Here is a 57671-nt window from a genome sequence, read left to right as displayed (position 1 = left end):
AGGATGCAGGTGGTAATATTTGACCTTGGAAATCTCGCCTCCAGGACCCACACTGACGGAGGAGCAGGAAGCAATAGCTGACGCCAGCAAAGCCAGGGCGAAAAGACGGCAAAAAGATGAGCGTGACTCGTAGGCCATGAATTGACCGGTAATATCAGGGAAGCTGGGACGATGTCAACGTCTGCCGAGGCTTTTTGAAACGTATCTGAAAGATGAGGGGATTTCACGGCGGAAAACGGAAAACCTCAAAAATTCGGTTGCCCGGCGCGTGACCTGTGGCATGATCGTCGCCCCCGATGCCGGAAGACTTGGTCTCTTGAGACCACTCCGCGCGGCAGGCAGAGACAAAACTTCAGCAGACAACGTTATGGCATACGCAATCTTCAAAACTGGTGGCAAACAATACAGAGCTTCCGTGGGTGAATACCTCGACGTGGAGAAGCTGGAAGTTGCTGAAGGTGAAACCGCTTCCTTCGACCAGGTGCTCGCCGCCGGTGAAGGTGCAGACCTCAAAATCGGCACTCCTACCGTTGCTGGTGCCACGGTTGACTTCAAGGTACTGAAGCAGTTCAAGGCTCCTAAGGTCACCGCCTTCAAATTCAAGAAGCGCAAGGGCTACCACCTGACCAAAGGTCACCGCCAGCCGCTGACCCGCGTGCAGGTCGTCTCCATCAACGCATAATTTTCAAACAGTTCACCCCCCCAAGGAGGAATATTTTATGGCTCATAAGAAAGGTCAAGGTAGTGTTAAAAACGGTCGCGACAGCAACAGCAAGCGTCTCGGCGTGAAAAAGTACGGTGGTGAGAGCGTCATCTCCGGCAACATCATCATCCGCCAGCGCGGCACCAAGTGGGTCCCTGGCGCGAATGTCGGCATCGGCCGTGACCACACCCTTTTCGCCCTGGTCGCCGGGCGTGTTCGTTTCGACAAAGATGGTCGTCGGGTCAACATTGATGAGGCTGCTCTTCAGGCCTGATCAATACCGCATTTTTTGTTGATCCCGGGCGGGCTCCATTGTGAGCCCGCCTTTTTTTGTTGATACTGGCTCTCCTGATTGCACTCCATGACACGCACCGGACTGGCCCGTGCTCTTTCCAAGTTGGGACACTGCTCCCGCAGCCAGGGTTTTGCACTCATCCGGGCGGGACAGGTGATGCTGAACGGGCGCATCTGCCGGGATCCGGAGCAGCCGGTGCTGCTGGAGCGGGATGTGGTACAGGTGCAGGGAGCCTCCGTCGCGGCAGCGAAGCGGGTGTATGTGATGCTGAACAAACCGCGCGGACTGGTCACCACGGCCAGCGATGAGGAGGGACGGGCGACGGTTTACGACTGCTTTGAAGGAGCCGGACTGCCGCACCTGTCGCCGGTGGGCAGGCTGGACAAGGCAAGTGAAGGGCTGCTGCTTTTCAGCAATGACAATGCCTGGGCGCATGGCATCACGGATCCTGAAACCCATTTGGTAAAGAACTATCATGTGCAGGTGGCGCGGCTGGTGGATGATGAACTGCTGCAGCGCCTCCGTGACGGGGTGGTGGATGGCGGGGAGAAACTGCGGATGCGCAAGGTCTCCGTGCTGCGCATCGGTGTGAAGAACAGTTGGTTAGACGTGACTTTGGATGAGGGGCGCAACCGGCACATCCGGCGTATTTTGGATGCGCATGGAATCGAGGTGATGAGGCTGGTGCGGGTATCCATCGGCAGCCTGGTTTTGGGAGATCTGGCTAAGGGGAAGTGGCGGCATTTGCAGGAAAATGAAGTGGCGGCTTTGCAGGTGCGATGAAGCACAACGGCGTTAGTCGGGGGCGTAACGGAAGAATGAAAAGGATTCATACACGCGCAGCTCAAACCGCCGGGGCGAATACCGGTTGTTATGAGTACAATTACCCAACCTACTGTTAAACCTGTTATCGAGAACAAAGATGAAAACCGTGATCCCATCAGCGGAGCACCTGGAGCCCACCCTGTAGGTGTGGGCGTAGGTGCGGCCACAGCCGGAGCGACGGGAGCTGCCATCGGCATGGCGGCAGGGCCTGTGGGCGCTGCTGTGGGCGCGGCTGTCGGAGCGGTGGCCGGCGGGCTGATCGGCAAGGGCGTGGCAGAGGCCATTGACCCGACCGCGGAGGAAGCCTACTGGCGTGACCGCTACCAGAATGAGGCCTATTATGACAAAGATCTGACGTATGACGACTATGCGCCTGCTTATCGTACGGGTTATACCGGATACGGTAAGCATGCAGCAGAAGGGCGGGACTTCGACGCGGCCCAGGCCGAGCTGGAGCGTGACTACAATGAGTCCCGTGGCACATCCAAGCTGGAATGGGAGAAGGCCAAGGCCGCCTCCCGCGCAGCGTGGGACCGTGCCGGCCGCAAGCCGGGCGAAGTGAAGGATGAGCCGGTGGTCTATCCCCTGGTCTAACATTCGATAAACACAGATCTCCCGGAGGGTGGAAACGCCCTTCGGGATTTTTTATCACCTGTTTTCCCCATGTCTGAAACGTCACGCCATCCGGCCAGAGGGCCTCAGCGGGTGCTGGTTATAGACGGACATCCACGGGCAGACAGCCTGTGCCACAGCCTGGCAGAAGCTTTTTACAACGGGGCGGGGGAATGCGGGCAGGAGGTGAGGTTTCTGGCCTTGCGGGATCTCGCCTTTGACAGGGATGAGGTGGGGCAGGAACTGGAAGGAGATGTGGTGACCAGCCAGGGCTGCCTGACCTGGGCCACGCATGTGACGGTGGTGTGCCCGGTGTGGTGGGGCACGATGCCTGCACTGCTTAAGGGCTGGCTGGACCGGGTGCTGAAGCCGGGATTCGCCTTTGCTGAAAGGCCTGACGGAGGCTGGGAAGGACTGCTGAAAGGGCGGACGGCAACGATCATTCTGACCCTGGATACGCCACACTTTATTTTCCGCTGGCTGCTGGGATCACCGGCAGTGCGGGCGTTGCGGGATGCGACCCTGGGCTTTTGCGGTATAGGACCTACGCAGGTGATTCTCTTCGGACCGATAAGAACTTCCACGGCAGAGAGGAGGTCAGGGTGGCTGGCGGAGAGCAAGATGGCTGGCAAAAGTCTGGAGCATCAGTTTTACACCCGGCCCATGGTGAGGTTTAAAAACTGGTTACGCATTGCGCGTTTGCAGTTTTATGGCTTTCCGGCCATGGCTGTCACGGCAGGTGGTCTGGCGGGGATGAGCGCTTATCCGGAGCAGAGGTCGTGGGCGGTACTGGCAGTGGCTCTGCTGGGGGCTGCCGCGCTGGAATTCATCACGGTGCTGACCAATGAAATCCACGATCTGAAAACGGACACAGCGAATGCCAACAGCGGACCCATGACTGGTGGCTCGCGGATGCTGGTGGACGGGCATCTGACCGTGGCGGAGGTGAAGCGGGCGCGCTTGATGGTGATGGCCGGACTGGTCGTTTTGGCCGGATGTTTATGGATGATGACACCGGGCGCGGGCTTGGAAATGAGTGCCTTGCTGCTCTTGGGCGGCATCATGGGGATTGGTTATACCGCACCGCCGATGAAGCTGGTGTATCGTGGTTTCGGAGAGCTGATCGTTGCCTTCACGCACAGTGCCCTCGTGGTGATGGTGGGCTATGTTTCCCAAGGTGGCAGTGTGGGGGATGAGATACCGTGGCGGTTCATTGCCCCGATGTTTCTGGCCATTCTGCCTTCCATCATCCTGGCGGGTTTTCCAGACTACGAGGCGGACTTGGCGGTGGGAAAACGCACGCTGGCAGTCGGGCTGGGTAGGCGGGCGGCAGCGATGGTGGCGTGTGCCTGCACGGGACTGGCGGCAGCGGTGCAGCTGATGCTGTTTGCCAGGGAAGCTCCGCTGGTGGTAACGATGGCCATTCTGGGACATGCACTGGCACTGGGATGGCAGCTGCTCCGGCAGGTCCGCGAACCGCGTGAAGGGAGGATGGACGGGCTGCTGGTGCTGGCCCTGAGCTATATGGTCTGGTTTGTCATCGGGCCGCTGTGGCACTTTGGTTCGAGGCTGGTGGGGGAGTAAGTAATGGGGGCCAAAATTAGGTGGGGAAGCGAATCCTTTGGCAGAATCAGCGCACTAACCTGCGCCTAACCTCCAAATGACACCGCCATGGAAACCATCGAAAAGTCTATCGAAGTGGATCAGCCCATCCGCTCAGTGTATAATCTGTGGACACAATTTGAGAGCTTTCCGCTTTTCATGGAAGGTGTGAAATCGGTGCGGCAGGTGAATGAAAAACGGCTGATCTGGCATGTGGAAATCGCCGGCATTATCAAAACCTGGGAAGCAGACATCGTGGAGCAGGTGCCGGACAGCCGGATCGCCTGGCACAGCACCAGCGGGGCGGTGAACAACGGCATGGTGCTTTTTGAAGCCCTGGAACCTGAGCGCACCCTGGTCACGCTGATCCTGAATTATGAGCCTGAAGGCACTTTGGAAAAAGTGGGGGATGTGCTGGGCCTTGTATCCCTAAAAGTGCAGGGGGATCTCCAGCGCTTCAAAGACACGATGGAAAAGCGCACGACGATTGCTGAAGGCTGGCGCGGGGAAATTGACAACGGACAGGTCAGTCCGCCGGCCTGATGCTGGCGGTATGCGGTCTGATGAGGGCGGGGATGCCCTCACGCCTTGCTTATTCAGAGCATGCTCCGAAAGGTCAGGTTGATCCTTGGTTGGGTCACCTTTTTGGATTTGGGCAGGCTGTGCAACCAGTGAGTCTGAGTGCTGCCTTTCATGACCAGCAGGCTGCCGTCTTCAAGCAGGAGGGACAATGCCTCAGGCTTGCGTTTGTGCTTGAAGGAAAATTTGCGTTCCGCACCAAAACTGACGGAGGCGATGGCTGAGGCGGGAACAATGGATTTTTCATCGTCACTGTGCCAGCCCATGCCTTCACTGCCATCGTGGTAGAGGTTGAGCAGGCAGGCGTTGTAAACGGCTCCGCTGATTTGCTGGATGGTGTCCTTGATCTGGATCAGTGCCGGGGTCCAGGGATGAGCCTGTTTGATGCTTCCAGAATAAGAATAAGTTAGGCCGTTGTCAGCATGCCAGGCCACTTTTCGGGAGGTGATGATGCGCTTGCCGAAGAGGACGACTTCATCGTTTTGCCACATGATGTTTTGCATCAGTGCAGCATTCAGTTCCTGGGCTTCCTCCGGGCTGAAGACGGGCCCGTGGTAGTTGACGATGCCATCGCAGGGCAAAAGATTCTGCCCGGGATCCGGGGTAAACAGGTCCATTCGTTTATTTGGGAGCCGATAGCGACTTTAAAGCGTCTGGAGTGAAGTCCGCATCGGTCAATGTCACGCCATGCTTGATGCGGGAGCCGTCCAGCGTGGTGCCTTTGCCAGTGATGCCGGCGCGGGCAATGTGGACACTGGAAGGAACCTCGCGGCCAAGATCGTCCTTGGCCACGCTTAGCGTCTCAATGCGGACGAGCACGGAGCCGGAGGCATTGTTCTTTTCCACGCGCATTGGCACCATGCGCCGGGGATCAATCCAGGTGCGGACAGAGGCATAGCTGGAGCGGTCGGAGACGGAGGGTTTGGACTCAAGGATCTGGCAGGAGATGCGGCCAATGTCCTCGGTGCCGACCAAGGTCTGCTGGCTCCAGGCGAAGAAGTTTTCCATGACATCCTCATGGGTGAGGTCGCTGCCGAAGAGACCGTTTTTCATCTCAGCGGCGGTGAGGGGCTTGAGTGTATCGGGCGGAAGGTAAACGGTGCCTGTGGCAGCACCGGAGGAGGGTTTGCGCAGCAGGACGGATTCACCTTTGCGTTCCTTGGGGAAGAGGATCTGGTACACCACATCTGAGCCACCTTGGGTCATGCGTTGTTTGGCCTGGATCTGGATGGAGCCACCGCCATTGATCTCCATGCGCAGGCGCACAAAGGAGGTGCCGTCCACGCGGATGGCATTCATGCGCGAGGCCAGGTCTGCGGCGGTGAGGGCAGGACCGTCAGCGGCGTGAAGGGAAGGGCCAAAGGACGCGAGCAGAGTCAGGGCTGCGGCCAAGGGGGTAAAAAGGGCGGAGCGGCGTTTCATGACAAAGGATTCGTATGGGGACGGCAATTTGTACGCAAAGAATGCGTGGCCGGTTCAGCCGTTAAGAGCCGCGGCCGGGTTAAGGCGGGAGCTGCGCCACGCTGGGTAGAGGCCGCTGAGCACGCCAACTAGCACGGAGATGAGCAGGGCGGTCAGGAGCAGGGGAGCACCCACGTCTGCCTCCAGGAGGCCGCGGAGGGCTGGCGTGGACTGCATGGCCTTGACCCCGATAACGCCTAAAAGGATGCCACAGACGCCTCCCGCAAAGCCGAGGATGGCAGATTCCAGCAGCACCATGCGGACGATGCGGCCGCGCTTCCAGCCGATGGCCAGGAGCACGCAGATTTCCTGCTTCCGTTCAAAAACGGTCATTAGCATGGTGTTCATCACACCGAGCACACCCACCAGCACGGCCAGGAGGGAGGTGCCCCAGCTCATGGCGCGGATCATTTTGAAACCCTGGCTGTTGTTGAAGTGGTGGGCCACGGAGACGGCGCGGATTTCTGGGATGGCATCGGTGATGCGTTTGCTCAGGTCATCCAACTGTTCCTCAGTGAGGCCGGGCACGGCGCGGACATCAATGACGTTGATCTTGTCCTCGCTGGACATGATGGTCTGAAGGACGGGCAGGGCCAGGATGATGGAGCCGTCTTCGACAAGTGCGCCGCCATTGACGATACCAACGACGGTGAGCTCGGTGGCTTCGATCTGGAGGGTATCGCCGACTTTTTTCTTCAAGACTTCTGCGGCGGTCTGCCCCAGGACGGCGGCCTGTTCGGTGGCATCGTTGGGCAGCCGTCCGGAAAGGATCTCCAGATTGTCCCAGGTGAAGCCGCCCCATTCGCGGGCGGAGACCATGATCATTTCCGCCTCCTCCACACTCATCAGCTCCACCATGAGCATGCAGGTCTCAGCCACCTGGGGGATCTTGGCCACACGGTCGCGGATGAGGGGGCTGAAGGGCTTGGGCACCATGGCACCGCCCATGTTGCTGACAACGATGTCGGTGCCGCGCACCTTGAGGCCTGTCTGCCAGCTTTTTTCAAAACCTTCCGAGAGGCCCACGAGGGCAACCACGGCGGCGATGCCCAGGGAGATGCCCACCAGGGTGAGGGCGGTGCGCACTGGGCGGCGCAATAGGCCGCGTACGACAATGGAAAAGAAAGTCATACGGCAGCAGCTTCGGAATTGGGGGATGAGGCGCTCTTGTTGAGGCCGTTGGAGATGATGTGACCATCCTTCATGAGGAGGGTGCGTCCGGCCATGCGGGCGATTTCCATGTCATGGGTGACCATGATGAGGGTCATCTTTTGCACCTCATGCAGCTTCACCAGGAGGTCCAGCACATGGGTGGCATTGGTGCTGTCCAGATTGCCGGTGGGCTCGTCCGCGAGAAGGACGGAGGGAGCATTGGCCAGGCTGCGGGCGATGGCTACGCGCTGCCTTTCACCGCCGGAGAGCTTGCCGGGATAATGATCCAGCCGGTGGCCAAGGCCGACCTGCTCCAGCAATTCCACCGCACGCTCGCGGCGCTGTTTCATGCCCAGCTTTCCTTCGAACATGGGGATCTGCACATTTTCGACAGCGGTGCACGTTGGCAGGAGATGAAAGGCCTGGAAGATGAAGCCGATTTGGTGGGCTCGGTAGGCGGAAGGCTCCACATCATTCGGCAGGGATTTCCCCCGGTAATTCAGGGTGCCTGAAGAGGGGCGGTCCAGAGCCCCGAGCATCTGGAGCAGGGTACTTTTCCCACAGCCGCTGGGGCCGGTGATGGCCACAAACTCACCCGCATTGACATTAAAACTCACTCCGCGCAGGGCCTGGACCTGGCCGCCGTCGTATTCTTTTTTTAGATCCAGCGCCTCATAGACCGGCGTATCGGAGGCCGGGTTTGGGGCGGCGGGACGGGGGAGGAAATTCATGCGTGTATAACGACGGTTACTGACAGTTATGTCCAGATTAGGCCGTCAGGGTATTCGCAGCAGGGGAGGGGGATGGCTGGGCCGATGTTTCATTGCGATACCATTGGGGACCCACTTTGGGGTCTGCAAGACAACGCAGGAGATCCATCACCGCTGAGCGATAATTCGGATACGGAGTGGTTTCTTCCGGGGTTTGGGGATTAAGCTCGGGAGCGTGAGCCGGGAGTTCATAATGGTGCCATCCGGCATGGCGGTGGTGCAGACCATGGAAAGGCTCATGCAGCAGGCTAAAGGCCAGCAGGCGGCCGGCCAGGCCTTCGCTGACGATGCTGCGGGTGGCCCCGGTGGCACTAGTACCGCGCAACCCTACGTGCTCCACATATTTGCGCCAGCTTTGCAGATTCGCCGCCAGCATGGCCGGGATCAGGTACATGCAGAGGAAGTACTTCCACAGGTCGAACCAGGCAACAATACTCACGACAAGGGTCCAGAAGACCACCGTGCCGATGAGTTCCTTCCAGATGCGCTTGCGCACACGCGGGCTGCGGATAGTGGTGTCCTTGGCAAAAAAGCAGCGCAAAAACAAATAGGGGGTGGAGAAGAGGCTCACCGTCAGCTCCAGAAACGCCGCCGTGCAGCGGAACCAGCGGGGCTTGCTGGGGTCATTGAAGGGCCATAGCTCTTCATCTTTTTCTGTGGCCAGATACATGTGATGTTTTTGATGCACGACCCGGTACAGGGTAAAGCTGAAGAGGCCGAGTGTGCCGATCAGGACGCCGTCAAATTCATTGAACGTGCGGTTTTTTCTCAGCAGGCCATGGGATGCTTCGTGAAAACCGATCAAGACGCCATGCATAAAATGACCGGCCAGCAGGATCACTGGCACAGCCAGCCACCAATTTTCATAATAAAGCGCGGCAAAGAGTACTGCATGGATGCCAGCCAGGATAAAAACCAAAATTTGAAAAGCGGAGCGGCTGATCCAATGCGGCTCATGCGGATCGGCAAGGTCACCTTTGACATTCATGTCCAGAGGGTCGGAGGATGGGTTGGCGGCATTCATCATCAACAGGCCATGGCGGCGGAAAGCGGACTATGGGGTGAACGGGATACGTTTTCCAGCAGGGTCTGGTATCGCCGGTTCAATTCCTGCACATCTTCCGGCAGGAAAAGAGAGGGGCGGTAAAGCCAGACGATCTCAAATTCATCCCCATCCTCGGTGATTTCACAGGCGAGATCAAAGCGGGCGGTGCCGGTGGAGCGCATGCGCAGTTTAAAGGACAGGCTGGGCAGGGTGATGTCCGGCACCGGATGATTTTGCAGGGCAAAACGGACATCAAAAATGGGGTTGTGGCCTTCCTCTTGACAGATGCCGAGCGCCTTGGCCAGCTCGGCAAAGGGCATGGCCTGGGCGAAGCAGTCCATGCTGGTCTCCTGTACGGCACGGGCGGCGGCAGCAAAGGTCTGGGAGGCATCCACTTTCCCGCGCAGCGGCACGACTCCGGCAAAGTAGCCCATGGTTTCCTTGGCCTGCTGGCGTGTGCGGTTGGCCACGGGCGTACCGACGACGATGTCCGTCTTGCCGGTCCACTGGGCCAGGGTGGCCTGAAAGGCGGTGAGCAAGGTGTTAAAAAGAGTGGTGCCGGTAGTCTTGGCCACGGCACGGATTTCACGCACCAGTTCTGGCGGGATGCTGGCGGCCCAATAGGTCAGCTTGCCGGCCCGCTGGCTGGGATCGGCAGGACGGTCCCAGAGGCGGACGGTGTCAGCGAGATGCTTTTGCCAGAATACGGTTCTGGATTCAATCTCCGCCGGCTGCCAGGTGGCGCGTTCCGCAGCGGCCCAGGCGGTATAAGACATCTCCACCTCCGGCAGGGAGCCCCCGCCGTTCATCTTGTTCTGGATATACGCCCCGGCCAGCTCTTGGACAAAGACGCCCAGGGTCCAGCCATCGGCAATGGCATGGTGGATGGCAAATACGAGCACCAGTTCCCCCGGTCCACGCTGAAGCATCTCCACCCGGTAAAGGGGGCCGCGCAGCATGTCGAAGGGCTGGTTGAAGATCTCCTTCATCACCTCTTCCAAACCTTCTTTGGAGCACTGTTCCGGCGTCAGCTCACGATAATTCATCACGACGGTGCCGGTCTTGCGGATCATCTGGAAGGGCTGCTCCTTGCCAGGGAGAAAAGACAGCCGCAGGACCTCCTGGCGCTCCACCACCAAGCGGATGGCCTCACGGCAGTCCTCGGCGGTGATGTTGCCTTTCACCTCGATGAAAGCACAGATGTGATTGCCGATGTCGCCGGGGGCGATGGGGGAGGTTTCCCACAGCTCACGCTGGGGCAGGCTCAGTGGCTGGAGGCGGATTTCGCCGCTGGCCAGCCACTGTTTGAGGTTGGCTCGGAGGTCTTGGGACATTTTTCAATGACATCGGCTCAGGCACCGGCTTTGCGTGCGGCCTTGGCAGCGGGAGCCGGGGTTTCCTCAGCCGCTGTCACATCATCCAGCAGGCTGGCGATGTCGTCATCGGAGATGGCGTCCAGATCCACTTCGTCCACGGAGGTGGGGGCCTCGACAACGGCCGGAGCAATCGCAGGCTTGGCTGCACCTGTGGAAGAGCCGCCGCCCAGATGCTCGCCGATGAGGGCGGCAAGCTGGCCGATGGTGCGGGCACGCATGAGGCTGGTCGGTGGCAGGGCCACGCCGATGGTGCTTTCGATGAGGTTTTCAATCTCCACGCCCATGAGGGAATCGAGCCCGAGATCCGTCAGCGGCTGGTCATCGCGCAGGCTGTCCGCTTTGACGCGGAGCACGGAGCCAACGACTTCCCGCAGCGCCTGGGCGATGATGCCCGCGCGATCATCCGCCGAAGCGGCGTCAATTTTGGCCCGCCAGTCGCCGGTCATGCCGCCGGATTCGGCGCTTTCCACACCGGAGGCGAAGATGTGCTCCAGCAGCGGATTTTCCTGCAGACCGCGGAAGGACTGGCGCCATTTGGCCCAGTCCACGCGGATGGAGGCCACCTGGGCGGAGCCAGCATTGAGGAAGGTTTCCAGAAGCGAGACGACCTCGCCAGGAGTGATGGCGGAGGTGCCCTGGCGTGCCAGGAACTCGGCCACTTTTTCATTGCGGGCCACGTAACCTTCGCCACCCAGCACGCCCCAGTTGATGGTCAGGGCGGGCAGGCCCAGCGCACGGCGGTGATGGGCCAGGGAATCCAGGAAGGCATTGGCACCGGAGTAGTTGCTCTGGGCCGGATTGCCGAAGACACTGGAGATGGAGGAGAACATGACAAAGCAGTCCAGGTTCTGGTCCAGCGTGCCTTCATGCAGCATCCAGGCACCGAGCGCTTTCGGGGCCAGAACGGTGCGCATGCGCTCACGGTTCAGCACGCCCATTGGCGCATCATCAATGACCATGGCCAGGTGGAAGACACCTTTCAGCGGCACACCAGCGGCTTCGATTTCCTGAAGCATGCGCGTCACGTCCGCCGGTTCGCCGGAGTCTGCTTTGACGATCTGCGTGTTGACGCCTCTGGCTTCCAGGGACTTCAAGAAATCTTTGGCTTCCGGCGTAGAGGCACCGCTGCGGCTGGCGAGAACCAGGTTGCGTGCGCCGCAATCCACCAGCCACTCCGACAGCACACGGCCGAAGCCGCCAAAACCGCCGGTGATGAGGTAGGTGCCGTCCGCTTTGACTTCAAAGCCTGGCAGCGGAGCTTCGCCGCGCCGGTTGATAAAGGCGTCTGCAAAAGTGACCACCACTTTGCCGATGTGCTTGCCAGCCGCCATGAGGCGGAAGGCGGCATCCACACGGCTGGCCGGATAAGCGCGGAAGGGCAGAGGACGCAGAGCGCCTTTATCCACCAGCTCCACGACTTCGCCTAACAAATTGCGTGTCAGTTCCTCGTCTCCGCCAAAGACGGCATCCATGGCGATGACGTGGAAGGAGGCGTTCTTGCGCAAGTGCCACAGAGGAATGCGCGAGTTGGAATAAATGTCGCGTTTGCCGATCTCGATGAAACGGCCAAACTCGGACAGGCAGGAAAGGCCCATCGGGATGGCTTCAGCGGCGAGGGCATTGAGCACCACATCCACACCCTTGCGGTTGGTGAGTTCCATGACGGCGTCGGCAAAGTCGGCGCGGCGGGAATCAACAACGTGTTTCACACCCATAGTCTTCAGCAGGGTGCGCTTGGAGGCACTGCCTGCGGTGGCGATGACTTCGCAACCCAGATGCAGGGCGATCTGGATGGCGGACATGCCGACACCACCGGCTCCGGCGTGGATGAGGACCTTCTCGCCCTTGCGCATGCGGGCCACATTGTTCAGAGCGTGCCAGGAGGTCATGAAGACCACAGGAATGGTGGCCGCATCTTCAAAGGACAGTCCTTCCGGAATCTTCACCACATCGCCACCACGGGCGAGGGTGTGGGTGGACAGGCCATAGACGGCCAAACCAAAGACACGGTCACCGACGGCGACGTGTTTGATGTCCTTGCCAGCGGCGACCACGATACCGCCCACTTCGTCACCAAAGATGCGGGCATCGGGTGTTTCCGCCGGATAAAGGGCGAGGGCTTTGAGCACGTCGCGGAAGTTCATGCCGGCGGCTTTCACTTCGATGAGCACTTCACCGTCACCACAGACGGGCATGGAGAATGCGGTCAGCTTCAGCGTGTCCAGCATGCCGCGTTCGCGGGATTCCAGGCGTAGGGGGATGTTGCGGTCCAGCGTGGTTTCCTGCACGGGCAGGCCGCGCTTGATGCGCTGCACATACCGGGCTTCGCCACGGATGGCGATCTCGCGCTCACCGTGCTCCTCATGCAGCTCGCGCCAAAGGATGGCGATATCCGCATCGGCATTTTCCGGCGGAAGGTCCAGGCCACGGCAGGCGAAGTTAGGATGCTCGCTGAGGATCACGCGGAAGACACCGATGGATGGTGCCTGGGCGACGTTGGTCAGGCCCATGCGCTGGCCCGCAGGCTGGGCACCGCGGGTGATGAGGTCCATGCGCAGCTTGGCCGCCGGCGTGGTGTTCTCGATGGCCTGCGTCAAGTGCAGAAGCGCGTCAATGCCCATGAGGGCGGCGTCGCCTTCGCCTTTGCCGGCCGGTTCATCCAGGGACCAAAGGTAGGTCATGCGGTCCGGCGGTGCATCGTCTGCATAGGACGTGACCAGGTTCATCCAGTCTTCCGGCGTATCGGCACGCAGGGTGTATTCATCGCCCTTGACCGCATACTTGGCGCCACGACGGGCGATGCGTACGCGCGTCCCGCTGCTGCTGAGCTGGGCAGCGAGCTTGTCGCCGAGGCCGCCATTGTCGGCAAAAATGAGCCAGGACTGGGCGGGTGTTTGTTCAATCGTTGGTTCGGCGGCCGCCGGAGCGGAAACGGCTTCCGTCCAGGCTTTGCGGCCAAAGAGGCCGATCTGGCCTTCCCCGCCGCGCGGTCCGGTAAGACCGGGGATGGAGGTCGTTTCGGCGAAGCCCGCTTCTTTCATGGCAGACTCCCACTGCGGGCGCTGCATGAGGGGCTGATCCGGGCGCAACTCGCGGTCGGTCAGATGCCACCAGCCGCTGGTGAGGCCGAAGACGGATTCCGTCCAGAGCTGAGGTGTGGCCACGTCCATGAAGACGAGGCTGCCGCCGGGTTTGAGCAGTTCGTGAATATAGCCCAATGTGGCGCGCACATCGGCCACGGCATGGATGACGTTGGTGCCGATGACGAGGTCGTAGCTGTCTGCGTCGAAGCCCTGGTTGAGGCCGGATTGTTCCAGGTTGAAGACCTTGTATTCGACTTCCGGGAAAGCCGCCAGCTTCTGTCCGGCCAGGGAGAAGAACCCGGCGGAGACGTCAGTAAACGTATAAGAATGCAGGCCGCGTGGCAGCAGCGGCAGCAGGTAGGAGCTGAGACCGGCGGTACCGGCACCCACTTCCAGGATGCGCAGACCGCGCCCTTCCGGCAGCTTGCGGGCGGCTTCATTCACCGCGCTGGTGATGGCAGCCATCCAGTGGCTGGAAAGCAGGCCGTCACCATAAAACTGGTCCAGCAGGTCGCTGTTGGAGCCGCCAAAGAGCACCTGGACCGCGTCTTTTTCGCCCCGAAGAATCGGGCCAAGTTCGGCGCAGGTGATGGTGCAGAGCATGCCTTCCGGCAGGTGGCCGGGATGCAGCGAGATGAACTTGTTCAGTTCCGCTGTGGCGGATTCGGCGGCTGCGGCAAACTTGGCGGTCGGCACGTGGCCGTCGCCTTTGGCTTCCAGCAGGCCGCGATTGGCCAGATCGTTAACCAGATGTTTGTAAACGCGGCGCATCGGCTCAGCGACCTTGAGGGTCTCCACGGTCCAGACATCCTTGTCCTTCAGCCCTTCAGCCATCTGGCTGAGACCCTGGGCAATCTGGGCGGCGGCGAGGTCGTCTTCGGCGGCCATGGTGGCCTCCAGTTTGGCCTTGCCACGGACGGAGATGACTTCTTCCAATGTCTTCTGCGCAGCCTGTTTAAGCTCCTCCAGCGGCACGGGAGCCAGCGGGGCAGGAGTGCCTGCTGTGGCGGTGCGCTCCCAGTCCACGTGATAAAGGAGATCGCGAGTGCCGGTGGTTCCGGCGCGGCGGGCAGCGGCCATGCTGATGGCGCGGAATCCGTCCACCAGGACGCAGGGCTGGCCGGAAGCGTCATAGAGACCGATGTTGCCTTCGATGAACTCCTCATTGAACTGCACCACCTTGGCCTGCACATGGGTGACGGCACCGGGGGATTTGAGGAAGAGGATGCGGCCAAAGCGCACAGGCAGCTTCATCTTGGCCTTGCGGTCTTCCACCGTTTTGGATCCGGCGGAGAAGGTGTGCAGGGCACCATCCAGCAGCACCGGATGCAGGCAGTATTCACCGGCACGATGCGCGATGTTTTCCGATAGCGAGACTTTCCCGGCGGCCTTGCCACCAGCGGCCCAAAGCTCGCGCACCGGGCGGAACTCATCGCCATAGCGCAGACCGAGGTCGCTCATGTGCTGATAGAAGTCCGTCACGTCCAGTGAGGTGAGGCCGTCGGTGGCGCCTTCCCAGGTGGTGGAATTGAAATTGGACTCGGTGCGCTCGCCGCGCATGGACCCGACCACGTGCACAGACCAGGCAGCGCCTTGGTCAAATTTGCTTTGGATGGTGAAGGTGCGCTCGTTCGGCTCATACGTCACTTCCAGCACCACGCCGGACGGGTTTTCCGTGAGGATGAGAGGCTTGCGAATTTCAAAGTCTTCAACGGCGAACGGACGGCCTTCAAAGTACTGCGCGCCGGCTTCCAGGATGAGCTCCACAAAACCAGCCCCAGGGAAAATGACGTGGCTGTCCACTTTGTGATCTTTCAGGAAGGCCATGTGGCGGTTATCCAGGCGGGCGATCCACGTCGGGGTGGCGCGTGGCAGGCGGATGTCCAGCAGGCCTTTGCCTCCGGCACCCAGACGGCCTTCGCGCCAATCAGGAGATTCATTCCACCAGCGGGCTTTGTCCCAGGCATAGGTGGGCAGGGAAAGCTGATGGCGGGAGGGCGTCATGCCCTTGAAGTCCAGGTCCACGCAGGCGCGGTGAAGCTCCAGTGCCGCTTCCAGCATGGCTTCATGCTCGCGGTCACGACGTGCGGAGGCCACGACGGGGGCCTTCATGCCGCGGGCGCCGAGGCATTCCTGAATGGAGAGGGAAAGGGCAGGGTGCGCGGTGATTTCCAGCCACACATCCACACCGAAATCAGCCAGTGCATCCACGGCGGGTGCAAACATCACCGCCTGGCGGATGCCACGGCCCCAGTGGCCGGCATCGCATTCGGTACCGGAGATTTTGGTCCCGGTGACAGTGCTGAAAAACGGCACCGTTTCTTCACGTGGTTTCAGGTCTTTCAGCGCGGCCACCAGCTCATCTGCAGCAGGCTGCATGTAAGCATGATGGAAGGGGTGGTCCACACGCACAAAGCGGGCGAAAACATTGTCCGCCTCCAGGTCAGCCTGGATAGCTTCGAGGGCGGGTTTTGGACCGGAGAGTGTCAGGGAACGCGGGCCGTTGAAGGCGGCGATGCTGACCACACGGTCATGCTTGGCGATGGCGGCGAGGGCGGCGTCTTCATCCAGACCCACGGCCAGCATCGTGCCGGCTCCACGGGCGCATTCGTTCATGAAACGCGCACGCAGGGCAATCACTTTGGCACCCTCTTCCAGGCTGAGCACACCGGCCACACAGGCGGCGGCGATTTCACCCACACTGTGGCCGACGATGGCGTCCGGCTGCACACCCCAGGATTTCCATAGCTCGGAAAGGGAAACCTGCATGGCGAAAATGGCTGGCTGGCCCACCTCGGTCTGGCTCATCCGCGAATCCTTTTCATCGCGGGCAAGTTCCTCCAGCAGCGAGAATTTTGTCCAAGGCTTCAGCGCCTCGGCGCAGGTTTCCATGGCATTGCGGAAGACCGGCTCATGTTTCATCAGCTCGCGGCCCATGCCCCACCACTGGGGGCCCTGGCCGCTCATGACGAAGCCCACACGGGCGGGTTTTTCACGGCGCGGGGAGAAGCCGCTGCGCACGCTGGGAACTTCCTGCCCGACACCAAAGGCATTCAATGTGGCAATGGCCTCATGAGACGTGCGGGCAACCATCGTCAGGCGATGCTGATGATGGTTGCGGCGTGCGCCGAGGGTATAACAAAGGTCCGGCAGCACCGGTGAGGTGCCGTTGGATTTTTCATGATCTTCCAGCCACGTGGAGAGGCGGAAAGCAGTGGCCTTCAGCGCCTCTTCGGAGCGGGCGGAAAGCACCAGCGGCCACGGGCGCTCGAAGGCGGAGGCAGGCAGCTTGACATGCGGTTTGTTAGGCGCTTCCGCGACGATGACGTGGGAATTGGCTCCGCCAAAACCGAAGGAGTTCACCCCGGCCATGCGCACGGCATAGCTTTCCGGGAAGTCTTCCATCTCCGTCGGGATGCGCAGTTTCAGCGCCTTAAAATCAATGTGCGGATTCGGCGTCTTGTAGTGCAGGCTCGGCGGGATCTTGCCGTGCTTCAGTACCAGAAGCGCCTTGACCAGACCGGCCACGCCGGCGGCGGTTTCCATGTGGCCGAGGTTGGTTTTGACGGATCCCATGGCCAAAGGCAGATCCTCCGCGCGGTCGGCGCACAGGGCCTCGGAAAGGGCGGTGGCCTCAATCGGATCACCGACGGCGGTACCGGTGCCGTGGGCTTCGATATATCCGACCTCGCTAGGGCTGATGCCAGCATCAATGCAGGCGTCCTTGACGAGACGCGCCTGGGCTTCGGGGCTCGGCAAAGAGATGCCGTTGGTGTGGCCGTCCTGGTTGGTGGAGGTGCCGAGAATGACGCCCTGGATCGGGTCGCCATCTGCAATCGCTTTGGACAGGCTTTTCAGCATGACCATGCCTGCACCTTCGGCACGCACGAAGCCATTGGCATCCGCATCGAAGGCTTTGCACATGCCGTCCGGGGACAGCATGGAAGCCTGGGAAAAGCCGATGAAGCCGCCTGGGGTGATCATCACCGTCACGCCGCCGGCCAGGGCCGTATGGCCGCGCCCGGTCCAGATGTATTCACAGGCCGCATGTACTGCCGTCAGTGCAGAGGAGCAGGCGGTGTCCATGGCCACGCTGGGGCCGGTCAGGTTCAGAGAGTACGAAATGCGGTTAGCCGCGATGGAATGCGCGCTGCCGGTGGAGGAGTGCGCGCCGATGCCGGCGGAATCAAATGGCGTGCCCTGGATGACCTGGTAGTCCGTGTGGGAAACGCCCACATACACCCCGATGTCGGTGCCCTTTTCCAGATCCAGCACAATGCCAGCATCTTCGATGGCCTCCCAGGCTGTCTCCAAAACCAGCCGCTGCTGCGGGTCCACATACGGGGCCTCGCGGGGGGAGATGCCGAAGAACTGCGGATCATACTGGTCAATGTTATCCAAAAATCCGCCGCGTTTGGCGATGGATTTGCCAGCCAGTCCCGGCTCCGCATCATAGAACCGTTCAATGTTCCATCGGTCAGCCGGAACTTCGCATACTGCATCCCTTCCCTCCGCCAACAGTTTCCAAAATGCTTCGACGTCGTTGATTCCGCCGGGGAAACGGCAACCGATACCAATGATGGCAATTCCTTCTTTATGCATGCAGTTCAATCGTGGGGGTAGATAAGAGGGGAGATTTAAAGGGACGCGGTTTGAATTAAATAATTCAATCGTGCGAGCTGCCCGAAATGCGCTTTAATGTTCCAGCAAAAGCTATTCGTGGAATGGGCAATATAAACGAATCCATGGACATATTTGGCCGTCTGCTGAGTGCTTTTCACGGCGGACGAAGAGATAATATAGCGGATTTCAGATGAATTTCGCTATAAGAAACGCATAAAACGTGTCCAAACCGATACATCAATAGGAAAATCTTTAACCGCAGAACGGACCCAAAAAAATATGTGTGGTATTGCAGGCGTGATGGATATGGCGGGCAGGCGCACCGTGCCCGATGAGGTCATTCAACGAATGTCCCGGGCGCTTTATCATCGGGGACCCGATGAAGAGGGTTTCTTCATGCGCCCGGGTCTGGCCATGGCTTCCCGGCGGCTGAGCATTGTCGGTTTAGCAGACGGCCAGCAGCCGATGCACAACGAAGACCGGAATGTCTCTGTGGTCTTCAATGGAGAACTTTTCGACCATGTGGAAAAGCGGGCGGACCTGATGTCTCGCGGGCACAGTCTGGTCACACACTGTGATACGGAGATCATTCCGCACATGTGGGAGGAGAGCCAGGAGGGCATGTTTGCGCGCTTGCGCGGCCAGTTCGCCATCGCTTTATGGGATGAAAAACAGCAGAAGTTAATGTTAGGCCGTGACCGTTTTGGCATTGCTCCGCTTTACTGGTCCCGCCAGGGAGACTGGCTGCTGTTTGCCTCAGAGATCAAGAGCCTGCTGGCCTCTGGAATGGTGCCCGCCCGCCCGGACCGCCGGGGGATTGACCACGTGTTTACGTTTTCCGCGCTGCCAGGACCGATCACCTGTTTTGAAGGCGTGCAGATGCTGCCTCCAGCGCATTTTTTGGAAGTGCTGCCTGGTCATGCCCATGGAGGCAATGCCGGTGTCCGGGAGCGGAAATACTGGGAAATGGACTTCCCGGATGCCGGGCAGGAAGAACCGCAGCCGGACCAAAAAAAGCTGGTGGATGAATTTGAGGCCGTGATGCTCCGAGCCGTGGACAAACGCCTGCGGGCGGATGTGCCGGTGGGCTCTTATCTCTCCGGTGGGGTGGATTCCAGCATGATCCTGGCCCTGGCCTGCCACCTGCGGGGTAAGTCCATCTCCACCTACACCGTCCAGGTGGACCACCCGGAGCTGGATGAACTGGATGCCGCCAGCATGGTGGCCAAGTTCATTGGCGCACCGCCGCCTGTGGTGCAGGAATTCAGAAATGAAGACGCTTTGGTCACTTATCCAAAGCTGATCAACGCAGCTGAGGCACCCGTCATTGACACCTCCTGCGCGGCTCTTTTACAGCTCGCCCAAAAAGTGCACGCCTGTGGCCAAAAAGTGGTGCTGACCGGCGAAGGCGCGGATGAATGGCTGGTGGGCTATCCCTGGTACAAGGCGGCGAAACTGGCGGGTTATCTGGACATGATGCCAGGGCTGCGTGTGAGCGATTATGCCCGTCGCGCTTTCCTGCGGGTGAGCAAGGTGCCCCAATATCCCAAATGGTTCCGCCAGCGTACAGAAGCAAATGTGGGCGGGCCGAATGCCTGGATTGATTCCTATGGGCTTCTGGGACTTTCCAAACTGCGGTTTTACTCCGAATCAATGCATCAGCTCCGGGAGTCCACCGATCCCTGGGCAGGGCTGGGCATGAACCTGGACCGTGCCAAAAAATGGTCGCCACTGAACCGTGGCATCTGGGTGGCGGGCCGCGTGACCCTGGCTGGCCACCTGCTTCAGGGCAAAGGTGATCGCGTGGCGATGAACTCTTCCGTGGAAGTGCGGTATCCCTTCCTGGATGAAGACGTTTTTGATTTCTGCGCCCAGCTGCACCCGGACTGGAAGCTGAAGGGCTTCCGCGACAAACATCTTCTCCGTCTGCTGGCGGAGCGCTGGCTGCCGGAATCCATTTACAAACGCGGCAAGGTCATTTTTCGCGCTCCGCTGGACAGCTTTCACATGGATCCTGAACCGCCCTTCGTGGCCCAGCTTCTCAGTGAAGACTCGCTCAAACGCACAGGCTACTTTGATGCCAAGGAAGTGCGCCACTGGCGCAAGGCGTACAAGGAGATGCGGGACGGCTCGCTGCCGCGTCTGTCGGTGGAGATGGGGCTGGCGGCCGTGGTGGCCACGCAGCTCTGGCACCACCAGTTCATTGAGGGCAGTCTTTCCGAGCTGCCCAGTCACGCTGGGGCCGTGGCTCCGGTCACGATCCCGTAGGCAACGGCAAACGCGGCGGAAGGCGGGTTCAGGCTCCCAGAGCTTGGCTGCGTTCCGTGGCTTTGCGCACCGCCTGAATGAGGGCGTGGCGGAGGCCGTGGGCTTCGAGTTGCTCAAGACCAGCGATGGTGGTTCCGCCGGGGCTGGTCACTTCATCCCGCAGGGCGGCAGGGTGTTTGCCCGTTTCCAGCACCATCTGGGCTGCTCCGGCCACGGTTTGGGCCGCCAGACGCAGGGCGGCTGCACGGGGCAGGCCCATGAGCACTCCGCCGTCTGAAAGGGCCTCGATGATGGTATAAACATAGGCAGGGCCGCTGCCGCTGAGGCCGGTGACGGCATCCAGCAGCTTTTCAGAAACTTCATCGGCGGTGCCGACGCTGCCGAGGATTTTGACGGCCATCGCGGCGTCCTCGGCGGTGGCTTTGGCTCCACGTGAAAAAGCTGCTGCTCCAGTGGCGACAAGCGCAGGGGTATTCGGCATGCAGCGGATGACCCGCTGCTCGCCGCCCAGCCAGGTTTCCAGGTCCTTGATCGGGATGCCAGCGGCAATGCTGATGAAAAGGCGGCTGCCTTCCAGCTTGGCTAGGCCCTCACACAGGTTTTTCATATCCCCCGGTTTCACGGCCAGCAGCACCACGTCAGATTCAATGCCCACCTGAGCGGGTGTGCCTGCGGAGGTCAGGCAGGTCAGGGAATTCTGCAGCGCCTCCACAGCGGCGGGCACCACATCGCTCAGGGAGACTGACAGCTCCGCGCTGCCCAATGCCTTTTCCACGCCGCGCAGAAGTGCGCCGCCCATTTTTCCGCATCCGATGAGGCCAAGTTTCAACATGGCGCGATGGTGGCGGCAGGCCGGGATTCGCGCAACAAGGAAAGAACGGTTACGCCTTCCCCTGAAGGAGCATGCGCAGGCCGAAGACGACCAGGATGGTGCCGAAGATGCGGGTCAGGGTCTCGTTGCTCATGGTCTTCAGCCAGCCTGCGCCGTAGTAGGCGAAGATGGAGGCCGAGATGGCCGTGATGGCCGCCACCTTCCAGTTGACCAGGTCATTGCGGGTGTTCTGCGTGGTGGCCATCAGAGCGGTGGGAATGATGATGGCCAGGCTGGTGGCCACGGCCATTTTCTGCGGCATGGCCAGGAGGAAAACAAAGGCCGGCACCATTACCACCCCGCCGCCCACGCCGCACAGGGCCGCTACAACACCGCTGATGATGCCAATGCCCAGGCAGGTCAGGATTTCAGAAAATGGCATGGGGGAGAAAAGGTTTGTATTTTTAATTGCTGAAAAACGTTTGAATCCGTTATCTCTTGTTACGTCATAAAGACAGACAAAAACACTGCCCCTATGAAACACCTTCTTTCTCTCCTCGCTGTCGCCGCTTTTGCGACCCTGGCTCCTGCTGCTGAACCCTTGAACACTGTCTGCCCCATTACCGGCAAGCCGGCCAATGCCGCCATCACCAGCAATTACAGCAAAACGGTGGCCGTCTGTTGTGACCGTTGCGTGAGCCAGTTCAATACGACCCCTAAGGCCTATTTGAGCAACATCCTCACCTTCAATGGCGTCCAGTGCCCGCTGAGCAAAAAGAAGGCGGATCCTTCCAAAAAGGTGACTTACGCCCGCCAGGTCGCTTTTGCGGATGCCGCTAGCAAGGCCACCTTTGATGCGGCTCCTGACAAGCACATCAAGGAAGTGCGCCAGTAATTTCAGCCATCATTTCATCAGCGGCAGGCCTTTTGGGTCTGCCGCTTTTTTAATGCCCGGTGGCGAGCAAAGGTTCCACCCGCTCACGGATCATCTCGATGAGCGCCGGGTCCATCGGCTGGTACTCATCGGGAATGTCCAGCACCTGGATGTCCAGATCACGAAAGAGCTCCGGGAAGTCGTCTCGCAGGCGTTTCTTTTGCCAGTGCTCCATCACGCAGATGAGGTCGGCCCAGCGCAGCAGCTTTTCCGTCACACGGATGCGGGCGGCAGCACTGATGCCCGCTGAGCGCACCTGCACCCGGGGGTCGTTTTGATAAATGGCTTCCGCCGTGGGGCTGCGCCAGAGGTTGCGGGAACAGAGAAAAAGCAGCTTCACAGTTCGGTAACGTGAGCGTGGGCATCTTCGGTTTTCTTTTTCACCTTGCGGCTCAGCAGGACAAAGAACACGGGGGTAAACAGCAGGCCGAAGAAGGTCACGCCGATCATCCCAAAGAAGACGGCGGTGCCGAGAGCCTGGCGGATTTCCGCCCCAGGACCGCGTGCGATGACCAGCGGCAGCACGCCGAGGATGAAGGCAAAGCTGGTCATCAGGATGGGACGGAAGCGCAGCTTGGTGGCCTCCTTGGCCGCCTCAAAACGGTCCATGCCCTCCTCCTGGAGCTGACGGGCAAATTCGATGATGAGGATGGCGTTTTTCGCCGCCAGCGCCACCAGCACGACGAGGCCGATCTGCGTGAAGATGTTGTTATCCATTTCCCGTGACCACACCCCGGCCAGCGCGCCTAACAAACACATCGGCACAATGAGGATGACCGCCAGCGGCAGGCTCCAGCTTTCATACTGGGCGGCCAGCACGAGGAAGACAAACAGCACGCAAAGCGGGAAGACGAACATGATGGTATCCCCCGCCAGTAGCTGCTGATAGGTCAGGTCCGTCCATTCGATGGCAAATCCATCCGGCAGTTTTTCAGCGGCCAGTCTTTCCACCGTCTCCACCATCTGGCCGGAGCTGATGCCAGGCAGTGTGCTGCCGTTGATGTCCGCCGTCACATACATGTTATACCGGGCCACCCGGTCCGGGCCGCCAATGCGGCTGATTTTCACCAGGGCACCCAGAGGTACCATGTCCCCTGCTTGATTGCGTGTTTGCAGGTGCAGCACATCCTCAGGGCGCACGCGGAAGCGCGGCTCCGCCATGGCGGTGACCTGGTAGGTGCGGCCAAAGAGGTTGAAGTCGTTCACATACGCAGAGCCCAGATACACCTGAAGGGTCTCATTGATGTCCGCCAGGGAGACACCCATGTTCTTGGCGGCCCGCCGGTCAATATCCAGGAAGAACTGCGGCGTATTGGCGCGGAAGCCGGAAATGATGGAGGTGAAACCCGGCTCCTTGCTGAGCGCTTCTTGCAAAAGGTTAGTGGCCTCCTGAAGAGGCCCAAGTCCCGCATTGTTCAGGTCCTGCACCTGGAATTTGAAGCCGCCGGCATTGCCCAGACCGCGGAGCGAGGGCGGCGGCAGCACGATGACACGCCCGCCCTGGATGCTGGAGAAGCGTTTTTTCATCGTCTCCACGATAGCATTGGCGCTTAGCGAGGGGTCTTTGCGCAGCTCATGCGGATCGAAGACCAGGAACGCGGCGCCAACGTTGGACTGGTTGGCCTGGAGCACGGATGAATAACCGGAAATGCCGAAGGTGTGGGCGATGCCAGGGGTTTCCCGCGCAATGGCATCCAGCTCACGCACGATGGCATCGGACCGCTCAAAAGAGGCGCCGTCAGGAAGCTGCGCCACCACAATGAGGTAGCCCATGTCCATGCTGGGGATGAAGCCGGTCGGGGTGATCTTGAAAAGATGCGCGGAGAGACCGATGAGGCCGCCATAGACAAACAGGATGATGATGCCGATGCGTACCAGCTTGCCGACCAGTCTGCCGAAGAGGTTGGAGACCTTTTCAAAGAAGGTGTTAAAGATGCGGAAAAACCACCCGAACGTGAAATTGATGCAACGCTGAAGCATGTCCGGCTTGGAGCCGTGAGGAGGCAGCAACAGGGCGGTGAGGGCCGGGCTGAGCGTCAGGGAATTGAAGGCCGAGATGGCGGTGGAACCGGCGATGGTGAGAGCAAACTGGCGGTAAAACTCACCCGTGATGCCGCCCAGGAAAGCGGTGGGGACGAACACGGCGAAAAGCACCAGCGACATGGCAATAATCGGCCCCGTCACCTCCTTCATGGCCAGAATGGTCGCCTGCCGGGGCGACTGGCCTTTGGCGATGTGGCGCTCTACATTTTCCACCACCACAATGGCATCATCCACCACGATCCCGATAGAGAGCACCAGGCCGAAAAGAGACAGGTTGTTCAGCGTGAATCCAAAGGCCTGCATCAGGGCCAGGGTGCCCACCAGGGAGACCGGCACAGCCAGCAGGGGAATGAGGGAGGCACGCCAGTTTTGCAGGAAAACCACGACGACAAACACCACCAGCACCAGCGCCTCCAGCAGGGTCCAGAGCACAGATTCCATGGAGGCACGGACAAAGCGGGTCGGGTCGTAATTGATGCGATAGTCCACTCCCGGCGGGAAGCGCTTTTTCAGCTCTTCCATCTTGGCATACACGCCGTCGGCGGTCTCCAGTGCGTTCGTTCCAGGAAGCTGGAAGACCCGCAGGGACACGGCGTTCTTGCCGTCCATGTAACTTTTCACCGCATAGTCCCGGGCTCCCAGTTCGATGCGGGCCACATCGCCCACGCGAATGACCTGGCCGTCCTCATTCGTTTTGATGACGATGTCCCCGAATTCCTCCGGGGTGATGAGACGGCCTTTGGTGGTCAGGGTGTAATTAAAACTGTTCCCTTCCGGCGCAGGCATCGCACCGAGCTGGCCGGCAGCCACCTGCACGTTCTGCTCGCGGATGGCGCGCAGCACATCTCCTGCGGTCAGGTTGCGACCGGCGATCTTGTCCGGGTCCAGCCAGATGCGCATGGAGAAGTCCAGCCCACCGAGTGTGGATGCCTCCGCCACGCCCGGCAGACGGGCGATCTGGTTCTGCACCTGCAGCAGCACGTAGTTGGACAGGTAAATCACATCCCGCGAATCATCCGGGGAATAGAACTGGATGGCCAGCGTCAGGTCGGGCGAGCGTTTCTGCGCCAGCACGCCCAGCCGCCGAACATCTTCTGGAAGACGAGGCAGGGCGGCATTCACCCGGTTTTGCACCAGCACCTGCGACTGGTTGAGATCGGTGCCCAGGGCAAAGGTCACCGTCAGGTTCATGCGCCCGTCGTTGGTACAGGATGACGAGAGGTAAAGCATGCCCTCCACGCCGTTGATTTCCTGCTCCAGCGGCGTGGCCACGGTATCCGCCACCGTCTGGGCATTGGCCCCCGGGTAGGTGGCGGTCACCACCACGGTGGGAGGCACCACATCCGGGTATTGGTTCACCGCCAGGCCGAAGTATGACAGGCCCCCCAGCAGGGTGATGACAATGCTGAGGACCGTGGCAAAAATGGGCCGGTCAACGAAGAAGCGGGCGATGTTCATTGGGGGGAGGAGACGAGTGAATGCGAGATTGCAAAAAGGCAGGGATGAAGCATCTTTCAGACATGAGCGTTGTCGCAACGACCCCCAAGCCCAAGGTGAAGGAACTCGCTTCGGAGATCATTCGTGACCTGCCTGAAGAAGCCACCTGGGATGAATTGATGCACAAGTTTTACCTCAGAGAGCAACTGGATGCCGCCGAGTCTGACTTTGCATCTGGAAGGGTCGTTTCGCATGAGGATATGAAAAAGGAATTCGCACCGGTATTGTGAAGATAGTTTGGTCATTTCGGGCGCGTCAGCACCTGCGCTCCATTCATGCCTTCATTGCTGAAGACTCGGAGACCCATGCCCCAGGCGCAAATCGGCAGAATCATGGAACGGGCGGAGTGGCTGGCTGCCAATCCTGTGAAATCCCATCCCATTCATGAGTTCCCCGCCAGCGGCTGGCTCGACGCTCATGTGGGGAATTATCGCATTATCCATAAAATCGCCGGTGATGAACTTAGAATAGGCCTGGTTTTGCACAGGAAGCAGCTGCTGAAGCGATCATTGCTTCGTTGAGCTTGCCGCCGCCGCAGGCAGCATGGCGGTTTTCATCTCGAGTTCCTCCTTCACCGTCACTTTCGTGCCGTTGCGGACCAGGGCCATGCCGTTGACGATGATGCGGTCATCCTTGGTGATGCCGGTTTTCACTACGCGCATGCCCTCATGCATGGGGCCCAGTTCCACGGGCACCTGCTTCACGGTTTCGTCCTGGCCGACGATATACAGGAAAGGTTTGCCCTGGTCGCTGCCGACGGCGTTGTCTTGAACCAAAAGACCTCTGTATTTCCCGCTGCCGGGGATGCGCACACGGGCGAAGAAGCCCGGAGCCATGAGGCCGCCAGGATTGGGGAAAAGGGCGCGTGAGCGGATGACGCCGGTGCCGGGGTCGAGACGGTTGTCCACAAAATCAATATGCCCTTTATGCGGATAGCCCTGCTCATTGGCCAGGGCCATTTCCGCCGGGATCTGCTCATCCAGGGCGCTGGCGCGCTGGCCCAGGCGGCGCAGTTCACGGTATTTGAGCGCGCTCTGCTCATCCACATCCAGATAGCAGTGGATCGGATCCACAGAGACGATGGTGGTCAGCACACTGGCATTGGAGTTGTTGGTGCCGCCATTGATCAGGTTTCCCTGGGTGATGAGCACATTGCCAATGCGGCCGCTGATGGGGGAGCGCAATTCGGTGAATTCCAGGTCCAGCCGGGCCTGGGAATCGGTGGCTTTGGCTGAGCGCAGGCTGGCCTCCGCTTCGGCCAGGGCCTGGTTGCGCTGGTCAATCTCCTCCACGGCGATGGCCTTGGACTCAATGAGCGCTTTTGCACGCCGGGCTTCCATCTTGGCCAGCTCCAGCCGCACCTGGGCGCGCTCCACATCCGCCTGGGTGCGGTCCACCACGGCTTGGTAGGGCCGCCGGTCAATGGTGAAAAGAAGGTCGCCAGCCTTCACATCGCTGCCTTCACGGAAGTGGATCTCCGCCAGATAGCCGGAAACCCGGGCGCGGATTTCCACCGCTTGCGGAGCCGCCAGCCGGCCGATGAATTCATCCCATTCAATCAATTCGGTATCCAGGGCTTTGGCCACCGTTACCGGCGGAGGCGGGGCTGCGGCATTGGATTTCTGCTGGGCGCGCTGACAGGAGGAAAGCGCAGCCAGCACCAGGCTGAAGGCAAGGAGACGATGCATGGGGGGAATATACGGGAGGGGAAGTGGGTTTTCGCCTTCCTTGCAGTGCTTACGTCTGGGAAAAGGAAAATCCACGTCCAGTTTGAGAGGCGGCAAAACACAAAGATATTCCGTAGCTCTGCAGAAAAGTTTCCGCCTGGAATGCCCAGCCTGCCTCTTGCCACCCGCCTTCTGCGCGTCATATCATGCCGCGCCGCATGAAACGACTCTACCGCCACGCCCAGATCGCATCCGAAGATTCGCCCAAGCTCATGCACGGGGACGTGCTGGTGGAAGGAGACCGCATCATCGGTGTGGAGGCTGAGATCAGCGGCGTGACGGATGCCGAGGTCATTGACTGCACGGGCCGCATCCTGCTGCCTTCGCTCTTTGACATCCATGTGCATGCGAGAGAACCGGGACAGGAGGACAAGGAAAACATCGCCAGTTGTGCGGAAGCGGCCATCAATGGCGGTTTCACCGGATTTGTCATGATGCCCAATACATCCCCGGCCATTGATAACGCCGGGGTGGTCCGCACAGTCCTGGAAAGCGCACGCAGCACTCGCATCGGTGCTTCGATCTACACTGCCGGGGCCATCACCAAAGGCCGCCAGGGCCAGGAACTGGCCGCCATCGCCGGCATGAAGGCTGCTGGCTGCGTCATGATCACCGATGACGGTTTCCCGGTGGACAATCCCCAGGTCCTGCGCCGGGCCATGGAGTACGCCCGCGACTTTGACATCCCTCTCTCCAGCCATTGCGAGGTGAAGGAGCTCAGCGGCAAAGGCTGCATGCATGAGGGCAAGATCAGCTATTCCCTGGGCCTGCCCGGCATCCCCAGCATCAGCGAGGAAATCTGCATCTCCCGCGACATCCGCCTGGCCGAATACACGGGCGTGCACCTGAACATCCAGCACGTCACCACGGCGGAGGGCATGCGCACCATCAAGCGCGCCAAGGACCGGGGCATTCGTGTCACCTGCGAGATCGCCCCGCACCACCTCATGTTCAGCCACGAGGACATCGGCGATTTTGACACCCATTACAAAATGAATCCGCCTCTTCGCACCAAGGAGGACAATGCCATTCTGCTCCAGGGTCTCATTGACGGGTGGTTTGACGTCATCGCCACGGATCACGCGCCGCATACGGCCTTTGAAAAGAACCAGGACTTTGCAAGTGCCCCTTTTGGCATCACGGGATTGGAAACGGCCCTGCCCAGCCTATACGACCGTTTCATTTCCAAAGGTGTCCTGGACTGGGGCCTCATCGTCAGACGGCTCTCGGCGGAGCCCCGCCGTGTCATGAAGCTGGAGCCTGTCCCGGTCAAACAAGGCGGTCTGGCCGACTTTATCCTCTTTAACCCGGAGCGGAAAACGGCATTCTCCCGGGATTTCATGAAATCCAAAAGCACCAATACTCCGTTTCTGGACAAGACGCTGGAGGGGATGGTGGAGCGGGTCATCTATCGGGGCGATGAACTGCTGGCGCGCTGAGCCGGATACTCCAGGCACCCACTTGCCATTTTGGGAAAGAACTGGGCTTGTCGAGATATTCGGTGGTGGGTAAAAGCGTATTAAGCCTGTCATGAATCCGCTTTTAGATTATCACCTCGCCCAGACACGCCGTCAGTTTTTTGGCGATGTGGGATTGCGGGCAGGCAGCATTGCACTTGCGGGGATGCTCGGACGCGAGACGTTTGCCGCCGCGCCTGCGCCAGGCATGATCCATCCGCCAATGCCAGGACTGCCGCACTTTGCCCCGAAGGCCAAGCGCCTGATCTACCTGCACATGAACGGGGCGCCCTCGCAGCTTGACCTGTGGGATTACAAGCCGGGCCTGAAAGAGTATTTTGACAAGGACCTGCCGGAAAGTGTGCGCAACGGGCAGCGCATCACCACGATGACGAGCGGCCAGTCGCGGCTGGCGGTGGCACCCTCCATGTTCAATTTCCAGCAGCATGGGCAGTGCGGCACCTGGGTGAGCGAGCTGCTGCCGCATACCGCCAAGATTGTGGACGAGCTGGCGCTGGTGAAAACGGTGAATACCACAGCCATCAACCACGATCCGGCTTGCACTTTTGTGATGACCGGCAATGAGGTGCCGGGCAAGGCGAGCATCGGTTCCTGGCTGGCCTACGGCCTGGGCAGCGAGAGCAATGACCTGCCGGCTTTTGTGGTGTTCACGCCTAGTTTCCCGCCAGAAAGCGCGGCCCAGGCACTCTTTACGCGCATGTGGAGCAGTGGTTTCCTCCCCACCAAATATACAGGGGTCGCTTTGCGTGGGCAGGGGGATCCTGTGCTGTTTGTGAAGAATCCGCCCGGCGTGAATCCGGGTGACCGGCGGACGATGCTGAACGCGCTGAACAAGCTCAATGAAATCAATCATGGCCGTATCGGTGATCCTGAGATCCAGACTCGCATCGCCCAGTATGAAATGGCTTTCCGCATGCAAACCAGCGTACCGGAGCTGACGGACCTGGGTAAGGAGAGCAAGGCCACTCTGGAAATGTATGGTGAGGACGTGCACCGGGCCGGTAGCTTCACCCACAGTGCCATCATGGCGCGGCGGCTCATCGAGCGAGGAACGCGGGTGGTGCAGATCCTGCATCGTGGCTGGGACCAGCATAACGGCCTGCCCAAGCACCTGCGCAACCAGGTCAAGGATACCGACCAGGCCTGTGCTGCCCTGGTCATGGATTTAAAGCAGCGCGGACTGCTGCAAGACACCCTCGTCGTATGGGGTGGAGAATTTGGCCGCACGGTGTACTCCCAGGGTGCGTTGACCCAGGACAATTATGGGCGCGACCATCACCCGCGCAACTTCTGCATGTGGATGGCCGGAGGTGGTGTGAAACCCGGCTCTGTGTGGGGAGAGACGGATGATTTTAGCTACAACATCGTGAAGGACCCGGTTCACATCAATGACCTGAATGCGACGATCCTGCATCTGATGGGGATAGATCACAGCCGCTTCAGCTTTAAGTTCCAGGGATTGGACCAGAGGCTCACCGGAGTGGAGGAACATCACGTGGTTAAAGGAATTTTGGCGTGATCTTTAGAGACAGATAAAGGAAAGGACTATTGACCCCCAAGGTCAGTTTGTGGTTAGGCTATAGGTGCATGCAGAATGCAGCGACCTAACCCATGAAACATCGTCCCGTCATCACCTTTGGCAGTGTTGCGATTGCAGCCTTGGTGCTGCTGCTATGGACCGCCGCTCTGCAACTCCCGACTCCGACCCAGACAGAGCCCTTGCGGGTGGCTGTAGGAATGTGGGCCGGAGCTGAGCCCTGGATCCTGGCCCGTGAAGCGGGTGACCTGGATGCCAGGCAGGTCAATCTGGTGGAGATGAACTGGACTTCTGCGGCGATGCGGGCGGTGGGAAACCGGGTGGTGGATGCGGCGGTTCTTTCCCTGGACGAAGTGATCAGGCAGATCCACCAGGGCTATCCGCTGAGAATCGTGATGGTGACGGACATCTCCCGCGGGGCTGATTTGCTGATGACCAGGCCGGGGATTGACTCAGTCGCGGAACTCAAAGGGGGAAGAATCGGCTATGAACCTCGCACATCCGGAGCCTGGCTGCTGAGCAAGGCGTTGAAAAATTCGGACCTCAAGCTGTCGGAGGTCCAGCCCGTGCCACTGAACCCGGCGGAAGTGGAGGAGATTTTCAAAGAACTGGCTCTGGACGGCGTGGTGCTGGCGGAGCCCTGGAAAGAGAGGATGCGCAATCTGAATCTTAACAATGTGTATGATTCCGCACACCCGGGAGCCTCCATCGTGCGGGTGCTGGCAGTGCATCCGGATGCGATGATAGAGCATCGCGAGGCGCTGATTTCGCTGATCCGTGCGCACTTCAAGTGGATGCCGAAGCTGACAGAAGGCGGGGCAATCATGAATCCGGTCTCCCGCCGGGAAGGCATCTCTCCCGAGGTTTTTCAAAATATTCTCAGCCGCCTGGAACGGGTGGATCTGGAGCAAAACCGGAAGTTGTTGCTGCAGCAGGACGCGTGGCTTGGGGAGCATTTTGTCTCCTTGCAGGTAGGGCTTGTGGAAGACACGGCGGTGGGAACCAGGCTAAGTCCTGAAGAGGTGTTTGATGCGAGTTTATTGGAGGAACTGCCATGAAGAGACTGTTTCACTCCCTGCAGTTTAAGATCTCCATGTCCCTCTTTGTGGTGGGGGTTCTCTTGATTGCACTGAGTGCCCTGAGGGTCAATGTGCGCTCGCAGCAGGTACGTAAGGATGCGATGATTAACCAGGCTTTTGCGGAGGGGTCAAGGCTGTCTGGAATGTCACAGCATCTGTTGCGGAGACAGGTTTCGCGGGCGGCGGATCTGGAGCTGAGCTACAGCTCGACCAACAAGGATCTGCGGCTGGGGCTTATTATTGACGGGGATAACAATATCCGCCACGCGACGATGCAGCAGATGCGGGGCCTGAAACTGCAGGAGACACCGCTGGCCAAAGTTGGCAAGATGCTCATGCAGGTGAGGGAATCCATGGAGGGCCGGGTGGCGGAACTGGAGCCGGGGAAATCTTTGGTGGCGGTTTTTCCCTTCTGGGAGGGGCTGGAGCAGGGAAAGGGCGCTGTGATCCTGGAGTATGATCTGGAGATCCCGCTGTCTTCGGCTTCGGCATTGGCTTTGCATTCTTTGCTCGCGCAGTCCCTGGCGTTGATGGGGGGCTGCCTGGCGTTGTGGCTGCTTTTGAAGAAGGTGGTGACGGAGCGGGTGGAGAATTTGGTGAGCCAGGTGCAGGGGATGTCCCTGGAAACGGAGCCCATGCCCGCGATGAGCGGGCGTGATGAACTGGCGCAGGTATCCCAGGCCGTGAAGCTGACCCATGACCGGCTGAAAAGGTCTGAGCAGCGGCTGCGGCAGATCGCGGCCACGATGCGGGATGTTTTCTGGCTTGCCCCCACGGAGCCTGATACCACTCCTTTTGTAAACGAAGCGTATGCGACGGTTTTTGGCAGGACGATATCCGGGCTGAGCAGGAGCCGTTGGGACTGGTTGCATGCCATTGTGAAAGAGGACCGCCGCCGCTGCCTGGAGATGCTGCGGACGCTCCGCCAAGGCGGGCCCCGTCAGGAGATCGAGGTGCGGGTGGCCACGGCCGAAGGAAATTTGCGCTGGGTTCGCTGCCGCGGTTTCGCCGTCCCCGGACCATATGAAGGGGATGACTGTGCCGTAGCTGGCATCGCCATGGATGTGAGTGAGCGCAAGACCCTGGAGAGGCGGCTTCTGGACACGGCTGAAAACGAGCGTCGCCGGATCGGCATGGACCTCCATGATGACCTGTGCCAGCGGCTGGCGGCAGCCCTGATGAAGACAGGCGTGCTGCAATCCGCGCTGGCACGTGCGGGAGGCAGCCAGGAGCCTCTGGCCTCGGAGCTGGCGAAGGACCTTTCGGAGGCGACCGGGATCGCCCGCGGCTTTGCCCGCGGTCTGGCCCCGGTGGGGGTGGAGGCACTGGGGATCACGGCGGCCCTGTCAGATCTCGCCGATTTTATTACGCATGGTTTCAAGATCCCCTGCCGGGTGGAATGCTCTGCTTCCGACACGGATCTCACGGGTGAATCCGCCACCCATATCTTCCGCGTGGCCCAGGAGCTGGCCACGAATGCGGCCAAACACTCCGGTGCCGCCTGGATCGAAATCAGTTTTGACATGACCGCCCAGGAAGCGCGGTTGCTCATCACCCACAACGGCGAGCCCTATAAACCGACCGCGACAGCAGTTGAGGGCATGGGCATGCATCTTGTCAGACAGCGACTGGATGCCCTGGGCGCCTCTTTGCACTTTCATCCTCCGGTCCAGGGGGAGGAGCCGGTCTGTTCCGTCGAATGCCTCATCCCCCTCTCCATCATTGCTGAAACCCAGACTGCTTAAACTTTATGAACACCACCACCGCCACCGCACCCCACCGTATTGCCATTGTTGATGACCACACGCTCATGCGTGAAGGCCTGAAAATGTTTGTGGAAAACCTGGAAGACTTTGCCTGTGCGTGGACGGCTCCAGATTCCCAGGAGGCTCTGAAATTCCTGGAGAAAGATGTGCCGGACATCCTGGTCGTGGACATCACCCTGCCGGGCCGCAACGGACTGGAACTGATCAAGGATGTGCGCGTGCTGAATCCGGACCTGCCCATCCTGGTGGTCTCCATGCATGACGAAACCCTCTATGCCCAGCGCGCCTTGAAGGCCGGAGCCAAGGGTTATGTGATGAAGGACGCTCCCCACGGTGCGTTTGAAACCGCCCTGCGCCGGATTCTCTCCGGCGGCATCGCGCTGAGTGAAAAAATGTCCGAGACCATCCTCCTGGCGTTTTCCTCCGGGGCCAACCCTGGGCCGGACGGCGCCATCCATCACCTGAGTGACCGGGAGTTTGAAGTCTTCCAGCTCATTGGGGAAGGGCGCAGCACTGGGCAGATCGCCGAGACGCTGCGCATCAGTCCGAAGACGGTGGATGTGCATAAATTGAAGATTCGCCAGAAGCTGAAGCTGACGGAAGGCACCTCGCTGACCTCTTTTGCCATCCGCTGGGTGGAGATGCGCAAGCTGGGGAAGAAAGCGGAGTAAAAGACTCTTTCTGGTGGCGTCAGCGATTGAGGGCAGGTAGAATGACGCTGGGTCGGCCGGAGTGGTCGCTCATCGGAGGACCGCTTGCGGTGCTTGCGGATGAGAGGAAAGTCCGGACACCACAAGGCAGCATGCCGCGCGCAAGCGTCGGAGGTTCTGGGGCAACCCAGGGCAATGGAAAGTGTCACAGAAAACAAACCGCCTTTTGAAGCTCCGGCTCCAGAGGGTAAGGGTGAAACGGCGGGGTAAGAGCCCACCGCTCCGACAGCAATGAAGGAGGCACGACAAACCCCATGCGGTGCAAGACAGAACAGGAGAAAGGCCCGCCTGGCCGCAAGCTCTTCCGCGCAAGCGGAGGGGTGGATAACTCCGGGTAATAGTCGCATCCTGCGCAAGCAGGAGACGGTGCTGAGAGGCACCGCCAGATAAATGACCACGCCGGAAGCCGCGAGGCTGACGGTACAAAATCCGGCTTATGATGGCCGACCCACTTTTCTGACTTTTTGGAGTAGTGCGCAGTTCTCAGATCATGGTCAGCATGTTCATGGTAACAACTTCAAGCACCTGTTTTTTGGTCTGAGTACTGCGGACGGAGCACTGGGCACCAGAACGTCGCCAGCAATGGGAGCGGTGTATTGGCCAAGGGGAGGCAAGCAAGTCCAGGCGACTCCGGGCAGGGTGGGATGATGTCATCGTCTGTTCTCTGCAAGCACTGTGGCACGCCGGTGCCGGCCAGTCGTGATGACGGGTTTTGCTGCACGGGGTGCCTTTATGTTCATGATCTTCTGCTCCGGCAGGGGCTGGATCATTTTTATGATCTGAAGGGGGATCTTTCGCTGCCGCCGGTCTCGCCGCAGAGCTTGCGTGAGCGGGACTATGATTGGCTGGTGGAGCTGGTGAGCGGGCGGAGAGAGGCGGATCCGGAAGCGGTGACGGCGGAACTGCGGTTGTCGCTGCAAGGAATCTCCTGCATCGGCTGCGTGTGGCTGATTGAGAAGGTCTTCGCCCGGCATGCGGGGGGGCTGCGGGTAAATGTAGATGTAGTGCATGGGGAGCTGACGCTGGTTTATGCGCCGACGATTTTTGATGCGGTGCAGTTTGCGCGGGATTTGCAGGCTTTTGGTTATCTGCTGGGGCCAGCGCTGGAGGGGGAGGAACGGAAGCAGGGCTCCGGCCTGGAACGGCGGATGGGGGTGTGCGGGGCGTTTGCAATGAATGCGATGGCTTTTTCCCTGCCAGCGTATTTTGGCATGCCGGAGGACTTTGCTTTTGCGTCGTGGTTTGACCTCATCGCGGCGGTATCGGCCACGCTGGCGATGCTGGTGGGCGGCAGCTACTTCATCGAAAAAGCCTGGCACAGTTTGCGAATGGGGGCGCTGCACATTGATACGCCCATCGCGCTGGGCATCCTGGCGGCGTATGCGGGGTCCGTGGGCGGATGGATCGCGGGGGTGGGCGGGCTGAAGTATTTTGATTTTGTGGCGGTGTTCATTTTTCTGATGCTGGCCGGGCGCTGGGCGCAGCAGGCGGCGGTGGAGCGCAACCGGCGGCGGCTGATGCGGGACACCTCCATCCCGGAAACGGTGACGCTGCTGGAGGGGAGCAAGGCCAGGCCGCTGAGTGCGCTGAAGGCGGGGACGCGGTTTGCCATCAAGCCGGGGCAGTCCATTCCGGTGGCGTGCCGGTTGCTGGGCGGGCAGGCCTCGGTGAGCCTGGAATGGATCAACGGGGAGAGCGAGGCGCAGATGCGTGAGGCGGGGCAGATGCTGCCTTCGGGGGCGCTGAACATCGGCACACGGACGCTGGAGGCGGAGGCGCTGGAAGGCTGGCAGGAGAGCACGCTGCGGAAGCTGCTGGAGGCACGCAGACCAGGGGAATTTCGCGATCTGCGGCTTGAGAAATTGCTGCGCATTTACCTCGCCGTGGTCGTGATTGTGGGCATCGGTGGGGCAGTGTGGTGGCTGGTCAATGGGGCGGGAATCGTGGCGGCCTTGCAGGTGATGATTTCCATCTTTGTCGTGTCCTGCCCTTGTGCGCTGGGGGTGGCGGTGCCGCTGGCGGAGGAACTGGCGGCTTCGCGCGCGGAGCGGTTAGGGGTCTTTGTGCGGAATCTCGGCCTGTGGAAGCGGATGATGAGGGTGCGGCGGGTGGTTTTTGACAAAACGGGAACGCTGACGCTGGAGAATCCGGTGCTGGAAAATTCGCAGGTGCTGAAGGGTCTGGATGAGGCATCCCTTTACGCTCTGCGCAGTCTGGTAACGGGGAATCTGCATCCGGTAAGCCGCAGTCTTTTTGATGCCGTGGGGCCTGGAAAAACGGAGTCCGCGGCGGAGGTAACGGAGGTCATCGGCCAGGGCTTGCGCTGGGTGGATGAAGCCGGCGCGGTATGGGAACTGGGGCGGGGGAAGGGAAGTGATGCAGCCTTGACGAAAGACGGACACCCTGTGGCGGCTTTCCTGTTTCGGGATGAGCTGCGCGGGGAGTCAGTGGAGGAGGTTCACGCTTTGGAGAAGCGGGGACTTGGGGTGCACATTTTAAGCGGTGACCGGGAAGCGAAGGTGGCGCACATCGCGGTGCAGCTTGGGTTGCCTAACAAACAATGGCGGGCGGGCATGACGCCGGAGGCCAAAGCGGCGTGGGTGGCAGAGCGGGATGCGGATGACACCCTTTACATTGGGGACGGCGCCAATGACAGCCTGGCCTTTGATGCGGCGCTTTGCGCCGGCAGTCCGGTGACGGGGCGCAGCTTTTTGGAGCAGAAGGCGGATTTCTTTTTTCTGGGGCACAGTCTGCGTTTTGTGAGCGGGCTGCTGGAGACGGCCCGTCTGCACCGGCGGGCGACGAGGCGGGTGTTTGCTTTTTCCGTGCTGTATAATCTGGTGACGGTGGTGGCCGGGCTCATGGGACATTTGAGCCCGCTGGCGGCGGCCATCCTGATGCCGCTGAGCTCGGTGGTGACACTGAGTCTGGTGGCGGGGACTTTTGCGGCGCAGCGGAGAAAATCTGAGATCCCGAAAAGGCAGATTCAATCACCTGTTAGGCAGCCTGTTTTGGTCTGACTGGACAAGCGGCGGTCAGAACAAAACAAACAGAGAGGGGCAAAAGGGTGTCTAAAACGATTACCATCTAACCAACTCACGATATGAAAGCTTACTCCAACATCATCGCCGCTATTGATTTTACCCCTTCCTGCCGGAATGCGCTGCGAGAGGCGGTGCGGATGGCGGCGGCCAGCCAGGCCAAGCTGACGGCGGTCCATGTCATGGATGAATTCCTGGCGCATGAACTGAAGCGGGCTCTTTCCACCGACCTGGCCACGGTGCGTTCCGACTGGCAGGACCGGCTCCAGAAATTTGTGGAGGAGGCGGATCTGGGCGCGGCGGCGATGGAGCTGGAGGTGCGCATTGGGCACCCGTTTTTGGAGCTGTCAGAATCCTGCCGGGTGCATGAGGCGGATCTGTTGATCATGGGGGCGAAGGGCTCCATCAATGAACCGGGGCGGGTGGGCGTTATCGCCGCGAAGTGTGTGCGTAAAGCGCCGGTGGATGTGCTGCTGGTGCGTGAGGATGCCGTAGGTCCGTTTAAACACCTGGTCACTTGTGTGGATTTTTCGGAGAACTCCAACAAAGCAGTGAGCCACGCGCTGGTGCTGGCGCAGCAGAACGGGGCCTCGTTGGACTGCCTCCATGTATACCAGTCTGCGCTGGCCATGTCGTTGGATTATGGCGGCCTGGTGGCACCGATGCCCATGGGCACGGATGCGCAGGCTCTGGCCGTATGGGATGATGAGATGGTAAAATTTATGGCTCCTTTCCGGGCGCAGTTTCCCGACGTGGAGGTGAAGACGCTGGTGATCGAGCGGGTGAACATCCGCGAGGCTATTCTGGATCACGTGAAGGACACCCATGCGGACATGGTGGTCCTGGGTACCCGCGGCAAGACAGGACTGCGGGAGCTGCTCATCGGTACGACGGCGGAAAAGATCGTGGCGAATGCGCCCTGCTCCATCCTGGCGGTGAAGCCTGAAGGGTTCGGCAAGGAAGACTGATTTTATATGATCACGCCTGCCACTCCCGCAACACCCCCCGTCCAGGCGCATAAACATGCCTGCCTATGCACAGGCAAGGGCACATGCGGGGGGAAGGGCGGCTGCCTTGACAGTCATCATCATGACGGGGATGATGATGACCACGCCGAAATGATACCCATTACCGATCCTGCCCTGCTCCAAAGTCTGATGGACCATGCCGGCATGCTGGTGATGGGACTGGACACACGTGGCCGCATCCAGTGGATGAGTCGTGGGCTGGAGCTGCTGACAGGCTGGAACAGTGAGGAGATGATGGGCAGGGAATGGGTGGAAAGCCTGATCCCGCCAGAACATCGGGCCGCGGCGGCGCTGCTGTGCCGGGGCAGCATTGGCACGGACCGCAGCCGCAGCCATGTAAAGCCGCTGCTGCAAAAGAACGGCGGCCTGCGGCATGTGGAGTGGTTTCACTCTGACATCAAGAATGACGAAGGCAAAGTGACTGGCATCCTGTGCATGGGCCGGGATGTGAGCGAGCTGCAGCTGACCCGTGAGGCCCTGGTCTCCTCAGAAAAGCGCAGTAGCGCGGTGCTGGAGACGGCGGTGAATGCGATCATCACGATCAATGAGGACAAAGTGATCGAAACCGTTAACAGCGCGACTGAACGCATCTTTGGTTATACCAGGGGTGAGATGATCGGGCAGAACATCCGCATGCTGATGCCGCAGCCCTACCGGGACAAGCATGACGGGTATGTGCAGAACTACCTGGATTCCGGTGTGAAGAAGATCATCGGCATCGGGCGTGAGGTGGTGGGGCAGCGCAAGGACGGCACCGTTTTCCCCATGGACCTGTCGGTGGGAGAGGCGCTGTTGTCAGAGGGGCGGCGGGTCTTCACGGGCATCATCCGTGACCTGAGCGACCGAAAGATGCTGGAGGAGAAAATTTTGCAGATCAGCGAGGAGGAGCAGCACCGCATCGGCCAGGACATCCATGATGACCTGTGCCAGCAGCTGGCGGCCATCGGCTGCCTGGCGAAGGTGGCGCACCAGCAGTTGCAAAAAGGCAGCCATGCCCAGGCGGCGAGCCTGAATGAGATCGTGCAACTGGTGACGCAGGCCAATGTGCGGGCGCGGGAAATGTCACGCGGGCTGATGCCTGTGGTTCTGGATTCCGCCGGCCTGATGGCGGCGCTGGCAGAGCTGACCAAGGGCACGGAGCGCATTTTCCGGGTGAGCTGCCCCTTCCGTTGTGACCGCCCGGTGGAGGTGCCGGACAACAAGATGGCTACGCAGCTATTCCGCATCGCGCAGGAGGCGGTGGCCAATGCCATCAAACACAGCCACGCGGAGCGCATCGAGGTGACACTGGCGGAAGAGGACGGCCATTTGCTGCTCTGCATCCGCGACAATGGCGTCGGCATTCCGGACAATGTCACCGGTAAAAGCACGGGCATGGGCCTGCTGACGATGACCCACCGCGCGCGCATGATGGGCGGCATGCTGACGGTGGCTCATGATGACTTTGGCGGCACCGTCGTGAACTGCCGCGTGCCGGTGTCTGTGAAACCGAAACCCGCCGCCCGTCACATACAGAAACCGTGAAACGTCTGCTCCTCATTGATGACCATCCCATCATGCGCCACGGCCTGGCGCAGCTCATCCGTGCTGAGGAAGGGCTGGATGTGTGCGGAGAGTCCGGCAATGCCCGCGACGGGCTGGTAGCCGTGGGGGAGCTGAAGCCGGATCTGGTGGTCATTGACCTGACGCTGCCGGACAAGAACGGACTGGAACTGCTGAAGGACATCCAGGCCATGCATCCGGGCACTCTTTGCCTGGTGCTGTCCATGCACGATGAAGCCATGTATGGAGAGCGCGCCCTCCGTGCCGGAGCGCGCGGATACATCATGAAGGAGGCCGCCGCAGACCACCTCATCACCGCTGCCCGCAAGGTATTGTCGGGCGGCATTTATGTGAGCGAAAGCATGGCCAGCCGGATGATGGAGCAGGTCATCGGCAACCGGGCCAAGACAGCCAGTCTGGAGGCGCTGACCGACCGCGAACTGGAGGTGCTGGAAATGATCGGCCGCGGCCTGGCAACGAAGATCATTGCCGAACGCCTGTGCATCAGTGCGCGGACGGTGGAAGCGCACCGGGCACACATCAAGGACAAGCTGGCAATCACCGATGGAGCCGCTCTGGTGCGGTACGCCGTGCAGTGGGTGGAGAGCCGGGCGAAGGTGTAAGCAGAGGAGGGGCTACTGGTTTCCACTATGCATTCCTTGCGGGGGTCCATCATGCATTGTGCCGTAGCCGACCCCAATAGAGGCGGGGCGGAGCGCAGGCTAGTCTCAGGGCGTCACCCAATCAACCGACGACACCCTATGCAAACCCAGACTTCCCAAGCCAACGGCCGCCAGCGTTTCATCGAAACTCTTTCTGAGAGTGATCTTTTCCAGCAATATCAGCGTGCTTTTCATACACTGACGGACCTGCCGCTGACGTTGCGTGCGCAGGGGGACATGGAGCACATCGAAACTCTGGTGACGAAGAAATCGGTCTCTGGCGTGGTGGAGACTCTGGTGCCGGTGCGGGTAGGGAAAAACCCGGTGGCGCTTTTGCAGACGGGCGGTGTGCGTCTGGAGCCTGCCAATGCACAGACGTTTGCTCCGCTGGCCAGTTCCCTGCTGGATGATGACCGCAGCGCCCATGAGGTGCGCACGGCGCAGGTCCATTTTCAGCATGTGCCGGTGATGGTGCCGGAGCGCTATGAAGCCGCCCTGGCGCTGCTGCGCTCCTTCGCCCTGCAGCTCGGTGAAAGCGCCCATCGTCTGCTTTTTGCCCATGCCACGCACGAGCCGGAGGCGGTGCGCAATGCCAAGATCTTCATCCATGCGCATCTGGCAGAACCGATGACGCTGGAAGCGGTGGCCAAGGCGGTGAATGTGAGCCCCTTCCACTTCTGCAAGATCTTCAAGCGGGCTACTGGGCTGACGTTCACGGACTTTGTGAACCGTGCGCGGGTGGAGAAGGCCAAGCGGATGCTCATGAAGCCTGCGGCCAGGATCACCGAGGTGGCCTATGATGTCGGCTTCCAGAGCCTGTCCCATTTTAACCGCAGCTTCCGCCGCATCGCCAGCGAATCCCCCACGGAGTATCGTGGCCGGATGAAGGACGGACATGCGCCTTCCATGGCGGGTGTCTGATTCGGCAAAATTTGTTAGGTAAGCCGTGCCAAAAAAACCCCGCGTCTCGGGCAGAGCGCGGGGTTTTTGCTGATCCTGTGCGGAATCAGGTGCTTTCAATTACAGGGAGCCCTTCAGTGCGCTGGAAGCGACGAAGCGGACGTTCTTGGAAGCCTTGATTTTCATGGATTCGCCGGTCTTCGGGTTACGACCGGTGCGGGCTGCGCGCTTGGCAACCTTGAAGGTGCCAAAGCCGATGAGCTGGACATTGCCTTCTTTTTTGATGCCTTTGGCCAGGGCGGTCAGGACGGCGTCCAGAGCGTCAGCGGCTGCGCGCTTGGACGTTTCAGCGCCGAGGTTTTTCTGTACGAGTTCAAGGAGTTCAGCTTTGTTCATGTTGATGCCGGTGTTGGTTGATGTTGATGTTGAGGCCATCCACGCTTGGTGATAAGCGGAATTGTGGGCGATTAAGACCCCAAGCGCCCGTTTTCGTCAAACATAAAAAACGCTTCAACCCCTGTATTTAAGCGGACTCATGAGCCTACACCCCTTGAAAAATTTCTTGATGCCCGATGCAAAACCGGCTGTGGATGCGACTGCTTTTATCGCTCCTGGGGCGGTTGTGGTGGGGGCTGTGGAACTGGGGGCGGAATCCAGCGTCTGGTACACCAGCGTGCTGCGCGGGGACATCAACCGCATCGTGGTAGGGGCGCAGAGCAATGTGCAGGATGGCTGTGTGCTGCACGTCAGTGATGACCATCCGTGTGTTCTGGGTGAACGGGTTACGGTTGGCCATCGGGCGGTGGTGCATGCCTGTACGGTGGGTGATGAAGTGCTGGTCGGCATGGGGGCAATCATCCTGGACGGAGCCGTCATCGGAGCGCGCAGCACTATCGCGGCAGGGGCGTTGGTGACAAAAGGCAAGGTCATTCCCGAGGGCTCTCTGGTCGTGGGATCCCCGGCAAGGGTAGTACGCAGCCTGACGACCGAAGAACAGGCGGCGAACGCCAAACTGGCCCTCAAATATGTGGAAGTTTCACGCAGGTTCCGGGAGATGGCCGCAGAAGGTGAAGCCATCTAAATGGGGTAAATATGGAAATTCGAGAAATGACAACCTTCGGGATTGAGTTGCGCATTTAATTTGGTAATGTTGATTGTCTAATTCGCTGAGTTAATCCTCGTCTCCCGATTTACATGGCTGCTGAAATCGTCAAAAACCGTCCTGCTCGTGCCCGTGTGCAGGAGAAAGAAAGCCCTTGGAACGATGCAGTGGGCATCGCCATGCTGGTGCTTGCGGCCATGTATCTGCTGGCGCTGGTGTCATATGATCCGCGGGATCTGCCCGCCTGGAGCCATTTGAGCCCTACAGACCAGCCCAGCGTGATCACTCATAATTTCATCGGGCGCATGGGAGCGCTGCTGGCGGGTTATTCGCTGTTTCTCGCAGGCATGGCCACCTATTTGGTGCCTTTTAGCGTGACCTGGTTTGGTGTTTGCAAGCTGGCCTCCAACGTCAAAGTCACGGGTCGCTCCTGGCTCGGCGTCGCCCTCATGGTCATCACCACGGCCGCGATCTTTGAGGTGCAGGACATCCTGAACCAGCGCGATGACATCACGCCTCTCGGCGGTGGTGGCGGGCTGGGTTATCTGATCGGCGGCAGCATCCTGGCCAATCTTTTGGGCAAGATTGGCTCCACGGTTTTTCTAGCCGGCATTTACGCGGTGGGTTTTTTCCTGGCCAGCGGCATCCATCCGCTGCAGGCCATTGAGGCCATCCGCCAGGAGATCACCAATGCCTGGGAGACGTATCAGATTCGTCGTGAAATCGCCGCCCGTGAGGCGGCTGGAGAGACCGCGCCCGTACCTGTCCGCCGGCGCAAGGTTGCCAGCAATGAGGTCAAAGCAGATACCGCACCCGCAGGTCCGCTAGTTACGCCGGAGCTAGGCCTGACCTTTGAACCGGCCAAACCGAAGATCATTGATTCCTCCGCCTCCCGCGGTCACAACGATGGCGCTGACAAGCCCCGCCTTTCTGAAGTGTGGGAGAAAAAACGCGCGCAAAAGCTGGAGCAGGCCCCGCATGGTACGTTGGGAAATCTGGCGGTGCGGTTTAAGGACTACAAGCTGCCGGAGCTGGATCTCCTCTCCTGGCCGGATGAGTCGCTGCACAAGCCTACGGACACGCGTGAACTACTGGCAGTGCAGGACACCATCATCAAGGCCCTGGCCAGCTTCAATGTAAAGGTGGAGGCCGGTGACATCACCCGCGGTCCGGCGATCACGCGATATGAAGTGCGTCCTGTGGACGGACTGCGTGTGGCCCGCATCGCCGCATTGGATGACGACATCGCCCGTGCCACCTGTGCGGAGCGCATCAACATCCTGGCCCCCATCCCTGGCAAGGACACCGTGGGCATCGAGCTGGCCAACCGCGACAAGGTGATCGTGCCCATTCGCGAGCTGCTGGAGGATGATGTCTTTACCAACGGCAAGTCCAAGCTCCCCATCGCCCTGGGCAAGGATGTCTATGGCAAGACCATCATTGGCGACCTGGCCGCCATGCCGCATCTTCTGGTGGCCGGTGCCACAGGGTCGGGTAAATCCGTTTGTATCAACGGCATCATCACCAGCCTGCTGTGCCGGTTTGCCCCGGATGAGCTGCGGTTCATCATGATTGACCCCAAGGTGGTGGAAATGCAGAACTATGCCGAGTTGCCCCACCTGGCCGTGCCAGTGGTGACAGATCCGAAGAAAGCCCTGCTCGCCCTGCGCTGGGTGGTTCGGGAGATGGAAAGCCGCTACCAGATGTTTGCCCAGGAAGCCTGCCGTAACTTTGAGGCCTTCAACAACCGCAACCGCAAACGCGCGGCGGCCAATGAAGCGAAGAAAGCCGCTGCGGCGGCCGAAGCTGCGGCCAATCCGCAGGCCGTGGTTGAAGAGGAGCCGGCCGCCCCGCCACCACCCAAGCCGGTGAAGGCAGCCCAGAAAACCTCCGCAGGCACAGATGATGTGCGCGTTTCCTCCGCCTTCGCCCGCGCTGCTGCGGCGGCAGACCACCTTGTGGATGGCACCACCGCGCCCTGGGATGATCCGGATGTGGCCAAGGAACTGGAAACGGATACGGAGCCGGATGAGCTGCCTGTGGATCACAATGGGGACTGGATCGGCGATTCCCAGCCGCCGCCGCCCAAAGCCCGCAACCAGGACTTCATCATCCCGGACACCCTGCCTTACATCGTGGTCATTATTGATGAGCTGGCGGACCTGATGCAAACCGCCCCGGCGGATATCGAAGTGGCCATCGCCCGCATCACGCAGATGGCCCGTGCGGCCGGCATTCACCTGATTGTCGCCACGCAGACACCGCGTGCGGACGTCATTACCGGCGTCATCAAGGCGAACATCCCCACCCGCATCGCTTTCCAGGTCTCCAGCGCGCTGGACAGCCGCGTCATTCTGGACCGCAAAGGTGCTGAGAACTTGGTGGGCAAAGGGGACATGCTGTATGTGCCGCCTGGCGGTGCCCAGCCCATCCGCAGCCAGGGCGCGCTTGTCACCGATGATGAAATTCACGCCGTGGTGGAGCGTTGCGTGGCCCAGGGCAAGCCAATCTTTGACGTCAAGGTGGACGATGAAACCGGTGAGATGGGCGATGATGACGACGGCGAAGAAGGCGGCGTGAGCAGCGAGGAAGAGGACACTTTGGAAAAATGCCTGGAGGTGATCCGCCAGGAAAAGAAGGCCTCCACCAGCCTTTTCCAGCGGCGTTTGAAGCTGGGTTATGGCCGTGCAGCCCGCATGATGGACATCCTGGAAGACCGGGGCATCATCGGCCCCGGTGAAGGAGCCAAACCCCGTGAAATCCTCGTGGATATGGACATGATCTGATGGGGGTGAGGCGGGTGCATTTCCAAAAAAGGCGTCCATGAGGAGTCGCCGGTCCGATCTTTTACCTGTTGAGGCTGCTGTTGCCTAAATCAACGTTTGCGAACAAAGTTGGCGACAAAGCCTAAGTTGCGCCATACTGCGCGCCCTGATCACCTGTCATGACTGAACCTGAAGCGACTCCTGAAACACCAACCCCGAAACCCGCCGGGCTGGTGGACCTTTCCGACCTCCGCATGATGCCCGCCTGGGTCGCTGGCATGAGTGCTCCGAGCAACCTGAGCAAGTACGAGGAGCGGGAAGACCGCGGCCCTCGTCGTGATGGCGGCCCGGACCGCCGCAGTGGAGACCGCCGTGGCGGACCTCCGCCTCGTCGTGACGGTGGCGGCTTTGGCGGTGCCCCTGGCGGTGGCCAGAACCGTGACCGTGGCGAATTTCGCCCGCGCCGTGACGGCCCTCCAGGCCAGGGTGGCGGTCCCCGCCGGGATGACCGTGGCGGCCCACGCCGTTTCGGTGACCGTGACCGCGGACCTGAGCGCCCGCAGCGTGAATGGGTGGAAATTCCAAAGGACATCAAGGTCGTCATCGAGCCGGAAGATAAAGCCGCCGAGGCCCTGGCCAATCACATCCGCAGCAGCGGCCATGCCTTCAGCATGTTTGATGCGGCGCGCCTGATCCTGGCAGAAGGGGATCGCTTTCATGCCCGCTTCAGTTGTGCGCCTGAGCGGCCTACCGGCCTGTTCGTCACGCCGGCGGATGGCGGCCTGTTTTTGAGCCGTGAGGAAGCGCTCAGCCATGTGCTGCGCAGCCCGGCCATTGAGACCTATTATCGCGCTGAAGAAGTGGAACTGGAGGAGCCGAAGGGGGACTTCAAATCCATCGGCATTTGCGGGATGACCGGCGAGCTGCTGGGCCCGCCTAGTCATCACAGCTTCCAGGCCACCCTGCTGCGCCTGCACCGTGAGCGTTTCGCCAACATGCCGTTGGAGGAATACAAACGCCGGGTGCGCACCGAGACCAGCCCCGAGCGTGTGGCTGAGTGGAAAGAAAAGCAGCGCAAAGGCCAGCGCTGGATTTATATCAAGGATCAGCCGCAAGCAGCAGCCCCAGTCGCAGTTGAGTCTGCGCCTGCGCCTGCCCCGGTGGAGGATGCAGAAGCAGCTTTGGAAGAGGGTGCTGAGGCACCTGAAGCAGCCCCCGAAGCTGCCCCGGAAACCGCCGCTCCTGCCGTTATTGACTCTCCGGATCTGGTGGTGCTGAGCAGCCGTGCCGAGATGGAAGCTCACTTTCGCCGCACTCACAGTGAAGACGCCGTCCTCGAAGGCCGTGAAGTCGTCATTCCCGGCAGCCAGGACAAATCCAAAATCACCCACATCCTGGGCATCATGATGCGCAGCGCTGTGGAAGGTGCCCGCAAGCATCTGTTCGAGATGTCCCAGAAGCTCGGCGGCGGATTTGAGCGCCGGGGTTTGAAACTCTTTAAACGCCGCGCAGGCAAGCTCTTCGTCTGCCGCATGAAACCGCGTGCCATTGATCCCGGCGTGGTATTTTCAGAGCGCGTGGCCAAGATTGTGGAGGTTCTGAAAACGACCCCGGGCATGCCCCTGGCCCAGCTGGTGGAGGCCATTGTGCCTAGCACCGCTCCGGTGGTGGAAGGCGAAGCCAAACCGCAGCTTACCGACGACCAGATTTCCGTGCTCAAAGACCTCCGCTGGCTGACCAACGAAGGCTACGTCATCGAATACAGCGATGGCATGGTCTTCCTCGGCGTCCAGGGAGAGCCCCATCCCGCCGCCCCGAAAGAGAAAGGAGCGGACAAGACCAAGGCCGCCTCTGCTGAAGAAGCCCCTGAAGCGCCAGACGCAACGGCTGCTTCCGAAGAAACACCCGCTGTGACCACCGAAGTGGCCGCCATCGAGCCCGCCAGCCTGCCTTCTGAAACGGAAGCACCAGTGATCGAAGAAGTCACCGATCCGACGATCGTCGAGACCGTGGCCTCCGCCCCTGAAACCGAGACAGAATCACCAGTCGCCGCCGTTGAAGAAACTCCAGCCAGCGCACCTGAGCCAGAGCCCGAGCCTGAACCGGTGGAAGCACCCGCGCTGCCATCTGAAACGGAAGTGCCCGTCGTCGAAGAAGTGACCGATCCCACAGTTGTGGAAAAAGTCGCCGAATCCACGGACGCAGCAGCCGCCGAAGAAGCTCCGACGGTCATCCTTCCCAACCCGGAAGAAAAACCTGAAGAGCCGAAGGCCTAACTAATCAGGCTGGATAGATTTATGTCAGCGGGTTCAGATGCAAGTCTGAACCCGCTTTCTTTGGGGGCAACGGCAGCCATCTCCGGTATTCTTAGAGGAGCTGATTCGCTGTCGCCCACTCCCGAACCATGTTCATCATGGTATTGTTTACGGGCCGGTTATGAAAGGCTCGAATTTGAACGATCTCGCGAGTGCAGGCACGCACTTCCAGGGTGACATACGACTTCACCACGCGCTGTCCTTCGGCATCTGTTTCGTGACGGCGCAGACTGAAGATGGCGGAGTGTCCCTGTTTGCACCGGTGGGCATAGCCCGCCACACAATGGTTCATCACTTTTCCTTCTGCTCTCAGGGCATTTGAAGAACACAATTCTTCCATCAGCCAGGGGCTCAAGGATGCAGTCATGGCATTCTTCGACACGGGTCTGCTGCCCAAAAAGGGCGGCCAGCGGGAGGCAGCCAGCCGTGAAAGTTCAGACCGGGCGGCGGCGCGTCGTACCTGCTCTTCGGTCAGCAAATGACCGTTCATTTGGAGCATCCGTGCCGCGCGTTTGAAACAGTGCCGGATGAGCGCCTCCAACGGCAGCTTTAGCAAGGCCTCCATTTGGGCCGGACGTTCCTCCCTTTTGGCCATCAGGACCATGCTGACAGTGGCCCAGTGGTCGGCAGACGCCTCAGGACCCGAGGAAAACTTTTCCAGAAGCCGCGTCCACAGGCCATGGAGGCCGAGCTCCTGCGGCGCGCGACTCGACAAAACAGCCTGGCGCAACGCAGGGGTGACTTGCAGGAGGTCCATTTGTGTTTCCCAGACAGCCAGTGGCAAGGACCTGCTTTGCGCACAGGTTAACATCTTGTGCAAAAGCCGGTTAGGCACGCTGGACGGAAATCCTGGCACCTGACGCAAGCTCTGACCAAAGCCTAGAGCACACCAGCAATCACGCTCGAAGTGCAGCAGCGGACCTTTGGCCAGCCAGGCAGAGTCCATGAAACGCGGCACCGGGTAGCGGGCCAGGAGATACCGCAGAAAATGTGCCCATTGAGAGGGGGCGTCTGCGTTCAGGTCAGGCTGCCAGTCCTCCGGTTGGCGTAGCCAGCGCTCCTCATAGGCACTTAACCGAGTGAGTGCCGGCACCAGCGCAAGCTCACTGGGATGGATCTCGTGGAAAACCCGGCTGCGGGATTCCAAAACCATGACAAGGCGTGCGCAGGTCTGTTTGAGAGGCAGAAGGTCCTGGCGCCGGAAGGACCTGACCAGGGCATGCGCATGCTGTCGCAGGCAGTTGTTACGTAGCGTGCGCGCCTTCCAGGCACGCCCGTGCAGGATGGCCGGCAAGACCGGCCCTTGGGGGCAGGCGGAAGCCTGCCCATGATGGGGATTCATGATTCTCTAATGCATTGATATTCGCCTGATCCTCCCAGCGCCCATGGCGTGGGATTCTAACTTCCTGGCGTATTGGCCAGGTCCTCAAAAGTCAGAGGGATCAAGCAAAGGAGAACAGAATCATCGTGAATCAGGCTAGTTCAGATCCAGGGAATGACAAGCTTCCGATAACTCTTTTTTGACTGGCCATGCGAGGTGCAGATCTGAAAGCGCTTTTGGTTAGGTGGCTGATATTTTTACAAGCCGTCGAATGCTTCCTGCTGCCAGACGATTCAACCCTCTTCACCTTATTTCACAGTGGTGCCGGAGACAGGACTCGAACCTGCACTAGTTACCCAACCAGATCCTAAGTCTGGCGCGTCTACCAATTCCGCCACTCCGGCGAGGAGGTGCTGACCGGCGTTACATTCCCTCTGGCGGGGCGGGCTGCAAATGATTTGTGGGCATGAGCTTCAGGGCGAGCCAGCCGGTGAAGAGGACGACGATGAGGGGCATGAGGCCGATTTTGAGGTTGTTGCCGATCCAGGGGAGCCAGCCGGGGAGGTGACCGGTGAGTGAGCTGAAGTATTTGAGCCCGAAAACCCAGCCGCCGTGCAGGCCGATGCCGGCCCAGAGGGCACCGGTTTTTAAGCGGGCCTGGGCGAGAACCCAGCCGACGGCAAAGAGGGTGGCGAACTCGGCCAGGAGGAACTGCACGTCGCCAAAGCCGGCGGCGATCTGGCGGAGGACGAGGAAGCCGCTGGTCCAGGTGACGTCAGCATCGGCGAGCTGCCAGCCGTCCGGCGGCTTGAGGAAGTGGACGAGGGCGAAGACGAAGGTGCCGGAGATGAGGGCGCTGCGGACGCTCATGGTGCGCAGCAGCAGGCCCATGAGCAGGCCGCGGAAGAAAAATTCCTCAACGATGCCCGCGCCTAGGGCGGCGGTGATGGGCTCGCCGAGTTTCAGCCAGTTGGGGTTCGGACGGAGGCGGTAGGCACCCATTTGCAGGAAAAGAAAGCCGAGGGCGAGCAGGAGACCGGCGGCGAGGAAGAAACCCACGGCCCATTGTTTAAGCCCCTGAGAGACGGGCTTCCACACCGGCAGGAGGCTGCGGTCCAGCCGCACCCAGCGCAGGAAGGGCCAGATGAAAAGGATGGCGCAGACGAGCACGGCGCGGTTGAAGTAGCGGGTGAAATGGGCGCGGTTGATCTCCGAAAGCAGCCAGGCTCCAGGGCCACCGGTGCTGCCGGCCAGCCAGCCTTTGGCCCACTGGCCGAGGTCAAAAAGCACCGGTGCCAGCAGCGCGCCGCCGAGCATGACGGCGGCGAGGTAGAGCAAAAGCTTGGGCAGGGCGGAGGTATGGCTGGTGTTGGCAGCTTGCATGGCGGCGATACTAGCGCATCCTGAGCACTCTCAATGACCAAAAACCAAATCCACGAATGGCATGAACGCCTAGAAGACGGGCGGAAACAATACATCCGTGCCCACTGGAATTCACGCGAATGGCTGTTCCGCCTGGCGCACCCTGATGGCGAAGAATGGATGCCCATGCAGCCGACGGCGGACACTTTGCTGAAACTGCACAATCTTTTGTTCCGCAAATATCAGCGCAAGAAACTGCCGCTGAAGCACATCAAAACGGTGGAGGCGATGATGGATAAGATGGGCATCCCCATCCCGGTGGAAGGCGGACCGGAGACGCCGGAGGAGGAAGAGTATTGAGCGGGGAAGCTGGGGAGGCGGATGGAAAGAACGTGTGATGCCGGGTGGCGAAGGGGGCGTATAATGTACGTTCAAGCACAAAGGTGACACTAATTCGCAAGCACATGGGTTACAGTTTTGGAGGGATTGCGCTCATCAGGGGGATTTTTCCACGATGACGCCACCGCCGTGGGGGGCACCGAAGCGGATGCCGACGTGGGCACTGGGAAAGTAGGACTGCCACGCGGCCTGGACATCCTGCCGGCGGCTGAGGAATCCGAGGAGTGCTAAAAACAGGCCACCACCCCCCAGGCCAATGGCAAAAGTCTGTGCGAGGCGCAGGTGATGGCGGGATAGGGTGAGGGCGGATTGGTGGCGCTGTTTTTCCAGGGTTTGGAGGTTTTGCAGCATCTGGCCCAGCATCCGTGAGAGACGGATCTCCAGGGGCTGGTTTTTTTCCGCCATGGTGGCCATGCTGCGCTGGATGAGGGTAGTGATCTCCGCAGAGGGATATCGCTCCCAGATGCCGGGAGAAAGGGACAGGCCATGGGTGTCGCTGGAGCGGTCGTAGGCGACGAGGATGGCGTCGCGGCCACCGGGGCTCCAGTGCTGGCGCAGGGTGCGGGCCTGCAGCCGGATGCTCTGGCCGGACTTGAGAAAGGTGCCTGCGGTGAACCAGATGTCGGCATCCAGAGCAGTGCGGCAGGTGGCGATGTCCTGGGCCAGCCGGGCGCGCACTTCAGGGGACAGGGCGCGGGTATCGTCGCGAAGACCGTCTGCAGGGGCGGGGGGCAGGTCCTGGGCGGCGGCTTTGAGGGCAAAAGCCAGGACAAAGGAAAATATCCAGACCTGATGAAGCGGCCGTTTCATGCGAGGGGCAGGAGGGCGGTCATCTAGGCGGCGTCCAGGTAATGGTGGATGCGCTGATAGGTGGCGATGGCAAAACCGTGCTCATGAAAATCATCCCGCGGGTGGGCAATGCGGGAGACGGGCTCCCAGTCCTGCTGGCTGAAGGCGGGGAAGGGCACACCGCCGCCCAGGAGATGGTCCACATGGGTGATGATGAGGCGGTCCGCCAGGGGCATGGCGGCATTATATGCCGCCTCTCCGCCGCAGACGACGAGCTCCGGCTGATGGGCCTCCGTGGCGAGCTGGACGGCCTGCTCCACATTGGAGACGCGCTGGCCGATGAAGGGGATAAATTTGTCATTGCGGCTGAGCACCAGGGGATGATGATCGGAAAACCAGCCGAGCATTTCCTCATAGGTCTTGTGGCCTAACAACAACCATTTCCCATGCGTGTATTCGCGAAAGTGGTCGCGGTCCTTGGGCAGGCTCCAGGGCACGCCGTCACCTGTTGAAATAAAGCCATCCGCCGAAATGACTGCGATGAGTGACAGGCAAGGTTTCATGGTGACATGATGCACGAGAAGTGCGCCGGGATCAAGACTGGCCAAACTCAATACATCGCCGATTCGCCTTCGTGCATGATGCGGACTTTGTCCTGGATCTGGCGGGTGAGGGCGGCTTTGGCGAGGCGTTCTTCGGGCTCGTGGAGGGGCTCGCCGCCGAGGGGGAAGGTGTTGTGGTGCATGGGGATCATGTGGCGGGCGCCGAGCATGTCGAAGGCTTCCAGGGCTTCCTCAGGGTTCATGTGCACAGGACGGCCGCTGGGGGCCAGGTAGGCGCCGATGGGCATGAGGGCGAGGTCAATGTCGGCGCGTTTGCCGATCTCCTCAAAACCGTCGAACATGCTGCTGTCGCCGCAATGAAAAAGGCTGCGGGTGGGGGAGGTGATCAAATAGCCGCCGAAACCGCGATGGGTGTCGTGGATCATGCGGGCACCCCAGTGGCGGGCGGGGGTGAGCATGATATGGAGGTCGCGGAACTTGGCGCGTTGCCAGGTGTTCAGCTCGATGATCTGGCCAAACCCGGCTTTTTTGACAATGCTGCCCACGCCGGTGGGGACGATGATGGGCTGGCCGCGTGCCACCCGGCGCAGGCTGGGCATGTGCAGGTGGTCATAGTGGGCATGGGTGACGAGGACGAGGTCAATGGGCGGCAAGTCGCTGGCCCAGATGCTGGGGTGGTGAATCCGCTTAATGGGGCCGTGCCACATGGCCCAGTTGGGGTCGATGAGCAGATTCACACCCGCAATTTGGGCAAAAAACCCTGCGTGGCCGAGCCAGGTGACGCCGATTTCTTTGTCACCGACGAGGGGAACGCCATCGATGATGCGGCGGGGAGTGCGTGCGGACAGCAGGGTGGGGATGAGGATCTCCCCCAGGAACTGCAGGTTGCGCTTGCGCCAGCCTTCGGTCGGCATAAGGCCCACACGGGTGGCTTTTTGGGCGGCCTGGGCCAATGCTGCTTGCTTGGAGCTGCCCAAAAGGGGCGGCCCACCGTTGTCCGGGGCAGGATCGTAAATCATGAGAGCGGCGCGTGGGGGGAAACTATGGGACGCAACGGGTTCTGACAACCCGGAAGGTGAAAGCGTTGGGTCATCATTATCAAAACTGAGATCGGGCGGGAAGGGCAGGCTGGATGCCAAAGAAGAAGCTGGCGGCAGCGGGTTGCGATTGGCGCGCAATTACGCAAGGTATGGACATCTCCATGGAAACTATCCGCCGCATTGTCTTCGCCATCACGGTTTTCCTCGTCGCCTCACTGGTCTTTTCCATGTGGCGGCGCGGACAGGAGGGATATGGAGTGCTGAATTTTCTGCGTGGAGAGCCGCCGAAGGAAGCAGGGATCGTTTCCACTTCAGCGCCCAAACTGGACCTGGAGGATGTGAAGATCCTGAGCGCGATGAATGATGAGTTTTCCCGGCTCTCGGCGGCGGTGCTGCCGAGTGTGGTCAGTGTAACCACGAAGACGGTGCGCCGGGGGCAGACAGCCTGGCATCCGCTGTATGGCATCGTCAGCGGACGCGCCCAGATCATTCCCGGGCTGGGGTCCGGGGCCATCATTTCCAAAGAGGGGCATGTGGTGACGAATTATCACGTCATCGCGGATGTGAGCGAGGTCATTGTGACCACCAATGACAACAAGCAGTACCCTGCACGCGTCTTGGGAGCCCACCGGGAGCGGGACATTGCGCTGATCAAAATCGAAGGCGGTGGCAAGGACTTCGAGGCTCTTTCTTTTGCCAATTCAGATGAGGCTCGGGTGGGGCAGCTCGTTTTCGCCGTAGGAAATCCCTTCGGCCTTAGCGGCACGGTCACCCAGGGCATCATCAGCGCCCGCGACCGGCACTTGAGCGACAGCCAGTTCAACTATTTGCAGACGGATACCGTCATCAATCCTGGGAATTCCGGCGGGCCGCTGGTCAACATCCTCGGGGAGATTGTGGGTATCAATGTGGCCATTTATCGCGGGGATGAAAACGTGCGTGCCTGGCAGGGCGTGGGCCTGGCGGTGCCGGCCAATGACGTGAAAAAAGTGGTGGAAGCCATCGGCAACCAGGCGCGCGGCGGCCAGGCTACCATCAAGCGCAAGGGTTACCTCGGTCTGGAGCTGAATGCGGAGCCGGTGATCATGAGCAGCGGCCTGGGCGGGGTGGGGACACCGGTGGTCGGGGCCTACATCACGGATCTGGATCCGCAATCCCCCGCAGCCGCCTCCGGGCTGGCCATTGGAGATGTGGTCACTGCCATCAATGGTCGCAAATTCAAGACGCCTGCTGAGCTGCTGGACATCATTCTTTCCCTGCCGCCCGGCACGAAGATCCTGCTCACCATCGTCCGCGACGGACAGCTCGCCGAAGTCGCCGCCGTCATCGGCGAGCGGCCCGATGCGCAGTGACCCCGGAGTACGGACCGCTCTCGCCTGTCTCAGACTGACTTGCCCAATGGTTATACCGGATACACCCAAGGTGCCCGATACGGCCGGCTCAGAAGCTGGCTGGCCTCCGGGTCACCGATGATCTCCTCTTTCTCCGCATCCCAGCGGATGCTGCGGCCCAGCTTCCAGCTCAGCATGCCGAGCATGGGCAGGCAGCTGGAGCGGTGTCCGATCTCGATGTCGGCGACCGGTTTGCTGCCGGTTTCGATGGCCTGGATCAGGTCGGCCCACAGGAGGGCGATGTTGTGACCGTCCGGCTCCTGAAGCTGGTGCTCGCCATGGGCGGGTGGCTCCTTGGGGTTCACTGGGTAGAAGGTCCAGCCATCGCGCCAGCCGATGTGCAGCACGCCTTTTTCACCGTAGAAATAAGCGCCGATCTTGTGCTTCTCGTTGTTGTTTTCCGCGAACTTACGGTGCTCCCACACAGCGGTGAAATTTTCAAATTCAAAGGTAGCCACCTGGTGGTCGGGCACATCGGTGGTCTGTTCCTGGTCATTGAGCACAGGCGGGCCGAAGATGGGCCGGCCGCCGGTGCAGAAGACGGTCTTTGGTCCCTTCTCACCGCTCCACCACAGCACCTGGTCCAGCCAGTGGATGCCCCAGTCTCCCATGGTGCCATTGGCGTAATCAAGGAAACTGCGCCAGCCGCCGGGATGCATCTTGGAATTGAAGGGGCGCATGGGCGCAGGGCCGCACCACATGTCCCAGTCCATGCCGTCGGGAACCTTGCTGTTAGGCTTGGGCGTTTCCGGGCCGCCTTTGCTGGCGGCAAAAAGGCGAACCATGCCGACCTTGCCAATCTTGCCGGATTTCAGGAACTCCATGGCCTCCACATGATGCGGGCCGATGCGGCGATGAAGGCCCACTTGCACCACCACGCCGGAATCTTTGGCCGCCTTCACCATGGCCTTGCTTTCATTGATGGTGTGGCCGGTGGGTTTTTCCACCAGCACATGGGCACCTGCCTGGCAGCAGGCGATGGTTTGCAATGCGTGCCAGTGGTCCGGCGTGGCGATGATGACGATCTCTGGCTTCGCTTCCGCCAGCAGCTCGCGGTAGTCTTTGTAGCCCTTGGGCACATCGCCACTTTCCGTCTTCACATCCTCGATGCTGTTCTCCAGCACATTGGCATCCACATCGCAGAGTGCCACCACCTGGGTCCGCCCGGAGGCCATGGCCTCCCGCAAGAGATTCATCCCCCACCAGCCGCTGCCGATGAGGGCGACGCGGAATTTTTTAGCCTGCTGGCCCAGCAGGGGGAGGGCAGAAAGGGAAAGGGACGCGGCTGTGGCCGAGGTGAGAAAAGTACGACGGGATGTCATGGCGGAGAAAGCATGAACGAAGTCCGCCATGAGGGTCAATCATGGATGGGAAAAAAGTGGGGCTGCGAAATCCTACCATCAGCTCACATCACTGCCGCATTCCACAGCATTTTGTAAAGAAAGGCACCCACCAGTCCGCCGATGATGGGGCCGACCACGGGAACCCAGGCGTATCCCCAGTCGGAGCCGCCTTTGCCGGGGATAGGCAGGAGGGCGTGGGCGATGCGGGGGCCGAGATCGCGGGCTGGATTGATGGCGTAGCCGGTGGGTCCGCCGAGGGACAGGCCGATGGACCAGACAATGAGGCCGACGAGGGCAGGGGAGAAGGCTTTGTCGAAGCCGGTATCAGGGACCAGGTTTTCCGGCGTGATGATGGTCAGGATGCCGAGAACCAGCATGGCGGTGCCGATGGCCTCGCAGATGAGGTTGGAGACGGGATGGCGGATGGCGGGGATGGTGGCAAAGGTGCCCAGCTTGGCACCCTTGTCGGCGGTTTCCTTCCAGTGCGGCAGGTAGCTCAGCCAGACGAGCACGGCTCCTAAAAAGGCACCGATCATCTGGGCGGCGATATAACCAGGGACCAGCGCCCAATCGAACTTGCCCAGGCTGGCCATGGCCACGGTGACGGCGGGGTTCAAATGAGCTCCGCTGATGGCGCTGGTACAATACACCGCGATGGTGACGGCAAAGGCCCAGCCGGCGGTGATGACGATCCAGCCGCCATTGTTGCCTTTGGTTTTACCGAGCACGACGTTGGCGACGACCCCGTCACCGAGGAGCACAAGGATGAGGGTGCCGATAACCTCGGCGAGGAAGGGAGTCATGGCGGTGGTTGGGTTGGAATTTCCGCCGCTGTTCTATCGGGATGCGATGCAGACGACAAGACTGAGTTGCGGTCCGTGGCAAAAAATCTTGTTAGTCCTCGTAGCGTCCCTTACGCGGCCCGGTCATCCATTTCCAGGCGCTTTCGATGTGGGCCCTCGGATCCTTGTGCTGCGCTTCCCAGCCGAGCACGGCTTTGGCTTTGGCGGGCTGGCAGATGAGCTCCGGCGGGTCGCCAGCACGGCGCGGGCCATAGCTCACGGGGATGGTCTTGCCCGTGACGGCTTCGGCGGTCTGGATGATTTCGTTGACGCTGAAACCGCGACCGGTGCCGAGATTGACGGGCGTGGTTTCACCGCCTTTGCGCAGATAATCCAGCGCCAGGGCATGCGCGCTGGCCAGGTCGTTGACATGAATGTAGTCGCGGATGCAGGTGCCGTCCGGGGTGGGGTAGTCGGTGCCGAAGACGGTGATGTTTTCAATCTCGCCGGTGGCGGCCATGAGGATGCGCGGGATGAGATGGGTCTCTGGATCATGATCCTCGCCGATCTCCCCGTCCGCATCACAGCCGCTGGCATTGAAGTAGCGCAGGAAGACGCACTTCAGCCCCCAGGCATGATCGCAGTCCTTCAGCACCCGCTCCAGCATCCACTTGCTGGCTCCATAAGGGTTCACCGGGGCCTGGGGATGGTCTTCGTCCATTGGCACATAGACCGGATTGCCATACGTGGCGCAGGTGGAGGAGAAAATGAACCGCTTGCAGCCATGGCGCTGCATCGTTTCTAGCAGCACGAGCGGGGCGGCCAGGTTGTTGCGGTAGTACTTCAGCGGGTCCGTCACCGATTCCCCCACATAGGCAAAGGCGGCGAAGTGCAGCACTGCCTCCGGTTGATGCTCGGTAAACAGCTCCTCCAGCAGGCTGGTATCGCTCATGTCCCCGTGCACAAAGGTTACCTTGTCCATGGGCAGGGCATCGCGATGACCGAAGACGAGATTGTCCAAAACGACGATTTTTTCCCCCAGGGCAAGCAGATGCTTTACCGTGTGTGAGCCGATGTATCCTGCGCCGCCAGTGACTAAAAGGGTGCCGTTTACTGCCATGGGGAGCCTTTAGTCATCCCTGGGTGATTCCGCAATACCAAATCCGGTGACTTTATCGAGGTTGACCTCTGCTTTGTGCCTCGCTAGCCTGAACGCCTCTATGGAAACCGTCAGACTCGGCATCGTTGGACTTGGCAACATGGGCAAGGCCCATCTCGCAAACATTCGCGCGGGCAAAGTGCCCGGCATGCGCGTGACCGCCATGTGTGAAAGCGTGGGCACCCTTCCGG

48 protein-coding genes, 1 tRNA gene and 1 other RNA gene (2 of these 50 cut by a window edge) are annotated in these 57671 nt (G+C 60.3%); 27 read left to right on the top strand and 23 right to left on the bottom strand.

Translation table 11 applies throughout. The features are described from left to right. Positions 1-138, bottom strand: partial view of a hypothetical protein gene (locus WJU23_RS09800; protein ID WP_346332378.1) — the 5' end (the start) only. 357 nt of this gene lie to the left of the window's left edge; the window shows 138 of its 495 coding nt (coding positions 1-138); its start codon is at positions 136-138; its stop codon lies off the left edge, out of view. Between the two features lie 229 nt (positions 139-367). Here WJU23_RS09800 and rplU point away from each other — a divergent pair, with 229 nt between their 5' ends. The 6 genes from rplU (at position 368) to WJU23_RS09770 (ending at position 4580) form a co-directional block, all read left to right on the top strand. Next, complete coding sequence (gene rplU / locus WJU23_RS09795) at positions 368-682, top strand: 50S ribosomal protein L21 (protein WP_346332377.1); 315 nt, start codon at positions 368-370, stop codon at positions 680-682. A 37-nt stretch (positions 683-719) separates the two neighbouring features. Beyond that, positions 720-977, top strand: a complete 258-nt coding sequence (gene rpmA / locus WJU23_RS09790) for a 50S ribosomal protein L27 (protein WP_184204463.1) — start codon at positions 720-722, stop codon at positions 975-977. Between the two features lie 87 nt (positions 978-1064). Next, positions 1065-1781 carry a pseudouridine synthase gene (locus tag WJU23_RS09785; protein WP_346332376.1) on the top strand — a complete coding sequence of 239 codons (717 nt, stop codon included), beginning with the start codon at positions 1065-1067 and terminating at the stop codon, positions 1779-1781. Positions 1782-1871: 90 nt separating this feature from the next. Beyond that, positions 1872-2417 (top strand): hypothetical protein, encoded by a 546-nt coding sequence (locus WJU23_RS09780; RefSeq protein WP_346332375.1) that lies wholly within the window; start codon positions 1872-1874, stop codon positions 2415-2417. A 69-nt stretch (positions 2418-2486) separates the two neighbouring features. Then, positions 2487-4019: an NAD(P)H-dependent oxidoreductase gene (locus WJU23_RS09775; RefSeq protein WP_346332374.1), complete on the top strand. Its 1533-nt coding sequence runs from the start codon at positions 2487-2489 to the stop codon at positions 4017-4019. An 87-nt stretch (positions 4020-4106) separates the two neighbouring features. Continuing rightward, on the top strand, positions 4107-4580 hold the full coding sequence (locus WJU23_RS09770; RefSeq protein ID WP_346332373.1) for an SRPBCC family protein: 474 nt from the start codon (positions 4107-4109) through the stop codon (positions 4578-4580). Between the two features lie 53 nt (positions 4581-4633). Here the strand turns inward: WJU23_RS09770 and WJU23_RS09765 are convergent, their stop codons facing one another. Genes WJU23_RS09765 through WJU23_RS09735 form a run of 7 tightly spaced genes read right to left on the bottom strand, consistent with a single transcriptional unit; the run spans position 4634 to position 18105 of the window. After that, on the bottom strand, positions 4634-5233 hold the full coding sequence (locus WJU23_RS09765; protein WP_346332372.1) for an alpha-ketoglutarate-dependent dioxygenase AlkB: 600 nt from the start codon (positions 5231-5233) through the stop codon (positions 4634-4636). A gap of 4 nt (positions 5234-5237) precedes the next feature. After that, positions 5238-6038, bottom strand: coding sequence for an outer membrane lipoprotein-sorting protein (locus tag WJU23_RS09760; RefSeq protein ID WP_346332371.1), 801 nt, complete (start codon positions 6036-6038; stop codon positions 5238-5240). Positions 6039-6092: 54 nt separating this feature from the next. Next, entirely contained in the window at positions 6093-7208 is a 1116-nt protein-coding gene (locus WJU23_RS09755) for an ABC transporter permease (RefSeq protein ID WP_346332370.1), read from the bottom strand. After that, positions 7205-7960: an ABC transporter ATP-binding protein gene (locus WJU23_RS09750; RefSeq protein WP_346332369.1), complete on the bottom strand. Its 756-nt coding sequence runs from the start codon at positions 7958-7960 to the stop codon at positions 7205-7207. The genes WJU23_RS09755 and WJU23_RS09750 overlap by 4 nt, the downstream gene beginning before the upstream one ends. 37 nt (positions 7961-7997) lie before the next feature. Further along, positions 7998-9026, bottom strand: coding sequence for a fatty acid desaturase (locus tag WJU23_RS09745; RefSeq protein ID WP_346332368.1), 1029 nt, complete (start codon positions 9024-9026; stop codon positions 7998-8000). Further along, positions 9026-10378 carry a condensation domain-containing protein gene (locus WJU23_RS09740; RefSeq protein ID WP_346332367.1) on the bottom strand — a complete coding sequence of 451 codons (1353 nt, stop codon included), beginning with the start codon at positions 10376-10378 and terminating at the stop codon, positions 9026-9028. Before WJU23_RS09740 ends, WJU23_RS09745 begins: the two co-directional genes overlap by 1 nt. A gap of 17 nt (positions 10379-10395) precedes the next feature. Further along, positions 10396-18105, bottom strand: coding sequence for an SDR family NAD(P)-dependent oxidoreductase (locus WJU23_RS09735; protein WP_346332366.1), 7710 nt, complete (start codon positions 18103-18105; stop codon positions 10396-10398). A 300-nt stretch (positions 18106-18405) separates the two neighbouring features. On the opposite strand from WJU23_RS09735, the gene asnB reads away from it, so the two are divergent. Beyond that, a complete protein-coding gene (gene asnB / locus WJU23_RS09730) occupies positions 18406-20394 on the top strand; it encodes an asparagine synthase (glutamine-hydrolyzing) (protein WP_346332365.1) in 1989 nt (662 codons plus the stop codon). Between the two features lie 28 nt (positions 20395-20422). Here the strand turns inward: asnB and proC are convergent, their stop codons facing one another. Together proC and WJU23_RS09720 are read right to left on the bottom strand one after the other, a co-directional pair. After that, positions 20423-21226 carry a pyrroline-5-carboxylate reductase gene (gene proC / locus WJU23_RS09725; RefSeq protein WP_346332364.1) on the bottom strand — a complete coding sequence of 268 codons (804 nt, stop codon included), beginning with the start codon at positions 21224-21226 and terminating at the stop codon, positions 20423-20425. Between the two features lie 49 nt (positions 21227-21275). Continuing rightward, on the bottom strand, positions 21276-21647 hold the full coding sequence (locus tag WJU23_RS09720) for a sulfite exporter TauE/SafE family protein (protein ID WP_346332363.1): 372 nt from the start codon (positions 21645-21647) through the stop codon (positions 21276-21278). 93 nt (positions 21648-21740) lie between these two features. On the opposite strand from WJU23_RS09720, the gene WJU23_RS09715 reads away from it, so the two are divergent. Then, positions 21741-22100, top strand: a complete 360-nt coding sequence (locus WJU23_RS09715; protein ID WP_346332362.1) for a hypothetical protein — start codon at positions 21741-21743, stop codon at positions 22098-22100. A 49-nt stretch (positions 22101-22149) separates the two neighbouring features. On the opposite strand, the gene WJU23_RS09710 is transcribed toward WJU23_RS09715, so the two are convergent. Both WJU23_RS09710 and WJU23_RS09705 read right to left on the bottom strand, forming a co-directional pair. Continuing rightward, positions 22150-22479, bottom strand: coding sequence for a phosphotyrosine protein phosphatase (locus tag WJU23_RS09710; RefSeq protein ID WP_346332361.1), 330 nt, complete (start codon positions 22477-22479; stop codon positions 22150-22152). Next, positions 22476-25640 carry a multidrug efflux RND transporter permease subunit gene (locus tag WJU23_RS09705; RefSeq protein WP_346332360.1) on the bottom strand — a complete coding sequence of 1055 codons (3165 nt, stop codon included), beginning with the start codon at positions 25638-25640 and terminating at the stop codon, positions 22476-22478. Before WJU23_RS09705 ends, WJU23_RS09710 begins: the two co-directional genes overlap by 4 nt. A 62-nt stretch (positions 25641-25702) precedes the next feature. On the opposite strand from WJU23_RS09705, the gene WJU23_RS09700 reads away from it, so the two are divergent. Beyond that, positions 25703-25909, top strand: a complete 207-nt coding sequence (locus WJU23_RS09700; protein WP_346332359.1) for a hypothetical protein — start codon at positions 25703-25705, stop codon at positions 25907-25909. 45 nt (positions 25910-25954) lie between these two features. Then, a complete protein-coding gene (locus WJU23_RS09695) occupies positions 25955-26200 on the top strand; it encodes a type II toxin-antitoxin system RelE/ParE family toxin (protein ID WP_346332358.1) in 246 nt (81 codons plus the stop codon). On the opposite strand, the gene WJU23_RS09690 is transcribed toward WJU23_RS09695, so the two are convergent. Further along, on the bottom strand, positions 26186-27367 hold the full coding sequence (locus WJU23_RS09690) for an efflux RND transporter periplasmic adaptor subunit (RefSeq protein WP_346332357.1): 1182 nt from the start codon (positions 27365-27367) through the stop codon (positions 26186-26188). The genes WJU23_RS09695 and WJU23_RS09690 overlap by 15 nt on opposite strands. A gap of 197 nt (positions 27368-27564) precedes the next feature. Here WJU23_RS09690 and WJU23_RS09685 point away from each other — a divergent pair, with 197 nt between their 5' ends. The 11 genes from WJU23_RS09685 (at position 27565) to WJU23_RS09635 (ending at position 41170) form a co-directional block, all read left to right on the top strand. Beyond that, on the top strand, positions 27565-28845 hold the full coding sequence (locus WJU23_RS09685) for a dihydroorotase (RefSeq protein ID WP_346332356.1): 1281 nt from the start codon (positions 27565-27567) through the stop codon (positions 28843-28845). A 91-nt stretch (positions 28846-28936) separates the two neighbouring features. Next, on the top strand, positions 28937-30403 hold the full coding sequence (locus WJU23_RS09680) for a DUF1501 domain-containing protein (RefSeq protein WP_346332355.1): 1467 nt from the start codon (positions 28937-28939) through the stop codon (positions 30401-30403). A gap of 92 nt (positions 30404-30495) precedes the next feature. Continuing rightward, positions 30496-31479: an ABC transporter substrate-binding protein gene (locus WJU23_RS09675; RefSeq protein ID WP_346332354.1), complete on the top strand. Its 984-nt coding sequence runs from the start codon at positions 30496-30498 to the stop codon at positions 31477-31479. Next, on the top strand, positions 31476-33245 hold the full coding sequence (locus WJU23_RS09670; protein ID WP_346332353.1) for a PAS domain S-box protein: 1770 nt from the start codon (positions 31476-31478) through the stop codon (positions 33243-33245). Before WJU23_RS09675 ends, WJU23_RS09670 begins: the two co-directional genes overlap by 4 nt. A gap of 5 nt (positions 33246-33250) precedes the next feature. Further along, on the top strand, positions 33251-33937 hold the full coding sequence (locus WJU23_RS09665; protein ID WP_346332352.1) for a response regulator transcription factor: 687 nt from the start codon (positions 33251-33253) through the stop codon (positions 33935-33937). 48 nt (positions 33938-33985) lie between these two features. Continuing rightward, positions 33986-34431, top strand: an RNA gene (gene rnpB / locus WJU23_RS09660) — RNase P RNA component class A. A gap of 189 nt (positions 34432-34620) precedes the next feature. Further along, entirely contained in the window at positions 34621-36996 is a 2376-nt protein-coding gene (locus WJU23_RS09655; protein ID WP_346332351.1) for a heavy metal translocating P-type ATPase metal-binding domain-containing protein, read from the top strand. 83 nt (positions 36997-37079) lie between these two features. Beyond that, positions 37080-37985, top strand: coding sequence for a universal stress protein (locus WJU23_RS09650; protein ID WP_346332350.1), 906 nt, complete (start codon positions 37080-37082; stop codon positions 37983-37985). 150 nt (positions 37986-38135) lie between these two features. Next, positions 38136-39569 carry a PAS domain S-box protein gene (locus tag WJU23_RS09645; protein WP_346332349.1) on the top strand — a complete coding sequence of 478 codons (1434 nt, stop codon included), beginning with the start codon at positions 38136-38138 and terminating at the stop codon, positions 39567-39569. Beyond that, on the top strand, positions 39566-40210 hold the full coding sequence (locus WJU23_RS09640) for a response regulator transcription factor (RefSeq protein WP_346332348.1): 645 nt from the start codon (positions 39566-39568) through the stop codon (positions 40208-40210). Before WJU23_RS09645 ends, WJU23_RS09640 begins: the two co-directional genes overlap by 4 nt. Positions 40211-40348: 138 nt before the next feature. Beyond that, positions 40349-41170 carry an AraC family transcriptional regulator gene (locus WJU23_RS09635; RefSeq protein ID WP_346332347.1) on the top strand — a complete coding sequence of 274 codons (822 nt, stop codon included), beginning with the start codon at positions 40349-40351 and terminating at the stop codon, positions 41168-41170. Positions 41171-41269: 99 nt separating this feature from the next. On the opposite strand, the gene WJU23_RS09630 is transcribed toward WJU23_RS09635, so the two are convergent. Further along, entirely contained in the window at positions 41270-41545 is a 276-nt protein-coding gene (locus WJU23_RS09630) for an HU family DNA-binding protein (protein WP_346332346.1), read from the bottom strand. A 139-nt stretch (positions 41546-41684) separates the two neighbouring features. Here WJU23_RS09630 and WJU23_RS09625 point away from each other — a divergent pair, with 139 nt between their 5' ends. The 3 genes from WJU23_RS09625 (at position 41685) to WJU23_RS09615 (ending at position 47292) form a co-directional block, all read left to right on the top strand. Further along, entirely contained in the window at positions 41685-42230 is a 546-nt protein-coding gene (locus WJU23_RS09625; protein ID WP_346332345.1) for a gamma carbonic anhydrase family protein, read from the top strand. Between the two features lie 113 nt (positions 42231-42343). Beyond that, positions 42344-45037 carry a DNA translocase FtsK gene (locus WJU23_RS09620; RefSeq protein ID WP_346332344.1) on the top strand — a complete coding sequence of 898 codons (2694 nt, stop codon included), beginning with the start codon at positions 42344-42346 and terminating at the stop codon, positions 45035-45037. Between the two features lie 158 nt (positions 45038-45195). Next, a complete protein-coding gene (locus tag WJU23_RS09615) occupies positions 45196-47292 on the top strand; it encodes a hypothetical protein (protein ID WP_346332343.1) in 2097 nt (698 codons plus the stop codon). A gap of 91 nt (positions 47293-47383) precedes the next feature. Here WJU23_RS09615 and WJU23_RS09610 read toward each other — a convergent pair whose 3' ends face one another. The 3 genes from WJU23_RS09610 to WJU23_RS09600 form a co-directional block, all read right to left on the bottom strand. Next, the gene (locus WJU23_RS09610; protein ID WP_346332342.1) at positions 47384-48673 is read right to left on the bottom strand and encodes a PcfJ domain-containing protein; all 1290 of its coding nucleotides are present in this window, start codon (positions 48671-48673) and stop codon (positions 47384-47386) included. Positions 48674-48971: 298 nt separating this feature from the next. Continuing rightward, a tRNA-Leu gene (locus WJU23_RS09605) sits at positions 48972-49056 on the bottom strand. Between the two features lie 19 nt (positions 49057-49075). Then, positions 49076-50035 carry a CPBP family glutamic-type intramembrane protease gene (locus tag WJU23_RS09600; RefSeq protein WP_346332341.1) on the bottom strand — a complete coding sequence of 320 codons (960 nt, stop codon included), beginning with the start codon at positions 50033-50035 and terminating at the stop codon, positions 49076-49078. A gap of 33 nt (positions 50036-50068) precedes the next feature. Between WJU23_RS09600 and WJU23_RS09595 the strand changes: the two genes are divergently transcribed. Beyond that, positions 50069-50374, top strand: coding sequence for a hypothetical protein (locus tag WJU23_RS09595; RefSeq protein WP_346332340.1), 306 nt, complete (start codon positions 50069-50071; stop codon positions 50372-50374). Between the two features lie 135 nt (positions 50375-50509). Here the strand turns inward: WJU23_RS09595 and WJU23_RS09590 are convergent, their stop codons facing one another. From WJU23_RS09590 to WJU23_RS09580, 3 genes are read right to left on the bottom strand one after another with little or no spacing between them, the layout of a single operon-like run. Beyond that, positions 50510-51223 carry a hypothetical protein gene (locus tag WJU23_RS09590; protein WP_346332339.1) on the bottom strand — a complete coding sequence of 238 codons (714 nt, stop codon included), beginning with the start codon at positions 51221-51223 and terminating at the stop codon, positions 50510-50512. 23 nt (positions 51224-51246) lie between these two features. Beyond that, on the bottom strand, positions 51247-51765 hold the full coding sequence (locus WJU23_RS09585; RefSeq protein WP_346332338.1) for a dihydrofolate reductase: 519 nt from the start codon (positions 51763-51765) through the stop codon (positions 51247-51249). A 47-nt stretch (positions 51766-51812) separates the two neighbouring features. Continuing rightward, positions 51813-52784, bottom strand: a complete 972-nt coding sequence (locus WJU23_RS09580) for an MBL fold metallo-hydrolase (protein ID WP_346332337.1) — start codon at positions 52782-52784, stop codon at positions 51813-51815. Between the two features lie 182 nt (positions 52785-52966). On the opposite strand from WJU23_RS09580, the gene WJU23_RS09575 reads away from it, so the two are divergent. Next, positions 52967-54157, top strand: a complete 1191-nt coding sequence (locus tag WJU23_RS09575; RefSeq protein WP_346332336.1) for a trypsin-like peptidase domain-containing protein — start codon at positions 52967-52969, stop codon at positions 54155-54157. A 50-nt stretch (positions 54158-54207) separates the two neighbouring features. On the opposite strand, the gene WJU23_RS09570 is transcribed toward WJU23_RS09575, so the two are convergent. From WJU23_RS09570 to galE, 3 genes are all read right to left on the bottom strand, one after another. Next, on the bottom strand, positions 54208-55518 hold the full coding sequence (locus WJU23_RS09570) for a Gfo/Idh/MocA family oxidoreductase (RefSeq protein WP_346332335.1): 1311 nt from the start codon (positions 55516-55518) through the stop codon (positions 54208-54210). An 83-nt stretch (positions 55519-55601) separates the two neighbouring features. Then, on the bottom strand, positions 55602-56342 hold the full coding sequence (locus WJU23_RS09565; RefSeq protein ID WP_346332334.1) for an MIP/aquaporin family protein: 741 nt from the start codon (positions 56340-56342) through the stop codon (positions 55602-55604). A gap of 91 nt (positions 56343-56433) precedes the next feature. Next, positions 56434-57441: a UDP-glucose 4-epimerase GalE gene (gene galE / locus WJU23_RS09560; protein WP_346332333.1), complete on the bottom strand. Its 1008-nt coding sequence runs from the start codon at positions 57439-57441 to the stop codon at positions 56434-56436. 100 nt (positions 57442-57541) lie between these two features. Here galE and WJU23_RS09555 point away from each other — a divergent pair, with 100 nt between their 5' ends. Further along, positions 57542-57671 carry the beginning of a Gfo/Idh/MocA family oxidoreductase gene (locus tag WJU23_RS09555; protein ID WP_346332332.1) on the top strand. 1028 nt of this gene lie beyond the right edge of the window, so only the first 130 of its 1158 coding nucleotides appear in the window; its start codon is at positions 57542-57544; the stop codon falls past the right edge of the window.

The organism is Prosthecobacter sp. SYSU 5D2 (assembly GCF_039655865.1).
GTDB lineage: Bacteria > Verrucomicrobiota > Verrucomicrobiia > Verrucomicrobiales > Verrucomicrobiaceae > Prosthecobacter.
The sequence above is the reverse complement of the archived record's forward strand: the minus strand, read 5'-3'. Positions and strand labels throughout refer to the sequence as shown.

Excerpts from the sequence above, each read along its gene's own strand:
- WJU23_RS09620 (WP_346332344.1), top strand. The coding sequence starts at position 42,344 with ATGGCTGCTGAAATCGTCAAAAACCGTCCTGCTCGTGCCCGTGTGCAG.
- WJU23_RS09565 (WP_346332334.1), bottom strand. The coding sequence starts at position 56,342 with ATGACTCCCTTCCTCGCCGAGGTTATCGGCACCCTCATCCTTGTGCTC.
- WJU23_RS09645 (WP_346332349.1), top strand. The coding sequence starts at position 38,136 with ATGATACCCATTACCGATCCTGCCCTGCTCCAAAGTCTGATGGACCAT.
- WJU23_RS09655 (WP_346332351.1), top strand. The coding sequence starts at position 34,621 with ATGATGTCATCGTCTGTTCTCTGCAAGCACTGTGGCACGCCGGTGCCG.
- WJU23_RS09685 (WP_346332356.1), top strand. The coding sequence starts at position 27,565 with ATGAAACGACTCTACCGCCACGCCCAGATCGCATCCGAAGATTCGCCC.
- WJU23_RS09695 (WP_346332358.1), top strand. The coding sequence starts at position 25,955 with ATGCCTTCATTGCTGAAGACTCGGAGACCCATGCCCCAGGCGCAAATC.
- WJU23_RS09760 (WP_346332371.1), bottom strand. The coding sequence starts at position 6,038 with ATGAAACGCCGCTCCGCCCTTTTTACCCCCTTGGCCGCAGCCCTGACT.
- WJU23_RS09770 (WP_346332373.1), top strand. The coding sequence starts at position 4,107 with ATGGAAACCATCGAAAAGTCTATCGAAGTGGATCAGCCCATCCGCTCA.
- proC (WP_346332364.1), bottom strand. The coding sequence starts at position 21,226 with ATGTTGAAACTTGGCCTCATCGGATGCGGAAAAATGGGCGGCGCACTT.
- WJU23_RS09755 (WP_346332370.1), bottom strand. The coding sequence starts at position 7,208 with ATGACTTTCTTTTCCATTGTCGTACGCGGCCTATTGCGCCGCCCAGTG.
- WJU23_RS09570 (WP_346332335.1), bottom strand. The coding sequence starts at position 55,518 with ATGACATCCCGTCGTACTTTTCTCACCTCGGCCACAGCCGCGTCCCTT.
- WJU23_RS09610 (WP_346332342.1), bottom strand. The coding sequence starts at position 48,673 with ATGAATCCCCATCATGGGCAGGCTTCCGCCTGCCCCCAAGGGCCGGTC.
- WJU23_RS09625 (WP_346332345.1), top strand. The coding sequence starts at position 41,685 with ATGAGCCTACACCCCTTGAAAAATTTCTTGATGCCCGATGCAAAACCG.
- WJU23_RS09705 (WP_346332360.1), bottom strand. The coding sequence starts at position 25,640 with ATGAACATCGCCCGCTTCTTCGTTGACCGGCCCATTTTTGCCACGGTC.
- WJU23_RS09580 (WP_346332337.1), bottom strand. The coding sequence starts at position 52,784 with ATGATTTACGATCCTGCCCCGGACAACGGTGGGCCGCCCCTTTTGGGC.
- WJU23_RS09600 (WP_346332341.1), bottom strand. The coding sequence starts at position 50,035 with ATGCAAGCTGCCAACACCAGCCATACCTCCGCCCTGCCCAAGCTTTTG.
- WJU23_RS09780 (WP_346332375.1), top strand. The coding sequence starts at position 1,872 with ATGAGTACAATTACCCAACCTACTGTTAAACCTGTTATCGAGAACAAA.
- WJU23_RS09675 (WP_346332354.1), top strand. The coding sequence starts at position 30,496 with ATGAAACATCGTCCCGTCATCACCTTTGGCAGTGTTGCGATTGCAGCC.
- WJU23_RS09785 (WP_346332376.1), top strand. The coding sequence starts at position 1,065 with ATGACACGCACCGGACTGGCCCGTGCTCTTTCCAAGTTGGGACACTGC.
- WJU23_RS09585 (WP_346332338.1), bottom strand. The coding sequence starts at position 51,765 with ATGAAACCTTGCCTGTCACTCATCGCAGTCATTTCGGCGGATGGCTTT.
- WJU23_RS09575 (WP_346332336.1), top strand. The coding sequence starts at position 52,967 with ATGGAAACTATCCGCCGCATTGTCTTCGCCATCACGGTTTTCCTCGTC.
- WJU23_RS09650 (WP_346332350.1), top strand. The coding sequence starts at position 37,080 with ATGAAAGCTTACTCCAACATCATCGCCGCTATTGATTTTACCCCTTCC.
- WJU23_RS09690 (WP_346332357.1), bottom strand. The coding sequence starts at position 27,367 with ATGCATCGTCTCCTTGCCTTCAGCCTGGTGCTGGCTGCGCTTTCCTCC.
- WJU23_RS09735 (WP_346332366.1), bottom strand. The coding sequence starts at position 18,105 with ATGCATAAAGAAGGAATTGCCATCATTGGTATCGGTTGCCGTTTCCCC.
- WJU23_RS09615 (WP_346332343.1), top strand. The coding sequence starts at position 45,196 with ATGACTGAACCTGAAGCGACTCCTGAAACACCAACCCCGAAACCCGCC.
- WJU23_RS09635 (WP_346332347.1), top strand. The coding sequence starts at position 40,349 with ATGCAAACCCAGACTTCCCAAGCCAACGGCCGCCAGCGTTTCATCGAA.
- WJU23_RS09700 (WP_346332359.1), top strand. The coding sequence starts at position 25,703 with ATGAGCGTTGTCGCAACGACCCCCAAGCCCAAGGTGAAGGAACTCGCT.
- rpmA (WP_184204463.1), top strand. The coding sequence starts at position 720 with ATGGCTCATAAGAAAGGTCAAGGTAGTGTTAAAAACGGTCGCGACAGC.
- asnB (WP_346332365.1), top strand. The coding sequence starts at position 18,406 with ATGTGTGGTATTGCAGGCGTGATGGATATGGCGGGCAGGCGCACCGTG.
- WJU23_RS09680 (WP_346332355.1), top strand. The coding sequence starts at position 28,937 with ATGAATCCGCTTTTAGATTATCACCTCGCCCAGACACGCCGTCAGTTT.
- WJU23_RS09665 (WP_346332352.1), top strand. The coding sequence starts at position 33,251 with ATGAACACCACCACCGCCACCGCACCCCACCGTATTGCCATTGTTGAT.
- WJU23_RS09630 (WP_346332346.1), bottom strand. The coding sequence starts at position 41,545 with ATGAACAAAGCTGAACTCCTTGAACTCGTACAGAAAAACCTCGGCGCT.
- WJU23_RS09745 (WP_346332368.1), bottom strand. The coding sequence starts at position 9,026 with ATGATGAATGCCGCCAACCCATCCTCCGACCCTCTGGACATGAATGTC.
- WJU23_RS09775 (WP_346332374.1), top strand. The coding sequence starts at position 2,487 with ATGTCTGAAACGTCACGCCATCCGGCCAGAGGGCCTCAGCGGGTGCTG.
- WJU23_RS09590 (WP_346332339.1), bottom strand. The coding sequence starts at position 51,223 with ATGAAACGGCCGCTTCATCAGGTCTGGATATTTTCCTTTGTCCTGGCT.
- WJU23_RS09765 (WP_346332372.1), bottom strand. The coding sequence starts at position 5,233 with ATGGACCTGTTTACCCCGGATCCCGGGCAGAATCTTTTGCCCTGCGAT.
- galE (WP_346332333.1), bottom strand. The coding sequence starts at position 57,441 with ATGGCAGTAAACGGCACCCTTTTAGTCACTGGCGGCGCAGGATACATC.
- WJU23_RS09750 (WP_346332369.1), bottom strand. The coding sequence starts at position 7,960 with ATGAATTTCCTCCCCCGTCCCGCCGCCCCAAACCCGGCCTCCGATACG.
- WJU23_RS09740 (WP_346332367.1), bottom strand. The coding sequence starts at position 10,378 with ATGTCCCAAGACCTCCGAGCCAACCTCAAACAGTGGCTGGCCAGCGGC.
- WJU23_RS09720 (WP_346332363.1), bottom strand. The coding sequence starts at position 21,647 with ATGCCATTTTCTGAAATCCTGACCTGCCTGGGCATTGGCATCATCAGC.
- WJU23_RS09715 (WP_346332362.1), top strand. The coding sequence starts at position 21,741 with ATGAAACACCTTCTTTCTCTCCTCGCTGTCGCCGCTTTTGCGACCCTG.
- WJU23_RS09670 (WP_346332353.1), top strand. The coding sequence starts at position 31,476 with ATGAAGAGACTGTTTCACTCCCTGCAGTTTAAGATCTCCATGTCCCTC.
- WJU23_RS09595 (WP_346332340.1), top strand. The coding sequence starts at position 50,069 with ATGACCAAAAACCAAATCCACGAATGGCATGAACGCCTAGAAGACGGG.
- rplU (WP_346332377.1), top strand. The coding sequence starts at position 368 with ATGGCATACGCAATCTTCAAAACTGGTGGCAAACAATACAGAGCTTCC.